This is a genomic window from Sphingobium naphthae (genome assembly GCF_043589935.1).
GTDB classification, from domain to species: domain Bacteria; phylum Pseudomonadota; class Alphaproteobacteria; order Sphingomonadales; family Sphingomonadaceae; genus Sphingobium; species Sphingobium naphthae_A.
This window is the reverse complement of the sequence record NZ_CP171454.1, coordinates 2,061,824-2,116,346: the sequence shown is the minus strand read 5'-3', so window position 1 is coordinate 2,116,346 and position 54,523 is coordinate 2,061,824. Positions and strand designations below refer to the sequence as shown.

At 65.1% G+C, this 54,523-nt stretch carries 59 protein-coding genes and 2 pseudogenes (2 of these 61 cut by a window edge); 26 read left to right on the top strand and 35 right to left on the bottom strand.

Features of this window, described 5'->3' with window-relative positions; genetic code table 11:
• The 3 genes in view from ACGGKE_RS10515 to ACGGKE_RS10505 are tightly spaced (at most 2 nt apart) and all read right to left on the bottom strand, a layout consistent with a single transcriptional unit that may run on beyond the window.
• Positions 1-618, bottom strand: the 5' portion of a protein-coding gene (locus ACGGKE_RS10515; RefSeq protein ID WP_394437644.1) for a site-specific integrase. 384 nt of this gene lie to the left of the window's left edge; only the first 618 of its 1,002 coding nucleotides appear in the window; its start codon is at positions 616-618; its stop codon lies off the left edge, out of view.
• Between the two features lie 2 nt (positions 619-620).
• Positions 621-1,004 (bottom strand): type II toxin-antitoxin system VapC family toxin, encoded by a 384-nt coding sequence (locus ACGGKE_RS10510; RefSeq protein WP_394437641.1) that lies wholly within the window; start codon positions 1,002-1,004, stop codon positions 621-623.
• Positions 997-1,245, bottom strand: coding sequence for an AbrB/MazE/SpoVT family DNA-binding domain-containing protein (locus tag ACGGKE_RS10505; RefSeq protein ID WP_394437639.1), 249 nt, complete (start codon positions 1,243-1,245; stop codon positions 997-999). The genes ACGGKE_RS10510 and ACGGKE_RS10505 overlap by 8 nt, the downstream gene beginning before the upstream one ends.
• Positions 1,246-1,475: 230 nt before the next feature.
• Between ACGGKE_RS10505 and ACGGKE_RS10500 the strand changes: the two genes are divergently transcribed.
• Complete coding sequence (locus tag ACGGKE_RS10500) at positions 1,476-1,721, top strand: AbrB/MazE/SpoVT family DNA-binding domain-containing protein (RefSeq protein ID WP_394441895.1); 246 nt, start codon at positions 1,476-1,478, stop codon at positions 1,719-1,721.
• Positions 1,718-2,107: a type II toxin-antitoxin system VapC family toxin gene (locus ACGGKE_RS10495; RefSeq protein ID WP_394437637.1), complete on the top strand. Its 390-nt coding sequence runs from the start codon at positions 1,718-1,720 to the stop codon at positions 2,105-2,107. Before ACGGKE_RS10500 ends, ACGGKE_RS10495 begins: the two co-directional genes overlap by 4 nt.
• Positions 2,108-2,125: 18 nt before the next feature.
• On the opposite strand, the gene ACGGKE_RS10490 is transcribed toward ACGGKE_RS10495, so the two are convergent.
• The 3 genes from ACGGKE_RS10490 to ACGGKE_RS10480 form a co-directional block, all read right to left on the bottom strand.
• The gene (locus tag ACGGKE_RS10490; protein ID WP_394437635.1) at positions 2,126-2,254 is read right to left on the bottom strand and encodes a hypothetical protein; all 129 of its coding nucleotides are present in this window, start codon (positions 2,252-2,254) and stop codon (positions 2,126-2,128) included.
• A complete protein-coding gene (locus tag ACGGKE_RS10485) occupies positions 2,239-3,687 on the bottom strand; it encodes a hypothetical protein (protein ID WP_394437633.1) in 1,449 nt (482 codons plus the stop codon). Before ACGGKE_RS10485 ends, ACGGKE_RS10490 begins: the two co-directional genes overlap by 16 nt.
• Positions 3,688-3,878: 191 nt before the next feature.
• Positions 3,879-4,094 (bottom strand): hypothetical protein, encoded by a 216-nt coding sequence (locus ACGGKE_RS10480; protein WP_394437631.1) that lies wholly within the window; start codon positions 4,092-4,094, stop codon positions 3,879-3,881.
• A gap of 218 nt (positions 4,095-4,312) precedes the next feature.
• Between ACGGKE_RS10480 and katG the strand changes: the two genes are divergently transcribed.
• From katG to ACGGKE_RS10455, 5 genes are all read left to right on the top strand, one after another.
• Positions 4,313-6,505: a catalase/peroxidase HPI gene (katG, locus tag ACGGKE_RS10475; protein ID WP_394437629.1), complete on the top strand. Its 2,193-nt coding sequence runs from the start codon at positions 4,313-4,315 to the stop codon at positions 6,503-6,505.
• 126 nt (positions 6,506-6,631) lie between these two features.
• Complete coding sequence (locus ACGGKE_RS10470) at positions 6,632-6,898, top strand: GlsB/YeaQ/YmgE family stress response membrane protein (protein ID WP_394437627.1); 267 nt, start codon at positions 6,632-6,634, stop codon at positions 6,896-6,898.
• 150 nt (positions 6,899-7,048) lie between these two features.
• Positions 7,049-8,461 carry an amidase gene (locus tag ACGGKE_RS10465; RefSeq protein ID WP_394437625.1) on the top strand — a complete coding sequence of 471 codons (1,413 nt, stop codon included), beginning with the start codon at positions 7,049-7,051 and terminating at the stop codon, positions 8,459-8,461.
• Positions 8,462-8,720: 259 nt separating this feature from the next.
• A complete protein-coding gene (locus ACGGKE_RS10460) occupies positions 8,721-10,370 on the top strand; it encodes an acetolactate synthase large subunit (RefSeq protein ID WP_394437623.1) in 1,650 nt (549 codons plus the stop codon).
• 47 nt (positions 10,371-10,417) lie between these two features.
• Entirely contained in the window at positions 10,418-11,863 is a 1,446-nt protein-coding gene (locus tag ACGGKE_RS10455) for an aldehyde dehydrogenase family protein (RefSeq protein ID WP_394437621.1), read from the top strand.
• Positions 11,864-12,010: 147 nt separating this feature from the next.
• Here the strand turns inward: ACGGKE_RS10455 and ACGGKE_RS10450 are convergent, their stop codons facing one another.
• The 8 genes and pseudogenes from ACGGKE_RS10450 to istA form a co-directional block, all read right to left on the bottom strand.
• The gene (locus ACGGKE_RS10450) at positions 12,011-12,286 is read right to left on the bottom strand and encodes an HU family DNA-binding protein (protein WP_394437619.1); all 276 of its coding nucleotides are present in this window, start codon (positions 12,284-12,286) and stop codon (positions 12,011-12,013) included.
• A gap of 261 nt (positions 12,287-12,547) precedes the next feature.
• Positions 12,548-12,751, bottom strand: a pseudogene (locus ACGGKE_RS10445) (LysR substrate-binding domain-containing protein); the annotation flags it as partial.
• Positions 12,752-12,867: 116 nt separating this feature from the next.
• Positions 12,868-13,557 carry a hypothetical protein gene (locus ACGGKE_RS10440; protein ID WP_394437617.1) on the bottom strand — a complete coding sequence of 230 codons (690 nt, stop codon included), beginning with the start codon at positions 13,555-13,557 and terminating at the stop codon, positions 12,868-12,870.
• Entirely contained in the window at positions 13,554-14,243 is a 690-nt protein-coding gene (locus ACGGKE_RS10435; RefSeq protein WP_394437615.1) for a hypothetical protein, read from the bottom strand. The genes ACGGKE_RS10440 and ACGGKE_RS10435 overlap by 4 nt, the downstream gene beginning before the upstream one ends.
• Positions 14,240-14,479 (bottom strand): MbcA/ParS/Xre antitoxin family protein, encoded by a 240-nt coding sequence (locus ACGGKE_RS10430; RefSeq protein ID WP_394437613.1) that lies wholly within the window; start codon positions 14,477-14,479, stop codon positions 14,240-14,242. The genes ACGGKE_RS10435 and ACGGKE_RS10430 overlap by 4 nt, the downstream gene beginning before the upstream one ends.
• A 113-nt stretch (positions 14,480-14,592) precedes the next feature.
• On the bottom strand, positions 14,593-14,862 hold the full coding sequence (locus ACGGKE_RS10425) for a hypothetical protein (RefSeq protein WP_394437611.1): 270 nt from the start codon (positions 14,860-14,862) through the stop codon (positions 14,593-14,595).
• A 240-nt stretch (positions 14,863-15,102) separates the two neighbouring features.
• Entirely contained in the window at positions 15,103-15,831 is a 729-nt protein-coding gene (gene istB / locus ACGGKE_RS10420; protein ID WP_037482228.1) for an IS21-like element helper ATPase IstB, read from the bottom strand.
• A complete protein-coding gene (gene istA / locus ACGGKE_RS10415; RefSeq protein ID WP_394436753.1) occupies positions 15,818-17,332 on the bottom strand; it encodes an IS21 family transposase in 1,515 nt (504 codons plus the stop codon). The genes istB and istA overlap by 14 nt, the downstream gene beginning before the upstream one ends.
• Positions 17,333-17,556: 224 nt before the next feature.
• Between istA and ACGGKE_RS10410 the strand changes: the two genes are divergently transcribed.
• The 7 genes from ACGGKE_RS10410 to ACGGKE_RS10380 all read left to right on the top strand — a co-directional run bounded on the left by ACGGKE_RS10410 (position 17,557) and on the right by ACGGKE_RS10380 (position 24,987).
• Complete coding sequence (locus ACGGKE_RS10410) at positions 17,557-18,351, top strand: ImuA family protein (RefSeq protein WP_394437609.1); 795 nt, start codon at positions 17,557-17,559, stop codon at positions 18,349-18,351.
• Positions 18,352-18,523: 172 nt separating this feature from the next.
• Positions 18,524-20,074, top strand: coding sequence for a Y-family DNA polymerase (locus ACGGKE_RS10405; RefSeq protein WP_394437607.1), 1,551 nt, complete (start codon positions 18,524-18,526; stop codon positions 20,072-20,074).
• The gene (locus ACGGKE_RS10400) at positions 20,071-23,355 is read left to right on the top strand and encodes an error-prone DNA polymerase (RefSeq protein WP_394437605.1); all 3,285 of its coding nucleotides are present in this window, start codon (positions 20,071-20,073) and stop codon (positions 23,353-23,355) included. The genes ACGGKE_RS10405 and ACGGKE_RS10400 overlap by 4 nt, the downstream gene beginning before the upstream one ends.
• 28 nt (positions 23,356-23,383) lie before the next feature.
• Positions 23,384-23,662: a hypothetical protein gene (locus ACGGKE_RS10395; protein ID WP_394437603.1), complete on the top strand. Its 279-nt coding sequence runs from the start codon at positions 23,384-23,386 to the stop codon at positions 23,660-23,662.
• A 4-nt stretch (positions 23,663-23,666) separates the two neighbouring features.
• On the top strand, positions 23,667-24,080 hold the full coding sequence (locus ACGGKE_RS10390; protein WP_394437601.1) for a thermonuclease family protein: 414 nt from the start codon (positions 23,667-23,669) through the stop codon (positions 24,078-24,080).
• Positions 24,081-24,085: 5 nt separating this feature from the next.
• Positions 24,086-24,655 carry an alpha-ketoglutarate-dependent dioxygenase AlkB gene (locus ACGGKE_RS10385; RefSeq protein ID WP_394437599.1) on the top strand — a complete coding sequence of 190 codons (570 nt, stop codon included), beginning with the start codon at positions 24,086-24,088 and terminating at the stop codon, positions 24,653-24,655.
• Positions 24,652-24,987 carry a hypothetical protein gene (locus ACGGKE_RS10380; protein WP_394437597.1) on the top strand — a complete coding sequence of 112 codons (336 nt, stop codon included), beginning with the start codon at positions 24,652-24,654 and terminating at the stop codon, positions 24,985-24,987. Before ACGGKE_RS10385 ends, ACGGKE_RS10380 begins: the two co-directional genes overlap by 4 nt.
• Here ACGGKE_RS10380 and xth read toward each other — a convergent pair.
• On the bottom strand, positions 24,984-25,781 hold the full coding sequence (xth, locus tag ACGGKE_RS10375; protein ID WP_394437595.1) for an exodeoxyribonuclease III: 798 nt from the start codon (positions 25,779-25,781) through the stop codon (positions 24,984-24,986). The two genes, ACGGKE_RS10380 and xth, sit on opposite strands and share 4 nt — an antisense overlap.
• 28 nt (positions 25,782-25,809) lie before the next feature.
• Positions 25,810-26,382, bottom strand: coding sequence for a transcriptional regulator (locus tag ACGGKE_RS10370; RefSeq protein ID WP_394437593.1), 573 nt, complete (start codon positions 26,380-26,382; stop codon positions 25,810-25,812).
• A 107-nt stretch (positions 26,383-26,489) separates the two neighbouring features.
• Between ACGGKE_RS10370 and ACGGKE_RS10365 the strand changes: the two genes are divergently transcribed.
• From ACGGKE_RS10365 to ACGGKE_RS10345, 5 genes are all read left to right on the top strand, one after another.
• Positions 26,490-27,104: a YbhB/YbcL family Raf kinase inhibitor-like protein gene (locus ACGGKE_RS10365; RefSeq protein WP_394437591.1), complete on the top strand. Its 615-nt coding sequence runs from the start codon at positions 26,490-26,492 to the stop codon at positions 27,102-27,104.
• The gene (locus ACGGKE_RS10360) at positions 27,101-27,577 is read left to right on the top strand and encodes a DUF3429 domain-containing protein (RefSeq protein WP_394437589.1); all 477 of its coding nucleotides are present in this window, start codon (positions 27,101-27,103) and stop codon (positions 27,575-27,577) included. Before ACGGKE_RS10365 ends, ACGGKE_RS10360 begins: the two co-directional genes overlap by 4 nt.
• 5 nt (positions 27,578-27,582) lie before the next feature.
• A complete protein-coding gene (locus ACGGKE_RS10355) occupies positions 27,583-28,071 on the top strand; it encodes a metallophosphoesterase (protein ID WP_394437587.1) in 489 nt (162 codons plus the stop codon).
• Between the two features lie 174 nt (positions 28,072-28,245).
• Positions 28,246-29,052 (top strand): S1/P1 nuclease, encoded by an 807-nt coding sequence (locus tag ACGGKE_RS10350; protein ID WP_394437585.1) that lies wholly within the window; start codon positions 28,246-28,248, stop codon positions 29,050-29,052.
• Position 29,053: 1 nt separating this feature from the next.
• Positions 29,054-29,254: a DUF5818 domain-containing protein gene (locus ACGGKE_RS10345; RefSeq protein WP_394437583.1), complete on the top strand. Its 201-nt coding sequence runs from the start codon at positions 29,054-29,056 to the stop codon at positions 29,252-29,254.
• A gap of 144 nt (positions 29,255-29,398) precedes the next feature.
• Here the strand turns inward: ACGGKE_RS10345 and ACGGKE_RS10340 are convergent, their stop codons facing one another.
• The gene (locus tag ACGGKE_RS10340; RefSeq protein ID WP_394437581.1) at positions 29,399-29,866 is read right to left on the bottom strand and encodes a hypothetical protein; all 468 of its coding nucleotides are present in this window, start codon (positions 29,864-29,866) and stop codon (positions 29,399-29,401) included.
• A gap of 295 nt (positions 29,867-30,161) precedes the next feature.
• Between ACGGKE_RS10340 and ACGGKE_RS10335 the strand changes: the two genes are divergently transcribed.
• Both ACGGKE_RS10335 and ACGGKE_RS10330 read left to right on the top strand, forming a co-directional pair.
• The gene (locus ACGGKE_RS10335; protein WP_394437579.1) at positions 30,162-31,763 is read left to right on the top strand and encodes an ATP-binding protein; all 1,602 of its coding nucleotides are present in this window, start codon (positions 30,162-30,164) and stop codon (positions 31,761-31,763) included.
• Complete coding sequence (locus tag ACGGKE_RS10330; protein ID WP_394441892.1) at positions 31,763-32,341, top strand: response regulator transcription factor; 579 nt, start codon at positions 31,763-31,765, stop codon at positions 32,339-32,341. The genes ACGGKE_RS10335 and ACGGKE_RS10330 overlap by 1 nt, the downstream gene beginning before the upstream one ends.
• 231 nt (positions 32,342-32,572) lie before the next feature.
• Here ACGGKE_RS10330 and ACGGKE_RS10325 read toward each other — a convergent pair whose 3' ends face one another.
• On the bottom strand, positions 32,573-33,595 hold the full coding sequence (locus ACGGKE_RS10325; RefSeq protein WP_394437577.1) for a helix-turn-helix transcriptional regulator: 1,023 nt from the start codon (positions 33,593-33,595) through the stop codon (positions 32,573-32,575).
• 32 nt (positions 33,596-33,627) lie between these two features.
• Between ACGGKE_RS10325 and ACGGKE_RS10320 the strand changes: the two genes are divergently transcribed.
• Positions 33,628-36,963 carry a TM0106 family RecB-like putative nuclease gene (locus tag ACGGKE_RS10320; RefSeq protein ID WP_394437575.1) on the top strand — a complete coding sequence of 1,112 codons (3,336 nt, stop codon included), beginning with the start codon at positions 33,628-33,630 and terminating at the stop codon, positions 36,961-36,963.
• A gap of 46 nt (positions 36,964-37,009) precedes the next feature.
• Positions 37,010-37,270 carry a hypothetical protein gene (locus ACGGKE_RS10315; protein ID WP_394437573.1) on the top strand — a complete coding sequence of 87 codons (261 nt, stop codon included), beginning with the start codon at positions 37,010-37,012 and terminating at the stop codon, positions 37,268-37,270.
• A 916-nt stretch (positions 37,271-38,186) separates the two neighbouring features.
• Here ACGGKE_RS10315 and ACGGKE_RS10310 read toward each other — a convergent pair.
• Genes ACGGKE_RS10310 through ACGGKE_RS10295 form a run of 4 tightly spaced genes read right to left on the bottom strand, consistent with a single transcriptional unit; the run spans position 38,187 to position 42,314 of the window.
• Complete coding sequence (locus ACGGKE_RS10310) at positions 38,187-38,471, bottom strand: hypothetical protein (RefSeq protein WP_394437571.1); 285 nt, start codon at positions 38,469-38,471, stop codon at positions 38,187-38,189.
• Between the two features lie 3 nt (positions 38,472-38,474).
• Entirely contained in the window at positions 38,475-41,006 is a 2,532-nt protein-coding gene (locus tag ACGGKE_RS10305) for a cbb3-type cytochrome c oxidase subunit I (protein ID WP_394437569.1), read from the bottom strand.
• Positions 41,003-41,938 carry a cytochrome c oxidase subunit II gene (gene coxB / locus ACGGKE_RS10300; protein ID WP_394437566.1) on the bottom strand — a complete coding sequence of 312 codons (936 nt, stop codon included), beginning with the start codon at positions 41,936-41,938 and terminating at the stop codon, positions 41,003-41,005. Before coxB ends, ACGGKE_RS10305 begins: the two co-directional genes overlap by 4 nt.
• Before the next feature lies 1 nt (position 41,939).
• On the bottom strand, positions 41,940-42,314 hold the full coding sequence (locus ACGGKE_RS10295; protein WP_228164986.1) for a c-type cytochrome: 375 nt from the start codon (positions 42,312-42,314) through the stop codon (positions 41,940-41,942).
• Here ACGGKE_RS10295 and ACGGKE_RS10290 point away from each other — a divergent pair.
• A pseudogene (locus tag ACGGKE_RS10290) lies at positions 42,232-42,972 on the top strand (c-type cytochrome); the annotation flags it as partial. The gene ACGGKE_RS10295 and the pseudogene ACGGKE_RS10290 sit on opposite strands and share 83 nt — an antisense overlap.
• 13 nt (positions 42,973-42,985) lie before the next feature.
• Here the strand turns inward: ACGGKE_RS10290 and ACGGKE_RS10285 are convergent.
• Both ACGGKE_RS10285 and ACGGKE_RS10280 read right to left on the bottom strand, forming a co-directional pair.
• Complete coding sequence (locus ACGGKE_RS10285) at positions 42,986-43,663, bottom strand: cytochrome b (protein ID WP_394437563.1); 678 nt, start codon at positions 43,661-43,663, stop codon at positions 42,986-42,988.
• Positions 43,660-44,394, bottom strand: a complete 735-nt coding sequence (locus ACGGKE_RS10280) for a cytochrome c oxidase assembly protein (protein ID WP_394437561.1) — start codon at positions 44,392-44,394, stop codon at positions 43,660-43,662. Before ACGGKE_RS10280 ends, ACGGKE_RS10285 begins: the two co-directional genes overlap by 4 nt.
• Before the next feature lie 140 nt (positions 44,395-44,534).
• On the opposite strand from ACGGKE_RS10280, the gene ACGGKE_RS10275 reads away from it, so the two are divergent.
• The gene (locus ACGGKE_RS10275) at positions 44,535-44,846 is read left to right on the top strand and encodes a LysR family transcriptional regulator (protein WP_394437559.1); all 312 of its coding nucleotides are present in this window, start codon (positions 44,535-44,537) and stop codon (positions 44,844-44,846) included.
• A 158-nt stretch (positions 44,847-45,004) separates the two neighbouring features.
• Here the strand turns inward: ACGGKE_RS10275 and ACGGKE_RS10270 are convergent, their stop codons facing one another.
• Entirely contained in the window at positions 45,005-45,727 is a 723-nt protein-coding gene (locus ACGGKE_RS10270) for a DUF6891 domain-containing protein (RefSeq protein WP_394437557.1), read from the bottom strand.
• Positions 45,728-45,837: 110 nt separating this feature from the next.
• Here ACGGKE_RS10270 and ACGGKE_RS10265 point away from each other — a divergent pair, with 110 nt between their 5' ends.
• On the top strand, positions 45,838-47,688 hold the full coding sequence (locus tag ACGGKE_RS10265) for an ABCB family ABC transporter ATP-binding protein/permease (protein WP_394437555.1): 1,851 nt from the start codon (positions 45,838-45,840) through the stop codon (positions 47,686-47,688).
• Here the strand turns inward: ACGGKE_RS10265 and ACGGKE_RS10260 are convergent.
• From ACGGKE_RS10260 to hisN, 10 genes are all read right to left on the bottom strand, one after another.
• Positions 47,685-48,083: a hypothetical protein gene (locus ACGGKE_RS10260; RefSeq protein ID WP_394437553.1), complete on the bottom strand. Its 399-nt coding sequence runs from the start codon at positions 48,081-48,083 to the stop codon at positions 47,685-47,687. The genes ACGGKE_RS10265 and ACGGKE_RS10260 overlap by 4 nt on opposite strands.
• A gap of 110 nt (positions 48,084-48,193) precedes the next feature.
• Positions 48,194-48,757 (bottom strand): hypothetical protein, encoded by a 564-nt coding sequence (locus ACGGKE_RS10255; RefSeq protein WP_394437551.1) that lies wholly within the window; start codon positions 48,755-48,757, stop codon positions 48,194-48,196.
• A 30-nt stretch (positions 48,758-48,787) separates the two neighbouring features.
• Positions 48,788-49,342 (bottom strand): demethoxyubiquinone hydroxylase family protein, encoded by a 555-nt coding sequence (locus ACGGKE_RS10250; RefSeq protein ID WP_394437549.1) that lies wholly within the window; start codon positions 49,340-49,342, stop codon positions 48,788-48,790.
• A complete protein-coding gene (locus tag ACGGKE_RS10245) occupies positions 49,339-49,821 on the bottom strand; it encodes a disulfide bond formation protein B (protein ID WP_394437547.1) in 483 nt (160 codons plus the stop codon). Before ACGGKE_RS10245 ends, ACGGKE_RS10250 begins: the two co-directional genes overlap by 4 nt.
• 67 nt (positions 49,822-49,888) lie before the next feature.
• Positions 49,889-51,235 (bottom strand): S41 family peptidase, encoded by a 1,347-nt coding sequence (locus ACGGKE_RS10240; RefSeq protein WP_228164976.1) that lies wholly within the window; start codon positions 51,233-51,235, stop codon positions 49,889-49,891.
• A 143-nt stretch (positions 51,236-51,378) separates the two neighbouring features.
• On the bottom strand, positions 51,379-52,614 hold the full coding sequence (locus tag ACGGKE_RS10235; RefSeq protein WP_394437544.1) for a murein hydrolase activator EnvC family protein: 1,236 nt from the start codon (positions 52,612-52,614) through the stop codon (positions 51,379-51,381).
• 58 nt (positions 52,615-52,672) lie between these two features.
• Positions 52,673-53,095: a 23S rRNA (pseudouridine(1915)-N(3))-methyltransferase RlmH gene (locus tag ACGGKE_RS10230; RefSeq protein WP_394437542.1), complete on the bottom strand. Its 423-nt coding sequence runs from the start codon at positions 53,093-53,095 to the stop codon at positions 52,673-52,675.
• 118 nt (positions 53,096-53,213) lie between these two features.
• Complete coding sequence (rsfS, locus tag ACGGKE_RS10225; RefSeq protein WP_228164972.1) at positions 53,214-53,603, bottom strand: ribosome silencing factor; 390 nt, start codon at positions 53,601-53,603, stop codon at positions 53,214-53,216.
• A 12-nt stretch (positions 53,604-53,615) separates the two neighbouring features.
• Complete coding sequence (locus ACGGKE_RS10220) at positions 53,616-54,245, bottom strand: nicotinate-nucleotide adenylyltransferase (protein ID WP_394437539.1); 630 nt, start codon at positions 54,243-54,245, stop codon at positions 53,616-53,618.
• A gap of 119 nt (positions 54,246-54,364) precedes the next feature.
• A protein-coding gene (gene hisN, locus ACGGKE_RS10215; protein WP_317517780.1) for a histidinol-phosphatase crosses the window boundary here: on the bottom strand, positions 54,365-54,523 show its final stretch. It continues 657 nt past the right edge of the window; only the last 159 of its 816 coding nucleotides appear in the window; the start codon falls outside the window, past its right edge — the gene reads right to left on this strand; its stop codon occupies positions 54,365-54,367.

The following is a 54,523-nucleotide window of genomic DNA, read 5'->3' as shown; positions in this document are numbered from 1 at the left end:
CGGGATTGCGATCACCTGGCCGACCTGCTCCTGATCGCGCTTGGACTGCGGGATGGTAATACGCAGGCCCGATTGCGCGAATGCTAGGTCCGGGAGTTGCATCGCTGCGAGCTCCGACCGCCGAAATGCCCCCGCCATGCCGACGGCGAGGATCGCCCGGTCGCGCAGCGCGCGGAGCCCCATCCCCTCGATCGTCGCGAGCATGGCTTTGAGCACATCCGCCTCGGCCGGCGCCTTCTGCTCCTTGCGCCGCGCATATTTGCGGCGGACGCCAGCAAGCATGGTGGCGATCACGCCGGCGGCGTCGCGCGCGGTCGGAGAGGGGAAGCCCGCCTCCTTGTGATGATGGTTGATGGCGGCAACCCGGCGGCCGATCGTCACCGGCGCGATCCCAGCCTCGGCCTCGACATGGGCGAACAGGGCAACGATGTCGGGATGTGCCGGGAGCGCCTCGACACTGCGCGCATCGCAGAATGCGCAGAAGCGCACCCAGTCGGACGCATAGGCCTTGTGAGTCGAGCCCGCCTTGGACGCTGCCAGCGTATCCCGTGCGCCCTCGATCTCCGCCAGCAGGTCCGCCGGAAGATCGGCCGAGAGAGGGAGGAGGTCGCGCGCCATCGCTATCGGATCAGCCTGATGTCTGCGTCGCTACCGAGTTTCAGCCAGTCGCGGTCGGCCGTGTAGATGGTAGCACCCCGCGCCATGCCTGTCGCGATGCAGGCGCAATCGCCAAAGCCGATATTGAGTGGTTGCGCCTTAGCAATGAGTGTGCCGGCGATGGCCGCCGCCTTGGCATCGAACGGGAGCACTTTGAGGCCAAAATCCCCGGCCGTCTCGATCGCAAGCTCTTCCGGTGTCCCCTTGAGCACGAGGGTCGCGATCACTTCGGACAGATTGACGCTGCTGATCGACGCGTCGGCCAATATGTCATCCTCGTCGACGCCATGCGGTTCCCCCAGGATGAACGCGATCAATGTCGAACTATCCAGAACCTTGTCAGCCATGCTGCGCATCCTCCACCCGCATCGCCTTCAGCGCGCCCTGCAGGTCGGCATCGGGTTCGAGATAGGGCGAGAGTTTGGCGCGGATGCGCTCCAGCGTCTTGGACGGGCGCCGCACCGAAAGCTGGCCATCCTGCAGTTCGAGATTGAGTGTGTCGCCGCGGGAAAGACCCATTTCGCGCCGGATCTGGGCCGGAATCTGTATCCGGCCATCGGACGTCATTTTGACACTATGGATGGACATGGCGGCTATCTCCCAAGGCGCACTGAACGGCAAGTTCGTAGCTATTATCAATTCGCCGACTATAACGCTATATGGAGAAAATTTCAGTCCCCCACTTATGTCCGAGAATCATATTTATCGGACATAAGGATTCTCGCTGCTGTGAAGCCATAGATCGATCCTAGTGACATCATTCCTACGATTGGGCATACTCGTCTCTGAGAGCCACATATATGCTGAAAGGACATAAATTGCCCAGTCAGGTCAATATCACCCCAAATGGCCGCATGAGCCTTCCAGCCGACCTCAGGAAGCGGATGGGCTTGGCCGACGGTGGCACGGTGTTCGTCGAAGAAACCGACGAGGGGATCATCTTGCGCACTGCGGCGCAGGCCGTGGCGCGTTCACAGGCTTTGGCCAAACGCTTTGCAGAAGGTGCTTCCGATCTCTCAGTCGATGCCTTCCTGGCGCGCCGCCCGACGGAGAGCGGCGAATGAGCGATATCGTCATCGACGCCTCGGCGCTTTTGGCAATGCTCAACGCCGAGCCCGGCGGCGCAAAGGTCGCGGCCAGGATCGCATCGGCCCGGATCAGCGCGATCAATTATGCCGAAGTGGTCAGCCATTTCGTCAAGGCGGGGATGCCCGAACGCGAAGTCGACGCCATGCTTGCACCCTTGCCGATGACCATCGTCGACGTCGACCCAGGCCTTGCCAGCCTCGCCGGCCGCCTCAGCGCCGTGCCGGCAGATCCGCTCCTATCGATCGGCGACCGCTTTTGCCTGGCGCTCGCCATTCGCGACGGTGCGCCGGCCTGGACCGCCGACAGAAACTGGCGCGCAATTACAAGCGAGGCGAAAGTCGAGGTCGTCGTGATCCGTTGAGATCGCAGGGCGTGGGTGTCACTCTTCGCCAGCGCCAGCCTTGAGCCCTTCCAGGTCGATCACCAAGATACCGCGGCGGTCCGGCGTATCGATGAAGTCGAGCGAATTGGCCCAGCTTAGAACCGCCAAGCCTAGAACCGAATGCATCCAGAGAGAGCGCGTCGACCCGCCTGCGAAGCGCCGGCCACCGTCACCTCGCCTTCGCTTGCCTGATTGATACGCAGATATGCTACGTCTTTCTGAGTCGTCAGCATGCGAAGAACAGGCGAGGCCGGCGCCAGATCGCTGACCCACATCTTTCGCGCCACATCCACCGAGCGCATGGGCAGGTTCACGATGCCCCCGTTGAATACAAGGCTCAGTGTCAGCGACTGCACGGCAGGGGCTCGATAAAGCATCATCCCGAAATAGCCCCGACCCCGGTCGCAGTAGAGGCTGATCGTATCGATATGCGTTGAGGCAGCCGGGGTTCCCAGGGCAAGCGATTGACCGCCCGCCAGCGGCCGATACTCCCACGGTGGGCCAGGCGCGGCCACTGCTTCTTCGGGTGGTTGCTCAGCGCGCATCCTGACGATGTCGGCCGGCAATGTGATCCGCCGGCCCAGCGTCCGATAGAGCGTGAGCTTGCCACCCTCCCATAATCCAACCTCGGCTGCGCGCTGCGCGGGATCCAGCAGCACATAGGCCATGTCGTAACCGCCGCGACGTTCCGCATTGCCGCTCATATAGTAGATATTGCCCGCTCGGCTGAGCGGTGTGGAAACCGAAAGATTGTTTTCGAGCGCAGCGACCTTTGCGCCCAGCAAGTTCTTGAGCACCGACGATATGCCGCCCCTGTCGAACATGTCGTAATGGCCGTTCGCGTCTGCGGCCTGCGCGAGATTGCTCCATTCCAGACTCTGTGTCGGCCGGGCGGCAATGGCCGGACCTCGTGGCGGAGGCGGTCGTTCTGCGGCAGCAACGGGCGCGCGGCCGCAACGGGCGTAGGGCGAGCCCCGGACCAGCGCAGCATAAGGTTCGGGCAGCGGCTTGCCGAGATTATTCTCTATGGCGATCCGTCCCGGCGTTTCAACGGCATTGAGGGTGAGAAGAAGCGGGCCAAGATCATCATCATTCCGCGGGAAAGGGAAGAACCATGTGCTTTTCCCCTCATACCGGTCCCCCATATAGGTCAGCGCCCATTCGAAGCGCGGCGGGTGGACCGTCTGGCCCGAAGGAAGAGTGAAGGTGAAACCGCTCGCATCGACCGTCAGGCGCGGCGTGCGAGTGCAATCGCCGCCGGGCGCATATTGGCCGAAGCTGCCATCCAGATTCTGACCCTTGAGCGTGGTGATCGTAAGCCCCCACGCGGAGGCACTGCCCATCGTAAAAAGCAGAGCCGCTCCGAGCAGCGAACCGACCATGCCGGTCCTGCCTCTCATGCGTTGCAGCCCCTGCCGCAGTTGGATGCCCACTTCTTTCCAACCATGCGCGAAAGGTAATCCGGACGGCCCGAAAGTCAAAGCGTTCCAGCTAACAACAAACCCTGGCAGTTTCGTCCCTTGGCCAGTGATCGAAAGCTGCAACAGGAAAGCAGGCATGTCCCGAATGCCACATAAAGAGACCCGGGGGGGCGCAGAGCCTCCCGGGTCCAGGCGGAGATCGAATCTCCGTTGGGTCGCAGCGGATAAATGCGCGCAACAGGTAAAGGAAATCAATACAGGAGTGAAATGACGGACGGACGAGCGGAAAGTGCAGGAGTTTCGGGAAAGCGCCGGAACTCGAGCCTCGCTCAATCCACTATGCGCGAGCCATCAGGGTTACGGCCGGTCATCATATACCATTGGGCGAGCGTGCCTGGCGCGCCGATAAGCCGTTCGATCGCGGCGCACACGTAATAGGCCGCCTCGCTTTCGCCCTGCCTATCCAAGGTCGCGAGCACCTCTTGCAGCCTCAGCTTGGCATCCACCAGCTCTTCGGTGAGTACGCGTTCGGGAAAATGCTGCATGACCCGCCTCCCGGGGTTCCTCATAGTGCAACCGGCACAGGCCCGTACGCCTCTTCCCCCCCTTCGGATCTGTTCGATCAAAAGTTTGATCCGGGGCAAAGCCGATCTGTGTGATCTCCATAATCCATTTCGATGTTCGCGATGAACTTTATACTCTGACGAAGCAGAATCAGACACGCGCGTAGATGCACACGGGTGGGCGAGCAAAGGAGAAGATCATGGATGCCAAGGTGGGAGAAACTGTGCCCGGCGGATGCCCTTTCGCACATGGGTCGAGCAAGGGCGGGCGCCACACCAATCGCGACTGGTGGCCCGAGCGGCTCGATGTTTCGAGCCTGAACCAGCAGAATCCGCGCTCCAACCCGCTGGGTCCGGACTTCGACTATGCCGATGCGTTTGAGACGCTCGATCTCGATGCCGTCGTCGCCGATCTCACCGCCCTCATGACCGACTCGAAGGACTGGTGGCCGGCGGACTTCGGCCATTATGGCGGTCTCATGATCCGTCTCGCCTGGCACAGTGCGGGCACCTACCGCATCACGGATGGGCGCGGCGGCGCAGGCGGCGGGCAGCAGCGCTTCGCCCCGCTCAACTCCTGGCCCGACAATGCCAATCTGGACAAGGCGCGCCGCCTGCTTTGGCCGGTCAAGCAGAAATATGGCAATGCCCTGAGCTGGGCGGACCTCTACATCCTCGCCGGCAACGTCGCTCTGGAATCGATGGGCTTCAAGACCTTCGGTTTTGCCGGCGGACGGGCGGACACCTGGGAGCCTGAGGAACTGTTCTGGGGCCCCGAAGGCTCCTGGCTCGGCGACGAGCGCTATTCCGGCGAGCGGCAGCTCCATCCTGGGCTGGGCGCGGTCCAGATGGGCCTCATCTACGTCAATCCCGAAGGTCCCAATGGCGACCCCGATCCTGTCGCCTCGGCGCGGGACATTCGCGAAACCTTTGCCCGCATGGCGATGGACGATGAGGAAACGGTGGCACTGATCGCCGGCGGCCATACCTTCGGCAAAACCCATGGCGCCGGCGACCCATCCTTCGTCGGCATCGACCCCGAAGGCGCAGTGATCGAGGACCAGGGGTTGGGCTGGCGCAGCAAGCACGGCACGGGGATCGGCGCCGACGCCATCACGGGCGGACCGGAAGTCATCTGGAGCCAGACACCGACGGCCTGGTCGAACCACTTCTTCGAGAATCTGTTCAACTTCGACTATGAGCTAACGACGAGCCCGGCCGGCGCCAAGCAATGGGTGGCGAAAGATGCCCCGGCCGACATTCCCGACCCGTTCGATCCCGCTAAGCAGCGCAAGCCGATGATGCTGACCTCGGATCTCGCGCTGCGCTTCGACCCGGCCTATGAGAAGATATCGCGCCGTTTCCTGGAGAACCCAGACCAGTTCGCCGATGCCTTCGCCAGAGCCTGGTTCAAGCTCACCCACCGCGACATGGGCCCCAAGGGGCGCTATCTCGGCAAGCTCGTCCCGGCCGAGGAGCTGATCTGGCAGGACCCCATCCCGCCACTGGATCACCCCGTCGTCGACGATGCCGACATTGCGTCCTTGAAGACGAAAATTTTGAGCACCGGGCTTACAGTGTCGCAGCTTGTCTCGGCGGCCTGGGCATCCGCTTCCACCTATCGCGGCTCGGACAAGCGCGGCGGGGCGAATGGCGGGCGCATCCGCTTTTCTCCCCAGAAGGACTGGGAGGCCAACAATCCCGACGATCTCGCGAAGGTGCTCGAGGCCCTTGGCTGCATCCAGTCCGATTTCAATGGTTCGGCGACAGGCGGCAAGAAGGTGTCTCTGGCCGATCTGATCGTGCTCGCAGGGAATGCCGCCATAGAGAAAGCCGCCAGGGACGGCGGGGTGGACATCGCAGTGCCCTTCGCCCCCGGTCGGATGGACGCGCGCGAAGACCAGACCGACGCCCATTCGTTCGAAGCGCTGCGGCCGGTCGCTGACGGGTTCCGCAACTATTATCACCCCGCCAATTTCATGTCGCCGGAAGAAGCACTCGTCGACAAGGCGCAGCTGCTCCGGCTGAGCGGACCCGAAATGACGGTGCTTCTCGGCGGCCTGCGCGTGCTTGGCGCCAACAGCGGCGGTGCGATGGAAGGCGTGCTCACCGACCGGGTCGGGACGCTCAGCACCGATTTCTTCGTCAATCTGCTCGACATGGAAACTCAATGGACGGCAACCGACAACAAGAACCGTTTCGAGGGGGTCGACCTCAAGAGCCGCGCACCCAAATGGAGCGCAACCCGTGTCGATCTCATCTTCGGATCCCATTCGGAACTGCGCGCCTGGGCCGAGGTCTATGCGCAGACCGACGCCCAAAAGAAGTTCGTCCAGGATTTCGTATCGGCCTGGACCAAGGTCATGAATGCCGATCGGCTTGATCTGGCCTGAAAGCGGGTTTGAGGAGGCAGCCCCAGCGCTGCCTCCTGATACTGGCCCACACTCCCCAGGTGTTGCAGTTCCGGAACAATCCAGCGTGCGGGGGATTGGACACAGGCAACGCAGGAGAGACGGACTATGGGCTGGATTATTGCACTGATCGTGGGCGGCATCGCCGGATGGCTCGCCAGCATGGTCATGAACCGTGACGCCTCGATGGGCGTCGTCTGGAATATCGTCGTCGGCTGCGTGGGATCGCTGATCGGCAACGCGCTTTCTGGTCCGCTCTTCGGTGTTCGCGGAAGCGTTCAGCAATTCTCGCTCACCGGCCTGATCATCGCCTTCGTCGGCGCGGTCGTCCTGCTCGGGATCGTCAATCTGGCTCAGCGCAAGACCATTCGCTAGGTCTGCATCTAACAATCAAGGTTCATTTTGGCGTCGAGAAGTGACGCGCTAGGCCCGCATCATCTCTCGGCCCTGTTCCAGCCAAAGCGTCGTTCCACGCAGCAGACCTGTCCAATGCCCCTCCGCTAGCGGAACGCTGGCGACCAGAATTTGCGGACCGGCCTGGTCTTTTTCGATATGGGGGGATCCGCCGGCGAGATCTCTGCCCAGGAAGTGCGTGTCGCGGCGCTCGAAGCCGCAGAGGAGGTCAATCCCCACATCAACGCGATGGTCGAGGTCTGGCCAGATGAAGCGCTGTCTGGTGACGGGGCTTTCCGGGGCGTTCCGTTCGTAGTCAAGGACATCGGCCTGATGGTGGCTGGCCGGAAAACGGAATTCGGCAGCCGATTGGCTCAGGGTTTTCGTTTTGACATGGACTCAGATCTCATGCGCCGTTTCCGCACGGGCGGCCTTACCCCGATCGGCCGTACAGCGATCCCTGAATTTGCTACGAGCGTAGCGACGGAACCCCTCGTCGGCGGTCCGACGTGCAATCCATGGAATCCGGCATATAGCGCCGGTGGATCGAGCGGCGGCGCTGCGGCCGCCGTGGCGGCAGGGATCGTGCCCGTCGCTCACGCCATCGACGGCGGCGGCTCTATCCGGGTTCCGGCGTCCGCTACGGGTCTGGTTGGCTTAAAGCCGAGCCGCGGTCGTGTGGCAATGGGACCTGCGGTGGACGAGATCTGGGGTGGACTGGCAACGCAGTTCGTTCTCACCCGATCGGTCTCGGATGCGGCAAGTGTGCTCGATCAGCTGCAGGGCCCCAACGCAGGCGAGCCGTTCGAAATATCGGCTCCAGCCGGCCCTTACTCGCCCCCTCGCCCGCCGGGTCGGCTGCGCATCGGGCTCTGCCAAAATCCTCTCAACGGTGCCCGCACGACCGAACCTGTCTTGAAGGTGCTGGCGGAAACGGCCGCTTGTCTCGAGGAACTAGGGCACGTTGTGGAGCCGGTGACACTTCAAGTCGGCGTCTCCTGGGAGGCATTCGCTCTGGCAACAAGCCGCTTCTGGGCAGTTCATACGGCCTCGGCGATCGAGTGGATCAAGGGCGAGACCGGACGACCCGTGAATGACAGTACACTCGAGCCTGTCAATCTGGCACTCCACTCTCTCGGCAGATCTCTAGGAGCGCTGGATCTCGTTGCAGCAGATCAGACCCGTAACCGCATCGCTCGCCATTACGCCCGCCACTTCCAGCAGCACGACCTGCTCCTTTCCCCAACACTGCCCGATCTGACGGGAAGGCTCGGAACTCTCCACGCCGATGTCGATCATCTGGACGGCCTCGCTTGGTTGGTCCGTGTTCTAAACGAGGCGCCATTCAGCGGGATAGCCAACATGACGGGCACACCTGCCATATCCCTCCCGCTCGGACATGACGAGAAATCAGGGCTACCCATCGGCATGCAGTTCGCCGGCCGCTTCGGAGCCGAGGACGTGCTGTTGTCGCTGGCGTCCCAGCTGGAGCAGGCAAGACCCTGGGCCGCGCGTCGCCCCATTATATACGCTGGATCGGCCTGAACGTCATGCGTCGATCCGCGGGAATGCGGCTGGGTGCTGCAACGCTCCCACCCGTGTCGAGCCTTGGGATTTCGAGGTCGATCCCGCGCCGCCGCCTTGCAGCTGAATATCTGACCGGGCCATCGCCCGCGTAGGACACAGCGCAGTTTCCCGGAGCTTCTCGTGAGAACGAGTGGTGCCGGGACGGCTTTCAATGTCGATGTGCCCGCGATACGCAGGCGTGCAGCGGCCGCGCTGAGGCGCGAAAGAGGAGATTAGCATGACGGCCAAGGCATCGGACCTGTTCATCGAGTGCCTCGAGCAGGAAGGCGTCGAGTATATCTTCGGGGTGCCAGGGGAGGAGAATCTCGACTTCCTCGATTCCCTCAGCCGGTCGACCAGGATCAAGCTGATCCTGACCCGGCACGAGCAGGGCGCAGGCTTCATGGCCGCCACCTATGGTCGCCATACCGGCAAGACGGGCGTATGCCTTGCGACGCTGGGACCGGGCGCGACCAATCTGGTCACGGCAGCGGCCTATGCGCAGCTCGGCGGCATGCCGATACTGATGATCACCGGTCAGAAGCCGATCCGCAAGTCGAAGCAGGGGCGCTTCCAGATTCTCGACGTAGTCGACATGATGCGTCCCATCACCAAATACACCCACCAGCTCGCAAGCGCCGACAACATCCCCAGCCGCGTGCGGGAGGCGATCCGCCTCGCCGAAGAGGAGAAGCCCGGTGCGACCCACCTCGAACTGCCTGAGGACATTGCCGATGAGCGGACCGACAGCCGGCCGCTGAAGATCAGCGTCGCCCGTCGTCCGTCGGCCGAGGAGAAGGCCGTGCGCACGGCCGTCATGCGCATGGAGGCGGCGAGGTCGCCAGTGATCGTGATCGGCGCAGGCGCCAATCGCAAGATGACCAGCAGAATGCTTCTACAACTGGTGGAGAAGACCGGCATCCCGTTCCTGACCACACAGCTGGGCAAGGGCGTCATCGACGAAGCGCATCCCAAATTTCTGGGCTGCGCGGCGCTCAGCGCTGGCGACTTCGTCCACCGCGCTATCCAGGCGGCGGACCTGATCATCAACATCGGCCATGACGTGATCGAGAAGCCGCCCTTCTTCATGCAGAACGGCGGCACCGAGGTCATCCACATCTCGACCCGGTCAGCGGAAGTCGATCCCGTCTACTTCCCGCAGTACGAGCTCATCGGCGACATCGCCAACGCGATCTGGCAGATCAAGGAGGACATCGTCCCCTCGCCAGCGTGGAACTTCGATCGGATGCTCGAATACCGCAAGGCCGAGGTGGCACACAGTGCTTCAATCTCGGACGATCAGCGTTTCCCGATCTTCCCACCCTACCTCGTCCGTCAGGTCCGCAAGGTCATGCCTGCCGACGGCATCATCTGCCTCGACAACGGCATCTACAAGATCTGGTTCGCCCGCAACTATCAGGCACGGTCGTCCAACACGGTGCTTCTCGACAACGCGCTGGCGTCGATGGGCGCGGGCCTGCCCTCTGCCATGGCCTCGGCCATGGTCTATCCCGACCGCAAGGTCATGGCCATCTGTGGCGACGGCGGATTCATGATGAACAGCCAGGAGCTGGAGACCGCGGTCCGGCTCGGCCTCAACATCACCGTGCTCATCCTCAACGACAACAGCTATGGCATGATCCGCTGGAAGCAGGCGAACATGGGCTTCAAGGACTGGGGGCTCACCTACGGCAATCCCGACTTCGTCAAATATGCAGAGGCCTATGGCGCCAATGGTCACCGGGTCGAGGATGCTGCGGGACTTCCGGCGCTCCTGAAGCACTGCCTCGACACACCAGGCGTGCACGTCATCGACTGCCCGGTCGACTACAGCGAAAACGACCAGATCCTGAACAAGGACATCAAGGAACTGTCGGCGAAGGCATGACTTGAACCCGCGAGCCGGCGCCGCCCGGTCCAAGGAGATTTGATCGCATGAAACTCAAGGATAGCTACCCGCTCTACCTCGCCAACGAGGCGCAACAGCCAAACACGGACCTTGCGGTGACTGACAAGTTCACCGGTGAGATAGCGACAAGGGTAGCCCTCGCCGACGCCAGGACGATCGATGCGGGTATTCAGGCGGCGCACGAGGCGCAGCACGCCATGGCCGCCATGCCGAGCTACAAGCGGCAGGCGGTGCTGCAGCACTGTGTCGAGCGCTTCAAGGAGCGGCAGGAGGAGCTCGCCTACGCGCTATGCATCGAGGCGGGCAAGCCGATCCGCGACAGTCGCGGAGAGGTCGGGCGCCTGATCGATACGTTCCGGATCGCGGTCGAAGAGAGCGTGCGGATGACGGGCGAGGTCCAGCCGCTCGACATCTCGCCGCGCGCCGAAGGCTATATGGGCATCTGGAAGCGGGTTCCGATCGGTCCCTGTTCCTTCATCTCGCCGTTCAACTTCCCCCTCAACCTCGCCGCGCACAAGGTAGCGCCCGCCATCGCCGTCGGCTGCCCGTTCGTCATGAAGCCGGCCAGCCGCACGCCGCTCGGCGCCATCATCATGGGTGAGGTGCTTGCCGAGACTGACCTGCCCAAGGGCGCCTTCTCGATCCTGCCCGCAAGTCGTGACGGCGCAGACCTGTTCACGACCGATGATCGCCTCAAGCTGCTCTCCTTCACCGGGTCGCCCGACGTCGGCTGGGAACTCAAGGCCAACGCGGGCAAGAAGAAGGTCGTCCTCGAGCTGGGCGGCAATGCCGCGGTCATCATCGACAAGGATGCCGATCTCGCAGACGCGGTGGAACGGGTGGCGTTCGGGGCCTTCTACCAGTCGGGACAGAGCTGCATCGGCGTCCAGCGGATCATCGTCCACGCGGACATCTACGACCGCTTCCGCGATATGCTGGTGGCAAAGACGCGAACGCTGATCGCGGGCAATCCCCATGAGGAGGACACGTTCGTCGGTCCTATGATCGACGTCAAGGAAGCCGAGCGTCTCGACCGGTGGATCGACGAGGCGAAAGGCCGGGGCGGGAAGCTGCTGGTCGGAGGGAAGCGCGACGGGGCGATGCTCGAAGCGACGCTGCTCGAGGATGTTCCTCTCGATACCAAGCTCAATCGCGAGGAGGCATTCGGTCCGGTCGCCTTCTTCGAGAAGTTCAGCCGCTGGGATGAAGCGCTCGCGCTCGTGAACGATTCCAAGTTCGGGCTGCAGGCCGGGATCTTCACGCGCGACATCTTCAAAGTGCTGGAAGCCTGGGACGGACTGGATGTCGGCGGCGTCGTCATCAACGACGTGCCGAGCTACCGCGTCGACAACATGCCCTACGGTGGCGTCAAGGATTCTGGCCTCGGTCGTGAGGGCGTGCGGTTCGCGATGGAGGACATGACCGAGATCCGCAATCTGGTGATCCGAAGGAAGGCCGCCGAAGCCTCCTGAGCCGGAGCTGCATCAAGTCGACGGCTCATCAGCATAGCGTCCGTCTGCGATGTCTCGGCGGCCGGAGAGGCAGCGGCCGACGAGGCGGCAGCCCCCGCAAGGATGGCCGGCCTAGCCAGGTCACTCGTCGGTCCGCCCGGGCATGACTCAGCCGTTGAGCCGATCCTTGACCGCCTTAGCAGGGGTGAAGGCGAGCTTTTTCGAGGCAGCGATCTGGATGGTCTCGCCGGTGGCGGGATTGCGACCCTCGCGCGCCGCGCTTTCCTTGACCTTGAACTTGCCGAAGCCGCTGAGCGACACCTCGTCACCCTTGGCTGCGGCATCGACGATCGCAGCGATCACCGCATCCACCACCTTGCGGGCGTCCGCCTTGGACAGGTCATGGGAAGAGGCGATGGATTCGGCCAGGTCGGTGTTGTTCATGATCTCATTGCTCCGATGATAGATGATCTGCCACCTACCGTCTCCGCTTCGCCTCGTCCATCGGCCATATCCTACCGCCTCCCGTTCGATCCAGCGCGACTACCCAAGGACGTGAAGGCGACAGCCGGAGGGTTGACGCTCGTGATCATGAGTGCGGCAGGGGCGAAGGGAGCGCCTCGTTTGCCCTTGGGTGTCCACAGCTCATCCGTCCGGACGGCGTCCCCAGACGGTCGTCGCCTTGGGGATCACCTTGATCACCCGTCATTGATGATCGGCCAAGCCAGAAAAGTAGCTCGTGATCGCGCCGACCGCCAGTCGAACCTTGGCCGGATGCGGTGACTTGCGGGAGGTCACGAGCGAGACCTTCTGCCTAGGTAGCCGCCAACCCGGAAGCACTCTCACCAGAGATTTGCGCGCGAGGGAAGCACGGACATCTGCTTCGAAGAGGCAGGCGACCCCTAACGATCCCGAAGTCGCGCCGCCAAGTCACGGCGCGATGGTTGGTGGGCCTCGGATCCTAGCGGCGCCCAGCGTCACAGGGCCACCATTATCACTCGATTCAACCTGACACACCGCTGGCATCATGTCGGATCACCCGGCATCGACGCCGAAACCATCCGCAGCCATCCAAGCTGCGAAAGGAGCTCCGCTACCTCGCGGTCGATCAGCCCGCCCGTCGCGCCGTCGCCAGGATGGGGGAAGCCGCAGCCACCCGTCATCGCGGTCACAAGGGCGTGCGCTCCGGAGACGTCAGTGGACCACTTGGCACCCGATGCCCGGTGCAGCCAGCGATGGCGAGCCAGGGCGTCGAATAGCAGCCCGGCTCCCACCGGTCCGTCGCAGAGGTTGGCCGCCTGGGCGGACGAGAGCAGAGCCGCGCCAAGATCGGGCCTGCCCGCCCAAGATGCCGTCTCCCGACGTTCCGCAGGCGCCATTCTCCGCTGACCGATCAGGAAGCGCTCTCCGACACCATCCCGGTCCGCGATCTTCCGCAGGTGCAGCGATGTACCCGGACAGAGTTCGCGCCCACTCATCTCAGAAAGGTCGGGTCCGAACTGATGGAGAAGCAGCTTGTGGACATGGCGAAGGCTTCCGCGGGCCGATGCCAGATAGAGAGGCGCCACCGCCAGGCCGAGTTGGTGCGCCTGCAGCTCCAGTCGATGCAGAAGAGGATGGATATCCTCCAGGGATGTGGCGAATGCCTGCGCGCGCCGGGCACGGCCGTGCATTGCAAGCATGTCGGCATCCGCCTTTTCAGCACGGCCGCTCATGAGCCGCGCCTCATCTCCTCGGCGAGCTGATCCGCCCAGGGCATGTGGTGCTTCATGAGACCCGTATGGAAGGTGACGACCACCCCCGGTCCCTCGCCGAGGAAGACCACGCGACGGACCCGGTAGGGCCGGCCGGCCAATGCGGGATGGCCGATCAGGTCACCAACCACCCTTCCCGAAAGCGCCGCCGCGATTGTGTCCGGCAAATCCACCAGGAGATGAGCGATCTCGCGCTCCGTGCAGAACCAGCTGTCTCCGATCCAACCGGCACATTCCAGGACTCCATCGATCGGAACGACCCCGAGCCGGTCTCTTGAGCCCTCCCGCGAAGGCAGTATCACGCCCTCCCTCGCTATTCGGCGCGACATCCTTAGATCCGATTGCCGGACACGGCCAGGATCCTTGGCAAGCCGACGTCCCTTCGTCTCGGCGACGAGGTACCGACGGAGGGCGGGCAGGTGCAGCATACCGGGAATCCGCTCGACCACAGGTCGAAGCTGATCCGCCAACGACGCGAGGTCGGACCCCTGATGCCGGATCAGATCAGCGGTCAGGGGTGATACTTCTGTGACCGTTGCCTGGAGATGAAGGCGGAAGAGGCGCAGGCGCTCGAGTTCCTGCGCAGCGAGGAAGCGCGCTTCTGCCGCCTCAACTGCGGCCAGCGCCTTGGGATCGACGGCGCTCATCGGCGCTCTCCACCGAGATTGTCGATCAGCCACTGCATCCACTCGGGCGTGCCCGCCATCACGTCCAGCGGCGTGCGATTGGCGAGATTGAGATTGGGCCGCCGCAACCACGCGCGAACATCCTCGTCGTCACCGACGATGCGGGCATAGATGGCGTCCACCTCCACCATAAGGCGGATACGCTGCTCGCCACATAGAAGATGGTAGTCCTCGATCGGTGCGTCCGGATGTCGCATCTGACCGCCCACAAGGGCGGCCCGCTCATGCGTATCCAGAGCCCACCGCTCCTTCAGCATCTCCCAGCGGCTTAGAACCGAGGCGAGCGGCTCGTTCTTCCCAGAGGCGCCACTCACGAGCGCAGCCCCTGCTCGACCAGGAGCCGGAAGCGGCGGAGGTCGGAGATGCTGCCCGACATCACCTCGAGCGGTGAATACCAGTTCCAGAATTCCGTGGGAGTGCGAAGCCACTCACAGAGACCGGCGTCAGCCGTCAGGCGATGACCGATCTCGATGAGGATCCGCATCCTGCGCTCGGTGTCGTGGGGAAGGTCGGCCCGCTCTTCGCCGCCGAGCGGAAGTAGCTCGCGCCGCTCGCTCCAGCTCAGCTCCCATTCGATCACGAGGTGCCGCCACGCGGCCCTCATCGCCATCACCTCGACGGCCGCCGCGTCAGTTCCGTTGATAGTCTGTCAATCGGCGTGCAAACGGGACCCCCGATCGGCGCGCAAAAGGGACCCCCTTTCAAGGATGCCACGACGGTCGAGGAACGCGCCTTGCGCTGCGCGCGGCGTAGGGAGGGCGGAGCCCGACCGGAGGCGCGCGCAGCGCAAAGCATCTTAATCCCGGCGTGCGGCGGGGGATCAGTTTCGGTTCTTGAAGCGCCAGCTGTCATTGCCGGTCTCGATGATGTCGCAATGGTGGGTGACGCGATCGAGGAGAGCGGTGGTCATCTTGGGGTCGCCGAACACCGTCGGCCATTCCCCGAACGCCAGGTTGGTCGTGATGATGACGCTGGTTTGCTCGTAAAGTTTGCTGACCAGATGGAACAGCAACTGCCCGCCTGAACGGGCGAAGGGAAGATAGCCAAGCTCATCGAGCACGACGAGGTCGAGGCGAGAGAGCTGGGCGGCAAGCGCGCCGCTTTTTCCGATCCGGGCTTCCTCTTCGAGGCGGGTCACCAGATCCACGGTGTTGAAGTAACGCCCCCGCGCTCCAGCGCGGACGACATTGGCGGTGATGGCGATGGCCAGATGGGTTTTGCCGGTGCCGGTGCCACCGACCAGGACGACATTGCGCCGTGCGGGCAGGAACGCCCCGCCGTGCAGCGAACGGACCAGCCCCTCGTTGATCGGCGTCCCCTCGAAGTGGAAGGCATCAATGTCCTTCACCACCGGTAGCTTGGCGGCCGCCATCCGGTATCGGATCGAGGCGGCGTGGCGGTGCGTTGCCTCCGCACGCAGCAGATCGGTCAGTATCTCCATCGTCGTGCGCTGGCGCTGAAGCCCTGTGGTGACGGCCTCATCGAACGCGCCGGCCATCCCCTTGAGTCCGAGCCCGCGCATCGCGTCGATCATGTCATGCCGCTGCATGGAAGTTCCTCAGTTGGTCGTAACGGGAACAGTCGGCGATCGGCGGATGCCGCAGGGCATTGTCCTCCGACGTGACGATCGTCAGCGGTCGCGGCGGTTCGCGGCGCCGTGCCAGGATATTGAGGATCAAGTCGTCGCTCGCCGTGCCGGTTGCCAGTGCCTCCCGCACGGCGGCTTCGACGAGTTCCAGGCCATCGGTCAGCACGGCCGCCAGCACGCGCACGAACCGCCGATCGGCATCATCGCCGTTGCCCAGCTTGCGTCGCAACCGGGCGAGCGCCGGCGGCAGTTCCCAGTCCTGGAAGGGTGCGCCGTTGCGTAAAGCGCCGGGCTTGCGGGCCAGCACCGGCAGATAGTGCCAGGGATCATAGATGGTGCGGTTCCGCCCGAAGAAGCGGGGATGCTCAGCGACGACCTCATCGCCGCATCGCACGACAATGCGGTCGGCATAGGCCCGAACCTGCACCGTGCGCCGCGCCACCGTCGAGAGGACCGAGTAACGGTTGCGATCGTAGCTGATCAGGCAGGTGCCCGACACGCCGTGCTCGCTCTCGTTGAAGCCGTCGAACGGCCCCAGCATCGACTGTAATGCAGGACGTTCCATCTCCAGCATCTGCGCCACGGTCTGGTCGCCCTGCTCAGGATGGGCCTGCCGTTCGGCCCAGCGTCGGCACTCAGCTTCCAGCCAGCCATTGAGCTCCTCGAGGCTGGCGAACCGCAGACGGGGCTGGAAGAAGCGTCCCCGGATCGTCTGCACCTGGTTCTCGACCTGACCCTTCTCCCATCCCGCCGCCGGCGAGCAGGCCGTGGGCTCGACCATATAATGGTCGGCCATGATCAGGAACCGCCGGTTGAACACCCGGTCCTTGCCGGTGAACACGCTCGTCACCGCCGTCTTCATATTATCGTAGATGCCGCGCCGGGGCACGCCGCCGAAGAAGGCAAAGCCGCGCGCATGCGCGTCGAACAGCATCTCCTGGGTCTCGCGTGGATAGGCCCGGACATACACAGCCCGCGATGCGCACAGCCTCATGTGCGCGACCTTTACCCGCATCGGCTTGCCGGCGATCTCGACATCCTCGTGGCTCCAATCGAACTGGTAGGCCTCGCCGGGCTGGAACAGCATCGGAATGAAGGCCGTCGTCCCGTCGCCGACATCCCTGCGCCGCTCGATCTTCCACCGCGCCGCATAGCGGCGCACGGCATCGTAAGAGCCCTCGAAACCCTCACGCACCAGAAGGTCGTGGATACGGGTCATCCGAAGCCGGTCACGTCGGCCCCGTACCTCGTTCTCTTCCAGCAGCACATCCAGCCGATCCTGAAACGGACCGATCCGCGGCAGCGGCTGAACCTTGCGTCGATAATCAAATGCGCCTTCCGGCGCCCGGATCGCCTTGCGGATTACCTTCCGCGACACATGCAGATCACGCGCGATCGCCTTGATCGCCTTCCCGCCGGCATACTCACGCCGGATACGAACCACTGTCTCCAAAACCAACATCCCGATCTCGCCGCATGAACTTCCACGCGGCTGTGTAAGCTATCGAAATGAGGGGTCCCTTTTAGACGCCGATCACCCCGCTAACGGGGTCCTTTTTGCACGCCGATCCACACTGTCGGCTTCCAACAACGCAACGGATTGAAGTGAAACACCGGCAAAATTGTCACCTTGACGAATCTCGGTCGCGCAAGGAACATAAAGGGAACATTTGAGTCGATGTTCCCATGTCCGTCCCTTCGTCCCTTCCCGCTTCATCGGCGGCCGATCCGATTGCAAAGCTGCGTGAAGCGGTCGTGCAGACGCGTGGCCCGTCTACTCCAAGCCTGCCCTTCGGCATTGGGCTTATGGACGAGAGGCTGGCCAGCGGTGGCGTCGACGGCGCTGGTCTCCATGAGTTCGCCGCCGCCTCATCCAGTCTCAATGACGATGCCGCCGTTACGCTCTTTCTCGCTGGCATAGCGGCGCGGTTCGCGGCAGATGCTCGCCAGACCGTCTGCTGGGCGATGACAGCCTTCGATCTCTATGCGCCCGGGCTGGAGCAGGTCGGTCTTGGACCGGACAAGCTGCTCTATGCGCAGGGCCGCAAGGATGTGGATGTCCTTGCCATTGCCGAGGATGCGCTGCGCGATGGTTCACTTGCCTGCGTGATCGCGGAAGTGAAGTCCGCTGACATGACGGCGACCCGGCGGTTGCAGCTTGCGGCCTCGGACGGACAGACGCCCATGCTGCTCTATCGCCGCCACCGCACGCGCGATCGCTGCCCCCTGTCCTCCCCCTCCTCCGCCATGACACGCTGGCGCATCGGCTGCGCACCATCGGAGCGTCTGCCCTGGCCGGGCGTTGGCCGGGCCCATTGGCAGGTCGAGCTTGTGCGACAGCGCAATGGCGATCCCTTTTCCCTCGAACTGGAGGCGTGCGATGCCAAGGGTCGCCTCGCTCTTCCTGCCACATCTGGCGATCGAGCGGCTGCGCCGCGTCGAGCGGATGCGCGGGACAGCGCCATCAGCCGCGCCGCCTGACACGGTGTCGCAACCGCGCTTCGCGGACCCCGTTGACGACAACCCGGGAGCCTGCTCCGTGCCACGCGGCGGTGGATGGCGGCCGGGTGCGCGTTGGGCGCGGGATGGAGCTACAAGCGGACGTCCGTCCCAGGCGGCGATCGACGCGCTGCCCGCGCATCAGCGGCCCACCATGCGCGAAATGGGGCGGCGCAGCGAGCATGCCGAACATCCCTTCAAGGCCATGCCGTCCGACGAGGTGGGTGGCACGGCGTCGGCGCCGTCAGTCAGCTGGGCAACCCTCTGGGGGAAGCCAACCGTGCTGGTTCTGCGTACAGGGCAGCGCGACGTGATAACGGCCGCCTGCCCGGTGGCGCTCGACCTTGGCCTGCGACCGGGAATGGTCGCAGCGCATGCCCGCGCGCTGGTCTCCGATCTTGAGGTGAGGGACGCAGAGCCGGAGGCGGATCGCGCCCTGCTCGACCGGCTGGCACTCCACGCCGTTCGGCACTGGACGCCGACGGCAAGCATCTCGGGCGAGGACGGTCTGTGGCTCGACCTTACCGGCACGACCCACCTGTTCGGTGGGGAGGAGCGTTTCTGCCGTCGGTTGCTCGCCTTTCTCAAGCGCCTTGGCTTTACCGCTCGCATCGCCATTGCAGGGACGCCCGGCGCCGCGCATGCGCTGGCGCGCTTTGGCCGCGAGGATAGAACGCTGCTTGATGCTGGGCAGGAGGCGCAGGCGCTCGCCGATCTGCCACTTGCAGTGCTCCGCCTCGAACCAGACGCACTGGCCGCAGCGGCCCGGTTCGGCCTCGAACGCATAGCCGATCTCTACCCCATGCCGCGTGGTCCGCTGGCCCGGCGCCTCGGCCTCAGGACTGTCGAGCGTCTGGATCAGGCGCGTGGTCTTGTGGCTGAGCCGATCATCCCGGTCGTGCCAACAGAGGCTCCGGTCGTGACACGACACCTTCTCGAGCCGATCGGCACACCTGAAAGCATCACGCAGGTCATTTCCGACCTTGTCGATGATCTGGTGGCCGAGCTTCTCCAGCGTGGAGTCGGCGCGCGCATGGTCCTGCTTACAGCGGTGCGGGTGGATGGCGAGCCGCAGCGACTTGGTATCGGCGCTTCGCGTGCTACGCGCGACGCCAGGCACCTCAAGCGCATGTTCGGCCTCAGGCTTGCGCAACTGGAACCAGGCCTCGGCATCGAGACGATGCATCTGGCCGTGCCACATCATGAGCCCCTCGGCGCTGAGGCGGTGGGTGCGCTGCTGGAATCGTCCCGCAAAGGCCGCGATCTCGCACCACTAGTCGACCAGCTGAGCGCGCGTGCCGGAGAAGCGGCGCTGTTCCGATTGTCCTCTCATGAGAGCGATGTCCCGGAGCGCGCGGTCCGCCGCATCCCGGCACTGGAAACACCCCAGGCCTCGCCATGCTGGAAGCGCCCGGTTCGGCTGCTACGCCGTCCCGAGCTCTTGTCCAACGTGGTGGCGCTGATGCCCGACCACCCGCCGCGACGCTTCACCTGGCGACGGCAGGATTATCGCGTGGTGGCCGGAGACGGCCCCGAGCGCATTCATGGCGAGTGGTGGCGCACAGACCGCGAGCAATGGGCGGTGCGCGACTATTACAGGGTCGAAGCGGAGGGTGGTCAGCGCTTCTGGCTGTTCCGGCGCGGCGACGGCGTCGATGCTGAAACCGGGGACTTGAGCTGGCACATGCACGGGCTGTTCGGATGAGCGCCGGCATCATCCCCGCGACCACCTATGTCGAGCTGCAGGTCACCAGCCATTTCTCCTTCCTTCGCGGTGCGTCCTCGCCTGAAGAGCTGTTCTCGGCGGCGGCACTCCTAGGGCACAGGGCCATGGGCTTGGCCGATCGCAGTTCGGTTGCTGGCGTCGTGCGCGGCTGGGCGGGTCAGAAGGCGACGGGCGTGCGGATGATCCCGGGCAGCCGGGTCGATCTTACCGATGGACGCGCGCTACTGCTCTATCCCAGAACCCGAGCCACCTGGTCGCGGCTAACGCGGCTGCTCTCGATCGGCAAGGCGGGCGGCGGTAAGGGCTGCTGCATCCTCGATTGGGCCGACGTTGCTGCTCATGCCGAAGACATGGTCGCGATCCTCATCCCCGACATGCCGGACACGGTGACCGCGGATCATTTGCGCGACCTGCGCGCCGTCTTTAGCGAGCGCGGCTTTTGCGCCATGTCGCTGCGTCGGCGCCCGGATGACGCCGATCGGCTGCATCGGCTTGATGCGCTGGCTCGCGCGCAGGGCGTTCGCTGCGTCGCCACGGGAGATGTCCTCTATCACAGCAGCGAGCGACGCCCGTTGCAGGATGTCATGAGCGCCATCCGCGAGCGATGCACCATCGATGAGCTGGGCTTCCGGCGCGAACGCTTCATGGATCGAAACCTCAAATCCCCTACCGAGATGGAGCGGCGCTTCGCCGCCTTCCCAGACGCCATCCAGGCGAGCGCCGACATCGCCGCGCAATGCACATTCGACCTTGGAGAAATCCAGTATCAATATCCCTATGAGCAGGTGATGCAGGGCCGCACCGCCCACGAGGCGCTGGCGGCATTGACGGAGCAGGCCGCAGCCGTTCACTTTCCCGATGGCGTGCCGCAGCGCTACCGTCAGCAGATCGATCATGATCTCAGGCTCATCGCCGAGCTTGATTATGCGCCCTATTTTCTCACGGTCCATTCGATCGTCGCGGAGAGCAAACGGCGCGGCATCCTGTGCCAGGGGCGTGGTTCGGCGGCCAATAGCTGCGTCTGCTTCCTCCTCGGGGTCACGTCGATCGATCCGATCCAGCATGAACTACTGTTCGAGCGGTTCGTCTCGGGCGAGCGGCGTGAGCCGCCCGATATCGACGTCGATTTCGAGCATGAGCGGCGCGAGGAGATCATCCAGTGGATCTATGACAGCTATGGCCGGGATCGCTCGGCGCTGACGGCGGTGGTGACCCGCTACCGCACCCGCGGTGCCGTCGCCGAGGTCGGGAAGGCACTCGGCCTGCCGCGTGATCTCACCAAGATGCTGACCGGCCTGGTCTGGGGCTGGTCGATGGACGGCATTCCGCAGGAGCAGATCGAGAGCCTCAACCTCAATGCCGAGGATCATCGGCTAAAACTCACCCTCGATCTTGCCCGCCAGCTCATCGGCACGCCCCGCCACCTCTCCCAGCATCCCGGCGGCTTTGTCCTGACGCAGGACCGGCTCGACGATCTCGTGCCGATCGAGCCCGCGCGCATGGAAGACCGGCAGATCATCGAGTGGGACAAGGACGACATCGACGCCCTGAAGTTCATGAAGGTCGATGTGCTGGGTCTTGGCATGCTCGGCTGCATGAACCGCGCCTTCACCCTGCTCGAACAGGAGAAGGGCGTCACAAAGACCATGGCTGACCTGCAGGACGATGATCCGCAAGTCTTCGGCATGATCCAGAAGGCCGATACGCTCGGCACATTCCAGATCGAAAGCCGGGCGCAGATGTCGATGCTGCCGCGCATGAAGCCGCGCGCCTTCTATGATCTCGTCATCCAGGTTGCGATTGTTCGCCCCGGCCCGATCCAGGGCGACATGGTCCATCCCTATCTCCGCCGCCGTGAGGGCAAGGAGAAGCCCGAATATCCCAAGCCGCAGCTTCGCGCGGTGCTTGAAAAGACGCTGGGCGTTCCGCTCTTCCAGGAGCAGGCGATGAAGGTCGCGATCGTGGGCGCGGGGTTCACTCCGGTCGAGGCCGATCAGCTGCGCCGCGCCATGGCGACGTTCAAGCTCACCGGAGGGGTCAGCCATTTCTACGACAAGCTGGTCGGCGGTATGATCGCCAATGGCTACACGAAGGAATTTGCCGAGCGAACCTTCAAGCAGATCGAGGGGTTCGGCAGCTACGGCTTTCCCGAGAGCCACGCCGCCTCCTTCGCCAAGATCGCCTATGCCTCCTGCTGGATGAAATATCATCATCCGGACGTCTTCTGCGCCGCCCTCCTGAATGCGCAGCCAATGGGCTTCTATGCGCCTGCGCAGATTGTGAGGGACGCCCGCAATCATGGGGTTGAGGTGCGACCGGTCTCGATCAACCACAGCCATTGGGACTGCACGCTGGAACAGACGAGCGGACGCTATCTGGCGGTGCGCCTCGGGTTCCGCAGCGTGCGTGGGTTAGCCAATGCCCATGGCGCGGCCATCGTCGCCGCGCGTGGTCCAGCGTCCTACGAAAGCGTCGAGGATGTCTGGCGGCGGGCCAGGGTGCCCCGCGCCGCGATCGAGCGCCTGGCTGAGGCCGATGCGTTTCATTGCCTCGCGCAGGATCGGCGGCAGGGTCTGTGGAAGGTGAAAGGCCTTGGCGAAGCGCCCTTGCCCCTGTTCGCAGCGGCCGATGCCCGCGCCGGCCTCTTCTCGCCCGAGGGGCAGGAACCCGATGTCGCCCTCGCCCCAATGACTGCTGGTCGCGAGGTGGTGGAGGATTATCGCTCGACCCAGCTTTCGCTACGCGGCCATCCGTTGCAGTTCCTGCGCGCTGAGCTCGACGCCATGCGGATCGTGCGCTGCGCCGATCTTCCTTCGATCCGTGACGGGCGCAACATCGAGGTGGCAGGCGTCATCCTCGTGCGCCAGCGGCCCGGTTCGGCCAAAGGCGTACTGTTCGTCACCATCGAGGACGAGACGGGCGTCGCGCAGGGCATCCTCTGGCCAGACCGGTTCGAGACCTATCGCCGGCAGGTGATGTCCGCCTCCATGATCGCGATGCGCGGGCGACTGCAGAAGGAAGGTGAGGTCATCCACATCATCTGCGATCGCATCGTCGATCATGACGCGATGCTGCGCTCGATCGGGCGGATGGACTTTACCGTTGCACCAGGCCGCGGCGATGGCGCATCGCACGGCGGCGGGCCCGATCCGCGAGACCCGGCGTTCCCGAGCGGCCGCACCTTGTCCTCGCCGCCGTTCACGACGCGTGCCCCGCAGGATGACGAGCTCCTGCCTATCCGCAGCCATGACTTCCACTGACATGACGGTGAGCCCGGCAGGAACGATCATGCGTGCGCTCGATGTGCTGCGCGAAGCAGCAGCCATGAAGAGCCAGGCGCGCACGCGCGGGGTCGCGCTCGCACTCTGGGTGCTGCGTGGTCATTGCCCGGACGAATGGCTGGTCGCCTTCTGGGATGCGGCTGGCTCGGATCATGAGATCGGCCGCAGCCAGGGCATGCACGCGGCCTATAACGGCATCGTTCGCCAGGTGCGAACGAGCGGCGCTCTTGCAGATGCACAGGCACCAAGGGTGAACTTGACCGCCACCCCCCCCATATCGAAGTGAACCTATGAAGCTCAGCATCCTCCTTTATACTGCCGCAGTCATCGCGGCGATCACGCCAGTCGGGCCCGCCATGGCCGACCCTTGTAATGGGCCGCTACCCACGAAGGGCGTCCGCTTTTCAGCTGTGGTGCGCTATGTCGGCGATGGCGACAGCCTCTGCGTCGGACCTGCAGGTCGACCTGACCGCTGGGTGGAGGTTCGCCTCGCCGACTTCTACGCACCCGAACTGCATGAAGAGGGCGGCAGGGACGCGAAGCGCCGGCTCGAGCGCCTCGTGCTAGGACGAACTCTCGTCTGCCACGCCGGCCTCCGCAGCTACGATCGCGTCGTCGCCGCCTGTTACCGCCATGGCCATTCCGTCGGCGCGCTTCTCAGGGCCGCTGGAGACCCGGAAGGCGGGCGCGGCAAGCGGAACTGACCTCGATGTTCGATCTGTTCGACCTACCCGCCGTGCCTGGCCTCTCGTTTTACGATGATGTGATAACGGATGCGCAGGAGGCTGCATTCATCGCGCACATCGATGCCTGCGATCTCACGCCCTTTCGCTTTCAGCAATGGACGGGAAAGCGCCTTACCTACTCCTACGGCTGGAGTTATGACTTCGAGCATGTCCGCTTCGCGCCCGCCGAGCCGATGCCGGACTGGCTCCTTGACGTGCGAGGCCGCGCGGCTGCCTTCGCCGGGCTTTCAGCGGACGAACTCGTCCAGGCGCTGCTGATCCGCTACGATCCGGGTGCTGGCATCGGCTGGCACAAGGACAGGTCGGTGTTCGAGCATGTGGTCGGTATCTCGCTGGGCAGCGAGGCCGTCCTTCGCCTGCGCCGTCGGACCCAGACCGGATTCGATCGCGCCGAAGTCACGTTGCCACCGCGCTCCATCTACCATCTGTCCGGCGAAGTGCGTCATGCCTGGGAACATAGCATCGCGCCAATGGACGTGCCGCGCTGGTCGATCACCTTCCGCAGCCTGTCGGACAAGAGCCGCAGGGCATGAGCGGTCGCTCTTACCACACCACGCCCGACGGGCGCTATTTCGTGGTGCGCGGGCGACTCTGGCGCGCGAGCGACCCCGCTATCGAGCCGGAAAAGCGGGAACGTCTGGTCAAGGATTTGATGGATGCGCGCCGGGCCGTCGGCGCAGCCAAGCGCAAAGCCGATCAGGCTGCCGAAACAGCCGCGCATGAAGCGGTCGATCGCGCCAAGGTGGCGTTGGGCGAACGCGGCCCGGTCTGGTGGGACGATGGCGCGCCCGATCTCAACCGTCATCTCGCCCGCACCGGACCCTATGCGGAATGGTATGCCAGCCTGCCCGAAGAAGAGCGCTAGGCCTTCCGTTTACGCGACGGCTTGTCGGCTATTTCAACGACGACCGGCGCATGGTCGCTGGTCTTCTCCCAGCCGCGCGGACGGCGATCGACCTCTGCCGAGACGAGCCGCGCCTTCGCCTTGTGGTTGAGAAGAATGTGATCGATCCGCAGCCCCGCATCGCGCTCGAACGAATTGCGCCAATATTTCCAGAAGGTGTAGACGCGCTCGCCGGGGTGAAGATGCCGCAGTGCATCCGTCCAACCCTGAGCGAGCAGTTGGGCATAGGCCTCTCGGACTTCCGGCGCGAACAGCGCGTCGTCGCGCCAGCGTTCGGGCACATAGACATCGAGATCGGTCGGCATGACATTGAAGTCGCCAGCGATGAATACGGGCGCATCAAGGGAGACGAGTGTCGAGAGATGGTCGCGCAGGCGATCGAACCATCGCAGCTTGTAATCGAACTTCGGGCCGGGGCGGGGGTTGCCGTTGGGCAGATAAAGGCCACCGATTAGCACACCATTGACCGCCGCTTCGATATAGCGGCTCTGCACATCCTCCTGCTCTCCGGGAAGACCGCGACGTGTTTCGTGGATCTCGCCGACACGGCTCAATATGGCGACGCCATTCCAGCTCTTCTGCCCGAGCCAGATCGCATCATAGCCAAGCTCGCGGATGGAGCTTTCAGGAAAGCGCTCGTCGGGTGCCTTCAATTCCTGCAAACAGACAACGTCCGGCTCAGCAAGCTCCAGCCAGCGCAGCAGCACCGCCAGCCGTCCGTTGATCCCGTTCACATTGTAGGTCGCGATCTTCATGGGCTGACCACCTGGTGCGGCAAGCCGTTCATGACTCTCGCCTCGTCCGACCCATGTCCCTTACCCTGCGCGTTGCCGCGTCGTGGACCGCAAGCCATTGGGCTCGCTCGGCCCGTGCGTCTTCGAGCGCCCGATGCGCTGGCTGACTGCCCCTCACCCGCGCCTCGACTTCCGCCAAGATGTCGCCGATGGTAGCGGCCAGTCGGTCGGGCGGCAGCACGGGCTGCAAGATGCTCGTCGCGGTATTCCACATTTCGTCGTCGCTGTCGCGCAGGCGCAGCCGATGACGCGGCAATCCTGCAGCGCGCAGCAGGGCGCTCAACCACTTGCCATCCCATGAAGGTGCGCTCGCCAGCAGGTTATGCCCGTCGAGCGCCTCGACCATGTGGGCCGCGACGACATCGTGCGGCGTGCCTTCTTCGAGCAATCGCTCTCGCGCAATGTGATGGATCGCCTCGGCCTCCTCGTCCCAATCTGTCCAGTCTGGTGCGGGCCGGATCAGATAGGCCTCGGCCTGACCATCCTCGAAGACCCAGCCAACCTCAATCGGATAGCTGCGCTTGCTCAAGGAGGAGGCTTCGAAGTCGAGAAACACGAGCATGATGGCATAACGCGTCAGCCCGACTTTTCTCCGCGCTTGTCTCCCCCCGCACAGGGAACGGTTTCGGCCTCGTAGCGCTTCTCCTTCGTCAACGGAGGAAATCGTTCATGCTCGAACATGTGCCTGCTTGGATGGGAAAGCTCTTCTCCAATGTCCGAGCGGGGCATGAGAAGCTGGCGTTCATGAAGGCGGGGGTCAACCCGGATACACCCATGATCGACCTTTCCAGCACGGCGTTCGCAGCTGGAGCCCGCCTGCCCGACCGCTTCACCGCCGATGGCGACGGCGTGTCTCCGCCACTTCTCTGGGCCACCCTGCCGGAAGGCACCACAAGCCTTGCGCTGATCGTAGAAGATCCCGATGCCCCCGCCCCTAACCCGCTCGTTCACGCACTGGTCCTGAACATACCAGCGGATCAGGGCCGCATCGGGGAAGGCAAAATAGCTGAGGACAGCCCGCTTGCCGCCCTTGTTGGCCGCAACAGCTATGGAGCGCGCGCATGGTTGCCGCCCGATCCACCCACAGATCATGGCAATCATGATTATGTATTTCAACTTTTCGCGCTGAACGCGCCTGTCGAAACAGGAGACGATCCGGGACGCTCTGACCTCATCGAGGCGATCACCGGCAAAGTGCTTGGCGCGGGTGTGCTGATCGGCACCTATTCGCGCGGTGAGGCTGCACCATCCGCGCCTGTTGCGACCGCGCTGGCACCCGGATGAGAGAATTGTCGTTGTCACGACCGAAGGACAAGGTGCCGCTCGACAGCGTGATATTCGGCTATGGACCGATGTTGCCCTTCCTCGCCGCCGCCGTCGGCGTCTGGTTGATGCCACCGCCATGGCCAGGTCTTGCGCGGGATATGGTCATCTTTTGGGGCGCCCTGATACTCGCGTTTGTCGCGGGGGTGCGGCGCGGCTTCGGGTTCGGGGCTCCAGCAGCATCAACTCCTGCGGCGATCGCGGCGATGCTGCTCTACTTCGTGCCAGCAGGCGTCGCGCTGCTGCTGCATTGGGCGGACCATTTCAGCCTCGCGCTGGCCGTTCTGATTGCGGGCTATGCCCTGGTTGCAATGTTCGACGCTCACGCCGCGAAGGCTGGCAATGCGCCCGGCCATTTTGCACGCATAAGGCCGCCGCAGATGATGATCGCCATGGTCGGGCTGGCCGCTGTTCTCGCACATTCACGGACGTAGCCCTCATGGCGATCTTCTTTACCGCTGATACTCACTTTGGTGATCACCGCACGATCAACATCCACAAGCGCCCGTTTGCGTCTGTTGCCGAAATGGATGCGCATATCTCGATGCGCTGGAACGAGGTGGTCCGTCCTGACGATACCGTCTGGCACCTTGGCGATGTCGCACGAGGAGCGGCACAGATCTCGCGCGTTCAGAGCCTGAACGGTATCAAACATCTGGTGCGCGGCAATAACGATGACGACGTCGTCGCTCATGCCGACATATGGGCCAGCGTGAACCATTATGCCGAAATTGAAACCGCCGATCACAGGCTCGTTCTATGTCACTACCCCTTTCGATCGTGGAGCGGTCAACATCGCGGGTCCATCAATTTGCACGGCCACAGCCATGGCAAGCTGAAGCCCATGCCCCGCCAGTTCGATATCGGTGTAGATGCGCAGGACTATGCCCCTGTTCGGCTGGAAGACCTGCTGCGATCCAAGATCTGATGATCCGCACCAGACCGCGTCCTGGTCGGGCAAGACGGCACGGCGGCCGCGACGAGTATGTTGGTCTGAACGCGGCGCCATACAGATTGGCCGGTAGGCTTGGGTTCCCGTCCCCCCGGCCCTGCAGCCACATGGAAGCATTGCTTTTTCACGTCCGGAAGGCATGAGGCTGTCATGCATAAACCTCTCCTCATTCTTGCTGCTTTTACCCTTTCTGCACCCGCACTGGCCTGGGGACCAACTGGCCACAGGATCACAGGTGCAATTGCAGAGGAAAATTTGAGCGGTGTGGCCCGCGCCAACGTTCATATCCTCCTGGGCAATGAGGATCTGGCGGAAGCTGCCACATGGCCGGACGATCAGAAGTCCAATCCGGCACCCTTCTGGCAGGAGCAGGCGAGCCCATGGCATTATGTCACGGTCCGGCAGGGAGATAAGTATCAGGCGTCCGACGCTCCCACCGAAGGCGACGCGATAACTGCGCTGACCCGCTTTACCGCATCGCTGCGCGATCCAAAGGCTTCGATAAATGACAAACGCCTTGCGTTGCGTTTCATCGTCCACATCATCGGCGACCTCCATCAGCCGCTTCATGCGGGCGGCGGCGATGATCGCGGCGGCAATGACTTCAAGGTGACATGGTTCGGCAAGGCATCGAACCTACATTCGGTCTGGGATTCCGGTATGATCGAGCAGCGCGCGCTGTCCTATTCGGAATATGCTGGATGGCTCTCGCGCTCAATCACGCCGGAGCAGATGATCGCGTGGACAGACCCGACGCCATCCGTCTGGATCCATGAGAGTATCGCTCTTCGCAAGACGATCTATCCGGAGAACGCCGATCTGTCTTGGAACTATGCCTATCAGCACCGCTCCGAGATCGACGATCGCCTTAAGCGAGGCGGGATTCGGATAGCCGCCTTTCTCAACCAATTGTTCGAGCCGTCTTCCGCCCCCCTCCTCAAGCCTGGGAGGCGATGACATGCCGCGTGGCGCACTCCACGAGGAAGAGGGCATCCTGCTGGATCAAGGCATCTATCCCGTCCTGAAGATCGACGAAGGCGGTCGCTGGCGTCTGGACACATCATGCCGCTACCGTCATCTCGTCGGGCAACGGGTCCGCGTCGTGGGGGTGCGCGTCGACTTCGATATGCTCGACGTCAGGCGGGTTGATCCTGCTTGAATCGATCGACCTCGACTGCGGTGCATCTTGAAACCGTCGATCTCCAGCTATTGTGTGAACGCCACAAGAGTGGGCGTGCACCCATGAGCAAAGGTCGGCTTGCTGCAAGGAAGCATGGCAATGAAACGACGCCCTTCACACCTGCTAACCCGTCACGCAGGGACTAATCGTCAGCCCACCGCTTGAAGAGAATGATTTTATGACGCCCCTGATCCTGACGTGTCGACGCGTCGCGTCTTTCATGAATGCGTCACCATCTCCCGGCGACAGCTGACAGTCGATCTTTGTCTGCATGCCAAGAGAGTAGTCATTGAGAAGAGACAGGTCGCCGCCCTTCTCCCAGCTCGAGTTGTCGTAGCTGTATACGCCGAAGTCCTTGAACTCGACGATCTTACCTTCCGCCATGCCCAACGTCTTGGCCAGCGAGGGATCAACCGCCATTTTGGCGATGTATTCGCTCTCACCCGCAAACGTGATTTCCGGCGCGGTGTTGCGGACGTCCACATCAGCCGCTGCCGTTTCGGCACCGTTGGCAGCTTGATCGCCGCTGCCGCATGCGGCCAGCGAGGTGCAAAGAAGCACCGGAAGAATGAATTTGGAACCGTATGGCATGAAACCCCCAGAACTGAGTAGAATGCGAACCCCGTCACTTGAACTTCAGGCGATCACAGGGTCATGAGATGATAGAAAGTCAGTATTTCAACCATCCGGGAAATATCCTGTGGTTGAATTCCTACGGAAGAGGCGTGCCTGGGTGAGTTATGCTGGGGGATTGCCTGTCGTTACCAACCAGCGCATCAACTTTGCGCATTCCCGACTTACAGATCCGGTCCATCGGTGACATCGTCAAAAAAGATCCGGGTATTTTCCGGCTTTGTGAGAGGGTGCCGCACTGTAAGGGGAAGGCATGGTGTTTTCCTCCACCCTCCTCCGCAATGTCAGGGCATGGCTACCAGATGCTGAACAGTGTCTGCTTCTGGTGCTCTATGCCGCAGGGTTCTGGGTGGCGCACTGGGTCGCCGGCTTCTGGGGAGGCGCAGGCTTCTATTCGCTCTGGTATCCAGCGGCGGGTCTCCGCCTCGCTCTTCTTTGGCACTGTGGCGCCAGGCTAACGCCTGCGATCGCCATAACCGAGCTACTGGTCGATTTGACCAAGGGCGTCTTCACCTTCATGTCGCCCGATTGGCCGACGATCCTTCTAGGCATCGTGCGTCCCGTCGTAGCCTACGGGGTGACGGTCGGCATCATCCGCTGGCTAGCGAGTGGATCCCGGGCGAACCTGCTGACGCCGCCGATGCCGTTCGGCCTCGCGGCCGTCGCGGCCCCGAACGTGGCCGCGCTCACCGCAATTCCGCAGGCGCTGAGCCGGCCCGACCTCACCGATGTCCAGACAGTCCATGACGTTATCACGTCGCTTGCAGCATTCACCGTCGGCGATCTCCTTGGCGTCCTGATCGTCGCACCGCCGCTGCTCTGGATCGCTGACGTCACTGCTACCCGCCGCTCCGTGCCGCACTTGACCGCCGCCACCTTTCCATGGCAAGCCATTGTCGAGGGAGGCGCCCTGCTCATCCTGGCCCTGCTCTCAACCGAACTGCTCCGACGCGTAGGACTTGGCATCCAGCCGATGCCGGCCGTCCTGGCGGTAGCCTGGACGGGCCTGCGTTTCGGTCGCGCGGCGGCATGGCTGTCTCTCCTTGCAATAGCGTTGCTGGTCCTTCCCCATAGTGCGGCGGACATGGAGACCGGCACTCGGCTCCAGCTTCACCTCGGGCTCGCGACCGTGGTGGTGGTGGGCTATCTTGCCGGTAGCTTCGCCGACGCGCAGAAGCAGGCGCGCATCGATGTCGAGCGGCGCGATAGGCTGCTCTTCCAAGCGGAGCGCCTCAAGACCCTCCGCGCCATGTCAGTCGCCGTGATCCACGAGATCAGCCAGCCGCTCTCCACGCTAGCGATCGAGGCCCGGCATCTGCATGGGATCACCGCAGATGCCGATACCGAGATCGCAGAGAGCGCCGCACTCATAGACCGCAAGGCCGCCACACTGTCCGACCTAGTGAGGCGGCTGCGCCGTTATGGTGGCCGCTCTGTGGACGAGCCCACGCCCCTGCCGGTGACGGCGCTGATCGACGCCGTTGCGGGAATGATCGAGCCGGAGGCAAAGGTGAGTGGGGTGACGCTGATCATCGACACCATATACCCGGACCTCGTCGTGATGGCGCAGGAGGTCGAGCTGTCCCAAGCGCTCATGAATCTTCTGCGCAACGCAATCCAGGCGACAGGCGACGGATTGGTGCGGGTCGCAACCACCGTGCGAGAGGATCGGGTCGAGATCCTGGTCCTCAATCGTTACAGCGCAGACATACTGCCAAAGGCTGGAATGGGTGTCGGGACATTGGTGTCGCGCGCGATCGTCGAAGCGCACGGCGGCGCGCTCACCCGCGAGATCTCCGAAACCGGAGAAGTGCGGGCCGCCATCATACTCCCATTGAAGAAGGACCTGAAATGATGGACGAAGTGCAGCGGGTCTACGTGGTCGATGACGATCGCGACCTCGGCGCGAGCGTTGCGCGGCTGCTTCGGCGCAGCGGCTACCAGGCCGAACCCTTCCTTGACCCTGTCATGCTGCTTGACGTCTACGCCGCCGCCCCCGCCGACTGCATCGTGACAGACGTGATGATGGGTGACCTCGACGGCTTCGCCTTCGCCGATCGGATCAGGGCGCTGGATGCGGCAAGCGCCTTGGTGTTCATGACGGCGTGGCCGACTACCGCGAATGCCGTAGACTCCGTCCGGCGTTACGGCGGACTGGATTATCTCGAGAAGCCGCTGGATGAGGATCGCCTTCTGGCTGCGGTGAGGGAGGGGGTCCAGTGGTCCCACCAGCGGAGGCGCCAGATCGCGCGAACCGCAACGCTGACGCCAAGGGAACGACAGGTATTCGAACTGCTCGTCCAGGGACACAGCAACAAGGTGGTCGCAGGCCTGCTCAATCTCAGCCCAAAGACTGTGGAGGACCACCGGGCGTCGATCATCTCCAAGACGGGCGTGAACGGCTTGGCGCAACTCATCGCTCTCAACGCATGAGGGCCAACCGGGAAATTCCCGGATAGCTTTGGGACGCCCTGACGGACAATGATCGAGCAGTCGGTCCTGCGGGAGCGGCGCCGGGCGGCGTTTGCGACCCACGTCGCCCGGATTACGTCAGCCAAGAGGAGACTTGTGATTTTCGTCACTTGAGGTGCGACCGCTTCCCACTTGTCGACCGTCCGTCGGGTGTCCAGCTCCTCTCGGGCCTTCATCCACAGCGACGATGCGTCAGGGCAGAGCCGCGAACGAACGCCGGTGATCATGCACCATCTCGCGCAGTTCGTCCGGCGCCAGCACCTCGACCGCGTCGCCCCACGAGTAGAGGTGCCAAGTCATCTCGAGGAAACCGGAGGCATTGAAGCGCACGATGAGCGAGCCGTCCTCGAGATCCTCCGTCATCTGCGTCGGATGGAATACATATCGCCGCGCGTGCGCCGCAGCGTCGGGTCGAAAGCGCCAAACAACCTCGCAGAATTCCCGCTCGCTCTCGTAGGAGCCGAAACCCCTTTCCGCGTGACGCTTGAGATCGAAGTCCGGATCGATCTCGAAGTAGTCGGCCAGCACCTCGGCCTCGTAGATCTCCTCCACCCTGTAGTGCTGCAGTCTTCCATGCGGCCCCTTAGCCGTATCAAGAGCCACGAGGTAGCGGCGGACGCCGAGCAGAAGGCCATGAGGGGCCACGATCCTCTCGCGCGGTTCGTCCTCGTCGCGGCGGCGGTACATGATGCGCAGCAGGCTGAGGCCCTTGATCGCCTCGTAGATGGCATCGAGCACCTCCTCCCGGGCGGCTGGCCGCGGACCGGGTCGAGCAGCATGCCCGAGCGCCTCGAGCAGCGCCTCCTTGTCGACCTCCAGCCGCGTACCGCGCTCAGGCGGGATCAGCGCCCTAACCTTTCGCTCCAGGCTGCGAGCATGGGCCGCCTCCTTTGGCAGGCCGGCATGCTCAAGCTGAGAGATGGCCTCGGCAAGAGCGACCAGTTCCTCCGACGAGGGCGTGAGCAGTGGCGCGATGGCGCGTGCAGGAATCGTCCACCGCGCACGACGGTCCTCGCCGATCGACGGATCGGTCTGGGGAAAGGCCGCCATCAGGGCCCCGGTCATGCGCTGCGCAGTTCGCTCCGAGCAGCCGAACTCCTCGACGATATCGTCCAGCGTTACGCCGCGACGGGCCGTCGCCATCATCGCGAGTCTGAGCAGTTCCTGCGCCTTGGAGAAAGCCATGTCTTCACCCCGACAGATTTTGTCACCCATATGTGTCATAGGTAGCGTGGAAGGGGAACGCCATGCGGAATGTTGATGGAAGTCTTCGACTCTCGGCCTCGGACCTGATGCGGTTCAAGGGCTGTCGGCACGCGACGACGCTGGATCTGCGCTACATGGAGACGGGAGACATCGTGCCGGCGGCGGATGGGGAGGAAGCCTTGCTGCTGCAGAAGCAGGGCGACGCGCACGAACTGGCCTTCCTTGACAGCCTGCGGCAGTCAGGCCGGTCCGTAGCCGAGATCCCCAAGGCTGGCATCCCGCTCGAACGCTCTGTCGACCTCACCATCGAGGCCATGAAGGAAGGACCCGACGTCATCTTCCAGGGTGCCCTGCTTGGCGGCGCGTGGGGCGGCTACACCGACTTCCTCGAGCGGGTCGAGACGCCGTCATCCCTCGGCGCCTGGTCCTATGAGGTGGTGGACACTAAGCTGAAGCGCCGGCCCGATCCCAAGCACGTCCTACAGCTCTCCCTCTACTCCGACCTTCTGACCGACGTCCAGCAGGTCAGACCCGAGCAGGCCCATCTCCAGCTGGGCGATGGCAGCCGTTTCTCCATCCGCCTTGCGGACGTTGCATCCTATGCGCGCCATTCCCGATCCGTGTTCGAGACATTCCTCCTCGAACGTCCGGCGACCCGCCCGGACCCAGTGTCCGGATGCACCCTGTGCAGATGGAAGGACCATTGCCGCGAGGAGTGGGAACGGGACGACAGCCTCTCCCTTGTGGCCGGCATCACGCGGTCGCAGCGCGGCAAGATGGAGGCGCATGGCATCACGACGCTCTCCGCCCTCGCCGACGTCGAGACGCGGATACCGAGGCTCGCTCCGGACGTGCAGGCGCGCCTGGCGACGCAGGCCAAATTGCAGAGGAGCCGCCGCGCTGGTGGACCGCCGGGCTTCGAACTCCGCGACTTCGAGCCGGGCAAGGGCTTCGGCCTGCTACCTGAGCCTGACGACGGCGACCTCTTCTACGACATCGAGGGCGACCCCTACTATGAGGGCGGGCTCGAGTATCTCCATGGTGTCTGGTTCCGCGACCACGGCGAATGGGCCTTCCGCGCATTCTGGGCGCACGATCGGGTTGCCGAGGGCAAGGCGGTTGCCGACCTGCTGGATTTCTTCGTTGAGCGGCTCCGTGCATATCCGAGGGCGCGCATCTACCACTACGCCAACTACGAGATCGCGGCGCTTCGCCGCCTCACCGCCGCCCACCGCGTCGGCGAGGCCGCTATGGATCAGCTTCAGCGGGAGCGTCGCTTCGTAGACCTCTACAAGGTGGTCTCCGGCGCGCTCGTCGCGTCCGAGAAGGGATACTCGATCAAGGATCTTGAGGCCTTCTACATGGAGAAGCGCGACGCCGACGTTGCGACCGCCGGAGCCAGTGTAGTGTTCTACGAGAACTGGCGTGAGACCGGGGACAGCGAGCTCCTGGACAAGATCCACGACTACAATCGCACCGACTGCATATCGACCCAGTTGCTGCGCGACTGGCTTGTTCGAGACGTGCGCCCCGCTGGGATGCCCTGGCCAGGGCTAGGGGAGGTGCCCGCCGCCGGCACGCTGTCCAACGTCGCGGCGGAGGACGAGGAGGTGGAGATTCTCCGCCGCCGCCTGGAACCCGTGCGTGCGAGACTCGGCGACAAGGTGGCGGACCTCCTCCTCGATCTCGCCTTCTTCCACAAGCGCGAGGACAAGCCGGCCTGGTGGGCGATCTTCGACCGGCTCGCGCAGGACAGCGACGAGCTGATCGACGACCTCGAGTGCATCCAGGGGCTGGTCGCGATGGGGCCGCCCGTCAAGGTCACGGCCAAGTCGTTCGAGCGCACCTACCGCTTCCCTCCCCAGGAGACGAAGCTGCGAGCAGGCAAGAAGCCTTGCGTCAAGCCGGCAGCCATGCCGGAGGATGTCGATCTCCGCGAGGTGGACACAGAGGCCGGCGTCCTCGTCCTGCGCCGTTCGACCGCCAAGGGCGCCCTCCCCGACACGCTTGACCTCATTCCTGGAAAGCCCATCCAGAACGGCACCCTGCGCAATGCGGTCGCCGCGGTCATTGACGAGATTGTCCAAAACACTGGCAAGGCGCGGGCAGTCGAGCAGCTGCTTACCCGCAGCCCCCCGCAGTTTCGCGGGGGTCTCCGCCCGGGCGGCATCGTCAATGGGGACGGGGACCTCCCGGCGCAGACCAGCGCCGCGATCGCCGACATGGCTGACACGACCCTCGCCATCCAGGGCCCGCCGGGCACGGGCAAGACCTATGTGAGCGCACTCGCGATCCTCGATCTCGTGCGCGCAGGCAAACGCGTCGCGGTTTCCTCCAACAGCCACAAGGCAATCGGAAACCTCCTCAAGGCCGTCGCCGCACGAGCGGCCGCCGAGGGCGTGCGATGCCGCATCGCGCAGAAGGCGAACGACGATGGGGACGACGACGACGTCTCCGGGATTTCCCTCGTTCGCGACAATGACGCGCCCGAGATCCAGAGCGCGCAGGTCGTCGGCGCCACGGCCTGGCACTTCGCGCGCTACGACGCGCCCGCCTTCGACCATCTCTTCGTGGATGAGGCAGGGCAGGTCTCCCTCGCCAATATCCTTGCCATGTCGCGCGCCGCACGGAACCTCGTCCTCGTGGGCGATCCGATGCAGCTACCCCAGCCGCTGCAGGGCACGCATCCCGGCAGCAGCGGAAAGTCGTGCCTTGAGCATCTCATCGGCGAGCACCGCGTGGTGCCTGGTGACCGCGGCATATTCATGCCCGTCAGCCGACGCATGCATCCCATGGTGTGCGGTTTCATCTCGTCGGCTGTCTACGAGGGCAGGCTCCATTCGGACTACGACGCGGGCCTTCAGGTTCTGCGCTCACGTTCTGGCGCCTCGCTGGTTGGTGCTGGCGTCAGGGTAGTGCCCCATACCGGACGATCGCAGGTCAGCCCCGAGGAGATCGACGCCATCCTCGCCCACATCGGCGAGATCGTTGGATCGACCTACAGGGCGCGCGACGGATCTGAGCGCATCGTGGGACACGCCGACATCCTTGTGGTTGCGCCCTACAACGCGCAGGTGAACGCGCTGCGGACCGCCCTTCCTCCCGCTGTACGCGTCGGCACGGTGGACAGGTTCCAGGGACAGGAGGCCCCGGTCTGCCTGGTTTCGATGACGACGTCGAGCGGCGAGGAGCTTCCTCGCGATATCGACTTCCTCTTCTCCCTCAACAGGATCAATGTGGCGGTATCCCGTGCACAGGTGTCCGCGACGGTGTTCGCGAGCCCCCTGCTTCTCGAGACACCCTGCAGAACCGTCCAGGAGATGACGCTTGTGAATGCAATTTGTCTTCTACGCGAGCACGGGGGTGACAGCTTCTGACACCTGCGCGTGCGAAAGTGTCTTCATCGGAAGAAGGAGACGGCAAATGGGTTTCTCGGACATCGGACTTCGCCACATCGTTGACATCGACGGGCAGCTTCTCGGCATCGACGCCGAGATGATCGACACAACGTCCCTCCTGGCGCGGGCGAACTGTCCGGAGGGAAGCCTGATCTGGATGGTGCACGCCGGCGAACGTGTCGCCATCGAGCCTCGACAGATCATCCGTCTCTCGGAGCAGAGCGTCACCTTCTTCGAGACATCCTCGGCTGCATGCTGGTCGCCCTTCGAACTGATGGCGGCGTGACCGCCAAGCATGGATAGGGGCCGTGAGGCGATGCATAGCCATTTCAGGATGGCAATCGGTTACTGAGAGGATGTGCGTCTCAGTTAAGTGCATCAGTCGGCCCCAACTACAATCTGCGAGAATTTGATCAGAAGGCGCGCGGGGCGAAAACTATTGATGTGGCACTCAATGGTCTTCACGGAGCCGGGATGGTCAAGCGATCAGACGGCAAGGCCCCTCCGCAAAGATCGCCGTTCGCGCCCGCCGCCGGCCCCGTTCAGACGACCACCAGCCGCTTCACGCGCATGGACGCGGGGACCGCTGCCGGGTCAGCCGGTGGCGGATAGCCAAGGCTACGCAACGCGTCTTTACTTGCGCGGCACGCCGCTGGCAGCATGTCGCGCCGGGCCTGACCGGCGCAGCGCCTGCTCGCATTGCGCTTCTGCCTTAGGTGCCGCCACGCTATCGCGCTCGTCGAGCGTAGGTTGGCTTCCATCATCGCTTTCAACGGTCGCGCGTGATGTCGGCGGGCAGCAGTAGTTATTTAGTGATGGACCGATGGGGGTGGTGCCCGATATGACGGAGAGATATCAGCGAGACTGTGTCCCGTCGATGTTTATTCAGTCGGCCAACTTGCAAAAAAATACCTTGCAGATATAGGGGCACGCAGCGGGGCACGATGGCAACTTATTCCACAGTTTAGTTAGTTGAATCAGGTATATAGAGATTTTGGTTCGAATCCCTCCGTCTCCGCCATTTTCTGTCCGCATGTCATGTTGAAAGAAACAGGATCGCCCTAGGGGCGCTTCCGGCTGTTCTGCTGTCGGTTTCCCGCAGGAGAATAGTCGAATGGATCCTCGCAGTTCGCGAGCAATCCTTTCAGGCATTTTGCTCGCGACCGGAATTTGCCATGCGGCTCATGGCGCGAAATACCGCTTCAGACCAGCAGCGCCACCAGCCCCTGCCACAAAATAGCGATCGCGCTCAGCGCGACGCCCCACAGGCTCACCACGCGGATCCAGCGCGCCTGCGCGTCGTCCCGCTCCGCGCGCCAGGCGATCAGGCCGACGCCGGCCGCGGCCGCCAGGCAGGCGATCGTCATCAGCAGCGTCAGCGCCCGGCCCAGCGTCGTCGTCAGGAAGATGCTGCCGATCGCGTAGAGCGCGAAGAAATGAATGGTCCATACGACCAGCCCACCCAGCAGCAGGAACCAGGCGCGCATCGGTCAGCCTCCGAACGCGCGCGTGACGATGGCGGTCAGCCCGCCTTGCGCCGCGGCGTAGAGCAGGAAGAGCACGCACAGGTCCATGCTGTTGTTGCGCGGCCGCACGATCATCGCCCGGCTGTTGCGCGCCGACAGATAGGCCGCCATCAGCAGCGCGATCCCCGCCAGCATCGCCTCCAGCGCCAGGAGGACATAGACGGTCGCGCCCTGGCCGCTATCCTGCGGCATCAGCCCGGAAGCCTGCCAGAACAGGATGTCGCCGCCTACCGATGCGGTGAGCGCCACCGCCGCGCAGAGATACAGGACGCCCGGCGTCCAGAGCTGCGTCGCTTCGCGCGCCAGCATGACGCGCGCGAGCCAGGCCAGCCCCGCCGCCAGCGCGTAGAGCGGCACGACCACCGCCGCGCCTTCCCAGCCGGCCGGCGCGGTCCAGAAATCGGGCTGCACGCCATAGAGATAGAAGAAGCCGAACAGCCCCATGACGAAGATCATGCCGATGACGATCAGCAGGATGACCATCGCCCACCAGCCATGGCTGCGCGGCCCGGTGACATAGGTGGGCAGCAGGATGCCGCCGCCCACATCCACTTCTTCCTCCTTCACCACCCGGTCGGTGTCCCACAGCCAGCGCAGCACGCACATTATGGCGATGACGCCGCTCACGAACCCGATCCCATAGGCCTGCACCGTCAGCAGCAGGAAGAAGCCGGCGGTGAAGACCGCCGCCAGCAGCGGCCAGGCCGACGGGCCGGGCATGATCTGCAGATATTCGGGTTCGGCGCGCAGCGGGCTGGTGATGATCGTCTCGCGCTGGCCGGTGGGCGCATTGGGCAGCAGATACCGGCCCTTTTCCACATCCTCGCAGATGGCGGGGTCGTCCCACAGCGGTTCGCGGCTGCGCACGACGGGGATGCTGCGCGTCGAATAAAGGCCGGTCGGCAGCCATTCCAGCGTCCCGCCCTTGTAGACGTTGCCGGCATCGTCATCGACGGTGAAGCGGAAGTTGCGCGCCAGGTCGAACAGGAACACCAGCACGCCCGCCGCCAGCACGAAGGCGCCGATGGTGGAGATCATGTTGATCAGCGTCCATCCCCGGTCGGGCAGATAGGTGTAGACGCGGCGCGGCATGCCCATGAAGCCGGTCAGGTGCATCGGCAGGAATGTCAGGTGCATGCCCGCGAACATCAGCCAGAAACTCCACTGGCCCAGCCGCTCGCTCAGCGCCCGGCTGCTCGTCATCGGCGTCCAGTAATAGAAGGCGGCGAACAGCGGAAACACCATCCCGCCGATCAGCACATAATGGAGGTGTGCGACGATGAAATAGCTGTCATGCGCCTGCCAGTCGAACGGCACCATCGCCACCATCACGCCGGTAAGCCCGCCCATGACGAAGATGATCAGCCCGCCGACCATGAACAGGGTGGGGGCATTGTAGCGCGGCTTGCCGACCGCCAGCGTGCCGATCCAGGCGAAGACCTGGATGCCCGCGGGCACGCTTACCGCCATGCTCGCGGCGGAAAAGAAGCCGACCGACAAATTGGGCATGCCGGTGGTGAACATATGGTGCGCCCACACGCCGAAACTGATGAAGCCGGTGGCGAGGAAGGCCAGCACCACGAAGCTGTGGCCGACCAGCCGCGTGCGCGCCATGGCCGCGACCATCATCGACACCAGGCCGGATGCCGGCAGGAAGATGATATAGACTTCCGGATGGCCGAAGAACCAGAAGAGATGCTGCCACAACAGCGCGTCGCCGCCGCGCGTGGGGTCGAAGAAGGGCCAGTCGAACGCGCGCTCGATCTCCAGCAGCAGGGTGCAGAGGATAACCGAGGGGAAGGCGATGATGATCATCACCCCGAACACCAGCATCGCCCAGGCATAGACCGGCATCCGCGCCAGCGTCATGCCCGGCGCGCGCGTGCGCAGCACGCCGACGATGATCTCGATCGCGCCGGCGATCGCCGAAATCTCGATGAAGCCGATGCCCAGCAGCCAGAAATCGGCGTTGATCCCCGGCGAATAGGCCATGCTGGTATAGGGGGGATACATGAACCAGCCGCCGTCCGGCGCCAGTCCCACGAACAGCGAGGCAAAAAAGCACAGGCCGCCGACGAAATAGGCCCAGAAGGCATAGGCCGACAGGCGCGGGAAGGGCAGGTCGCGCGCCGCCAGCATCTGCGGCAGCAGCATGACGCCGATCGCCTCCACCATCGGCACCGCGAACAGGAACATCATCACCGTGCCGTGCATGGTGAAGAACTGGTTGTAGGTGTCCTGCGGCAAAATGCCCTGCAGCGGCAACGCCAGCTGCACCCGCATGCCGAGCGCCAGCAGGCCGGCCAGCAGGAAGAAGAGGAAGGCGGTGGCGACGTAGAAGAAGCCGATATAATTATTGTTGACCGCGGTCAGCAGCGCCAGCCCCTTGGGCGCTGCCCAGATGCGCTCCAGCTCCTCCACCTCGCCCTCGGGACGGGGCGCGCGGATCGGGAACTGGTCGAGCAGCGCGGGGTCGAAGCCCGTCTCCGACGTCATTTCTGCGCGTCCAGATAGGTGGCGAGCCGGTCGAGCTGCTGCGCCGACAGCATCTTGTAGGATGGCATGCGATTGCCCGGCTTGATCGACTGGCTGTCGCCGATCCACCCGATCATCGTGCCCTTGTTGTTGGGCAATATGCCCGCGCCCAGCGACCGGCGGGACCCGACATGGGTGAGGTCCGGCCCCGCCGCGCCATTGGCGGCCGTCCCCGCGATTCGGTGGCAGGCGGCGCAGCCGCTCTGCCGGAACAGCGCAGCGCCCGCGCCATCGCGCGCCGCCGCGCTGCGGGGCGCGGCCCTCGCCGCCATGAACGCGGCGAAGTCGGCGGGCGCATGAGCGACGACGACAAAGCCCATCAGCGCATGGGGCCCGCCGCAATATTCCGCGCACTGCCCGGCATAGACGCCCGGCCGGTCGGCCTGGATCGGCAGGCGGTTGCGGCGTCCGGGCACCATGTCGAGCTTGCCCGACAGGCGCGGCACCCAGAAACTGTGGATGACATCATTGGATTCCAGCTCCAGCAGCACCGGCTGGCCGGTCGGGATATGCAGTTCGTTGGCATCGGTCATCGTCGCGCGCCCCTGCCGGTCGAGATAGGCGACGCGCCACCACCACATCTCGCCGGTGATGCGCACCCGCATCGCGCCTTCGGGCACCGGCGCGGTCAGGTTGCGCGTCAGGCTGAGGCCATAGACCAGCAACAAGGTAAGCACGACCACCGGAAAGACGATCCCGCCCCCCCAAACCAGCACCGGCCCGCCCAGCCGCGCCTTCAGCCGGGCGCTGCCGAACAGGGCGATCCACAGGGCGGCGAGCACGATCGCAAACACGCCCGCCGCCATGGCGATCAGCACCCAGGACAGGGTCGTGATCGACCCGGCATAAGGGCCGGCGGGATCGAAGACGGGGATGATGGACTGGACGTTCATATCATTGCCCGCCCGTCGCGTAGAGATAGGCGGCGACATCGCGCGCCTCGGCGGGGCTCAGCGGCATGGCCGGCATGGTGGAGCCCGGCAGCGTTTCGGGCGCATTGCGGACGAAGGCGGCCAGCATGTCCGGCCGGTTGGGCAAGCGCCCGGCGATCAGCCCCTGGCTGGCGAACCCCGCCAGCGACGGCCCGGCCTTCCCCTGCGGCCAGCCTATGCCCGGTATCGCGTGGCAAGCGCCACAGCCCGCCCGCGCGATCAGCGCCTTGCCGCGCGCGGCGCTGGCTTGCGGCATGGCATGGTCTTCGTGCGGCGGGGGCTTGCACGCGCCCAGCATCAACAGCAATGCAGGCAGCAACAGGTGGACGTCCGGCAATGATCCCCCCTTCCGGATAAAGCGCTCGGCCTTGGGAACCGTTGCCGCGCCCCATCGGTTCCGCGACGGCATGTCTGCGCGCGCGATTTCCCTCCCACTGTCTCTCATGGCCGGGCTGATGCTGGCGGGCTGCGGTTCGGTGGAGCGCGGCTCGGCGGACCATTTCATCGCCAGTGGCGAAATGATCGCGCTCAGCGGCGGCGACGCGGGCGCGCCCTATGCCTGCATCGCCTGCCACGGGATCGACGGACGCGGCAATGGCGCGGGCGCGCCGCGCCTTGCCGGGCTCGATCGCGGTTATATGGCCGCCCAGCTCGAAGCCTATGCCAGCGGCCGCCGCCGTCATCCCGAAATGGAACTGATCGCGCGCAAGCTCGACTCGGCGCAATGGGATGCGGTGTCGGCCTATTATGCCGCCCTGCCGTTCCGGCCCACGACCGCCGCCGCGCCGGCCCCCCTTCCGGTCGATGCCGCTGCCGCCGCGCTCTACCAGCAAGGTGATCCCGCGCGGGGGCTGGCCGCCTGCGCCATCTGCCATGGCGACCGGGGTGAAGGTGTCGGCCCCGCCAATCCGCCGCTCGCCGGCCAGCCCGCCGCCTATCTGGCGCACCAGATGGCGCAGTGGCGCGCCAGCGCGCGGCGCAACGATCCCGAAGGGGTGATGCGGCGCATCAGCCGGGCGCTGTCTCCCGCTGAGGGCGCGGCTCTGGCGGCCTATGCGGCGGCTCTTCCCGGGGGTCCTCCATATCCGGAATCTCCGGCAGCATCCCGCGCAGCACATCGTGCCGATCCCAGAAATGATGCTTCAGCGCCGCCCCCACATGCAGCGGGATCACCGCCAGCAAGGTGACGACCAGCAGCAGATGGACATCCTCGGCCGCGTCCAGGATCCACCAGCGCAGCGTCAGCGGCATCTGGTCGAAGGGCATTTGCGGCCAGGGAATGAATCCGGCCAGATAGAGCGGGCCGGGCGCGGCGATGGAGGACCACATCGCCCATCCGCTCAGCGGCAGCCCGAAAAAGGCGGCGTAGAAGACATAATGCATCGCATAGGCGATCTGCGTCTGCCACCCCTGCCGGTCCGCATCGTTGATCGGGCCGGGGATCAGGATTCGCCAGCCCAGCCGCCCCAGCGCCAGCACCAGCACGGGCAGCCCCGCGGCGCTATGCACCTGATAGGCCCACAGCTTGTCGCCGCCCGCCGGCACCCAGCTGGCATAGAAGCCCCAGCCAAGCTGGAACAGGATCAGGAAGGCCATGATCCAGTGAAAGGCGATGCCGACCGGCGAATAGCGGCTCTGCTCGGTATGGCCGCGGGCCCAGCGCTGCACCGCGCCGACCACGCTCATGCGGCGAGTGCCTTCTGCTCCTGCGAAAACCAGCGGGCCATCAGCATCAGCGCCGCGACCAAATAGAAGCCCGCGCCCGGCACCCACATAATGAGGCCCGCCAGATTCTGGTCCTCGATCGGGCTGAGGCCCCAGGCGATCGGGCCGATATAATGGGGGGCGTAGAGCGCCGTTCCCGAAAAGCTCAGCAGCGCGCCCAGCAGCCCCATCTGCACCATCGTCGCCAGCAGCGCGAAGACGCCGCCGGTGACCGGCGCCGCCCGCACCGCGCGCCACAGCGCCAACGCGGTCAGCGTCAAACTGGCCTGCATCAACCAGTAAATGGCATCGTTCGACAGCGCCGCTTCATAAACGGGCGGCGCATGCCACAGCCAGAAGGTCGCGGCATGGATGCCGGTCCATGCCGCCCATCCGCCCGGCACCCGCCGCACCGGCAGCGCCAGCGCCAGCAGCGGCGCGACGATCGCGGTCAGCACCAGATGATGCACCGCCCGCGCCGAAAACAGCGCGGACGTCAGCGCGCAGAAAGGGGAGACGAACAGGATCAGCAGCAGCGCCATCGCCGCCAGCAGCGCGCGCTGCTGATGCGGCGTCCGGGTCAGCCGCCACAGAGCGATCGCCACGCCGGCCAGGGCCAGCAGCAGCCAGGGATCGAGGTTCCAGCGCGCCCACAGCTCCGCCGGCGCCGGCGCGGCCCCGCAATAGGGTATCCATCCTGTCGGCTGGTTCATGCCCCGCGCCTTCCTGCAATCCGCCCGATGCATCGGGAACCGACGATTTGCGCGATCGGTTCCCTGCTCGCCTGCGGGCCCGTCGGCGCGGCCGAAGAAAAACCTTTCCTATTCGGCCCGGCTCTGGTTCATCCTGGTCCATGGACCAGACGCAGACTCACCGCTCTCCCCCCGCGCCCTCGCCCGCGCGGGGGCGCCGCGCGCACTGGACGCCCGCGCGCCAGTGCCGCTTCCTCGCCGCCCTGATGGAAACCGGCAGCGTCGGCCGCGCCGCGCGCGCCGTCGGCATGTCGCGCTCCAGCGCGCACCGGCTGCGCCAGCGGCTGGCCGGCACGCCGTTCGATCGCAATTGGGAAGAGGCGCTGGCGCTCCACGCCCGGCTCGCCGCCGATCCGCTCGCCTGGCAAGAGGCGCGCGTCGCGGTCGGCGCAGCGCCCGCCGCGCGCCGATGAACGCCTGCGCTTCCGGCAGGCGTGAGAGGGCTTGCGGGCTGTCGCTTCGGTGCCGCGTCCGTGTCGCTTCGCGGGCGCGTTCCGGGCGCGAAGCGGTCGCTTCGGGCCGAAAAAGCGATTATCGTGTGAACTTCGCCCGGCGGCTCATTGGCGCCGGATCACTCTTCCAGCAGGACGACGCTGCGGCGCTTCTGCCAGTTCATCGGCACCCCGATCCGCTGGCTCCAGCTGCCGTCCCACTGGGTCGTCAACCCGTGCGCCTCCAACTGGGCGACGATGCGATAGCCGATGGCGATCGCCGCCGCCTCGCCCGCGTCGCAGGCGCCATAGCTCATGTAGAGCCCATGGCCCTCGACCGCCGCTTCGGTGTCCTGCATGTGGAAAAAGGCATAGCCCTGCACCGCCACGCCATCGGCCTGCGCCGCCTCGATCTCTTCCCAGATCTCGGTGCCGCCGCATGTGCTGCAACAGGTGAAATTCTGCCGCGCGACGATCCCTTCGTCCTCCAGCGCGGCGAAGGCGAGTTCCAGCCGGTCGCAATCGGTCATCGCCGTCCAGCCCTGCTCGGCCGCGCGATGTTCGGCCAGCGCCGCGCGCAGCGCCGCCGACGCCTCGCGCCGCAGCGTCGGCCGGGGCAGCTCTTCCTCGAACAGGTCGTGCGCGTTGGTCAGGATGGCGTCCTCGTCGAAATAGCCGCCCAGCACGTCCCGGCGCAACTGGTCGCGCAGCGCCACCACCGGGTCATAGGCTGTTTCCTCCGTCGGTGCGGAGCGTTGCGGCTCCGCTTTCGCTGCTCTGGTCCCGAAAATCCGTTTCCACAAAGCCTCGAACATGCGCCGTCCTGCCTCCTGCGTCGCGTTGCACAGGGTCAACATGCCCATCCGGGCGGCAAAGTTAAAGGGGGGAATATCGCACCTCGTCGCAGAGCCCGCTTTGCGCGGCGGCCGTCGGGGCACTGGAATGCCGCGCCGAACTGCCTAAATAGCGTGCAATGCCTCCCGAAACCCCGATAGCCGCGCCGCTGCCTCCGGTGTGGGCGACCTTCCGGCGCTTCCTGCCCTATCTGTGGCCGGCGGACGCGCCCGCGCTGCGTCGCCGCGTCGTCATCGCCATGGTGCTGGTGGCGCTTGCCAAGGCGGTGACGCTCATCATGCCCTTCGCCTATAAGGGCGCGATCGACCGGATGGCGCCGGGGCTGGAGCCCGCCGCCGGCCTCGCCATCGCGCTGGTCGTCGCTTATGCCGGCGCGCGTTTTGCCGGCGTGCTGTTCGACAATCTGCGCAACGCCGTGTTCGAAAATGTGGGGCAGGAGGCCGGGCGGCGGCTCTCTGACGATGTGTTCGTCCATCTCCACCGCCTCTCGCTGCGCTTCCATCTCGACCGCCGCACCGGCGCCGTCACCAAGATCGTCGAACGGGGCACGAAAAGCATCGACACGATGCTCTACTTCCTGCTGTTCAACATCGCGCCCACCGTGATCGAACTGGTCGCCGTCTGCGTCATCTTCCTCGTCAAGTTCGGGCCCGGCCTCGTCGCCGCGACGCTGGCGATGGTGGCCGCCTATATCTGGTTCACCCGCACCGTCACCGAATGGCGCAACCAGTTGCGCCGCGACATGGTCGACATGGACACCAGCGCGGTCGCCCATGCGGTCGACAGCCTGCTCAATTTCGAAACGGTCAAATATTTCGGCGCGGAGGAGCGGGAGGCACAGCGCTATGGCGCGGCCATGCGCCGCTATGCGCGCGCCGCGGTCAAGAGCGAGAACAGCCTCGCCTGGCTCAATATCGGCCAGTCGCTGATCACCAACCTGATGATGGCGGGCGCGATGGCCTATACCGTCTGGGGCTGGAGCAGCGGGCGGTTCACCACTGGCGACGTGGTGCTGGTCAATACCCTGCTGTCGCAGCTGTTCCGTCCGCTCGACCTGCTCGGCATGGTCTATCGCACCATCCGCCAGGGCCTTATCGACATGGAGGCGATGTACACGCTCATCGACACGCCGACCGAAGTCGCCGACGCGCCCGGCGCGCGCGCGCTGGCCGTCGCTGGCGGCGCGGTGCGCTTCGACCAGGTGCGCTTCGGCTATGATCCCGAACGGGAAATTCTGCACGGCGTCAGCTTCGCCGTGCCCGCGGGCGGGACGCTGGCGATCGTTGGCCCCTCGGGCGCAGGCAAATCCACCATCGCGCGCATCCTCTTCCGCTTTTACGACATCGCGTCGGGCGCGGTGACGATCGACGGGCAGGACATTGCCGGCGTGACGCAGCAGTCGCTCCGCGCGGCGATCGGCATCGTGCCGCAGGACATGGTGCTGTTCAACGATACGATTGGCTATAATATCGCCTATGGCCGCGAAGGCGCGACCCAGGCGCAGATCGAGGCGGCGGCGCGCGCGGCGCAGATCCACGACTTCATCCTCGGCCTGCCGCAGGGCTATGACACGCGCGTGGGCGAACGCGGGCTCAAGCTTTCGGGCGGCGAAAAGCAGCGCGTCGCCATTGCCCGCACCTTGCTCAAGGACCCGCCGGTGCTGGTGCTGGACGAAGCGACCAGCGCGCTCGACAGCCGCACCGAAACCGAAATCCAGACCGTGCTGCGCGACATCAGCCGCAAGCGCACGACGCTGGTCGTCGCGCACCGCCTCTCGACCATCGTCGATGCCGATGAGATCATCGTGCTCGACCAGGGGCGCATCGTCGAACGCGGTCGCCATGCCGATCTCGTCCGCGCCGACGGCCTTTACGCCACCATGTGGGCGCGCCAGGCCGCCGAGCGCGACGCGCCGCCGACCGACGTCAGGGTAGAGGACATGTTCGAAGTGGCGCAGCCCGCGCCTTAAGGTTCGCCGTTGCTCTGGTCCATCCGCCGTTCGGCGAACCATTGTTGCAGCATCTTGGCGGTGCAGCCGGTAAAGCCGTTGCTGCCATTGACCGAGCAGCTGTTGGGCAGGGTCGATCGCTGCACCTGCTCCATGTTCGCCACCTGGCTCGCCCAGCCGGGGCCGCCGGCCGGCGCGGGCTTCTCCCGCAGCTTCTTGGGGATGCGATAGCGCTCCGCCTCCGGCCGCCGCGCGCACACGACGATCTCGTCTCCCTCGCTCTTCGGGCAGGGATCATCGCCATAGACGAGCAGGTTGATGATCCGCTCGGGCGGCGGCTCGGCCTGAGCGGCCGCGGCCGTGGGGAACAGGGGGGTCAGCATCAGGCCGATCAGGGGAATGGCGCCGTGGCGCATAGCTCTTGTCCTTCTATCCCCTGTGAATGTCCGCCCCTGCAGCGTGCTGGTCTGTGCCGGCAAGGATCAGGACGGCGCCCCGCCGTCCGATCCGTCATGGCCGCCGGCCATCAGGGCTGCGGCGGCGACGTGCCGTCCTGCGGCGCGGCCTGCTGCTGCGCCTTGGCTTCGGCTTCCTCTTCCGCCCGCACCCGCGCCTCGATGGCTTCGCTGTCGGCGTCGATAGTCGACAGCCGCTTCTCCCGCTCGGCCGCGACCAGGTCCTTCCAGCTGGCATTGTCTGCCTGCTGCCGCTCCGCCTTGGCCAGGCGGGCAAGCTGCGCGAAGCAGCCGGTCGCGCCGCCGGCGCCCGACGGCGAGCAGCTTTCGGTGCCCGACCGCCCGACATATTCCAGCGCCCGCACCCGCTCGCCCCAGGCCTGGTTGCTGGGCTTGTTGGGATCGCCGCGCAGCGGCTCGGGAATGCGGAAGCGTTCCTCCTCGCCCTTGCGCGCGCACACGACGATGTCGTCGCCCTGGCTCTGCGGACAGGCATCATCGCCATAGACGATGACGATGTTGACCTTTTCCGAACCGGCCGTGCCGGTCTCCGCCGGCGCGGCGCCCTGCTGCGCCATCGCAGGGGCGGCGGCGCTGGCCAGGGCGAAGGCGGCGATCATCATCTTCTTCATCATCCGTCGATCCTCTTGCAGACGCCCGCGGCGTCAGATTCGCTTGGAAAGCGCAATGGCGGCGCGACAGCCCAAGCGGATGGCGCCCGACAACAGGGGGTAGGCCGGCGCCTGCTCGGCGCCATGGGCGATCGCGGCGTCGCGATGCTCCACCTCCTCCGCCTGAAAATCCGCGATGGCGATCGAGAGTTCCGGATCGGCTTCGCCCAGATCGTCCAGCTGCTCGGCATAATGGCGGTCGATCTCGGTTTCGACCGCGGCGGTGCAGGCCATCGCCGCCCGTGGTCCCAGCGCGGCGGTGACCGCGCCCAGCGCGAACCCCGCGACATTCCAGATCGGCGCCAGCGCCGTCGGCCGCACGCCGCGCCGCGCGATCATCGCATCGAAGGCCTGGCGATGCCGCTCTTCCTGGCTCGCCATGCCGGCGATGATCCGGCCATAGGGATGGCGATCGCCCATCACCGCCAGCTGGCCGGCATAGATGCGCGTCGCGCCGAACTCGCCAGCCTGATCGACGCGCAGCATCGACGCGCGGCCCCGATCCGACAGGCGCCTGGTCGGGCGCGGATAGTCTGGGCCTGCGCTCATGCCTTCCTCGCTTTCAGCAGCAATGCCAAGATGGCGAGCGCCGTCGCGCTCGACAAGAGGCCGTTATAGCCGGCCATGGAAATGCCCATCAGGCTCCAAGGCGCGACATCGCAGCGCGTGACGGGGCTGGCCATGATCTGATCCAACAGATCGGCGGCACTGTCGCCGGCGGGCATGGTCGAGCAGGTGGTCAGCCCTTCCCACCAGCCATATTCGACCCCGGCGTGAAACAGGCCGATCAATCCGCTGACCCCCACCGCCAGTCCGGCCAGGCCGACGAAGAGCGCGCTGATGCAAGCGCGGCCGCGCAGCCCATAGGCGATCAGCGCGAGCGGGACGGCGGCGAAATGGGGATAGCGCTGCCACCAGCACATCTCGCACGGAGGCAGGCCGCCCAGATATTGGAAGCCATAAGCGCCGGCGAGCATCAGAAGCGGGACGATCAGCGCCAAGGCGCGGGCAAGGGAAAGGCTCTTCATCGCGTCGGCTTAGAGCCTTCCCATGGGTTCGTCATGCTGAACTTGTTCCGCCGGACAGGCCTTGCGCCTATTTCGCGCCGGGCTTGCGCGCTGCGGCCTGGGCGACGACCGCGCCCGGCGTGCTCGCCAGCCGGCCGATCGTCTTGAGCGCATAGTCCATCTGGAAATCCTCGACGCCCTGCTTCTTCAGCTCTTCGGCGCTCATGGCGAAGCGCGGATCGTCCTTGCTGTCCTCTTCCAGCGCCGCGTCGTCGGTCTTGATCTCGTTGATCAGATGCCGGCGCAGGTCACTCTCGCGGAATTTTGGCCGGTTCTTGTAATCGGGATCGCTCAGCTGCGGCACGCGGATGTCCGGCTGGATGCCGCCTTCCTGCACGCTGCGGCCCGAAGGCGTGAAGTAGCGGGCGGTGGTCAGCTTGAGCGCGGTCGTGTTGCTCAAGGGCAGCATCGTCTGCACCGATCCCTTGCCGAAGCTGCGCTCGCCCATCACCAGCGCGCGATGCTGGTCCTGCAACGCGCCCGCGACGATTTCGGACGCCGATGCCGAACCCGCGTCGACCAGCACGATCACCGGCAGGCCCTTCGCGTCGTCACCCGGTTTGGCATAATAGCGTTCGACATCGCCCTTCTGCCGGCCGCGCTGCGACACGATCTCGCCGCGCTCCAGGAAGGTGTCGCTGACCGTCACCGCCTCGTCCAGCAAGCCGCCGGGATTGGAGCGCAGGTCCAGCACATAGCCGGTCGGCTTGTGGCCCAGGCTCTTGTCGATGCTGCGGATCGCCTGGCGCACGTCGGCCCCTGTATTGGCCGAGAAGCTGACGATGGTGATGACGCCGATGTCCTTCTTCACCTCCCACTTGACGGGCTTGAGCTGGATGATCTCGCGCGTCAGCGTCAGGTCGATCGGCTTGTCGCGGCCCGGGCGCACCAGCGTCAGTTTCAGACTGGTGCCGGGCGCGCCGCGCATCTTGTCGACCGCCTCGTCCAGCGTGCCGCCATAGATAAGCTGGCCATCGATGTGGGTGATATAGTCGCCGGCCTTGATCCCCGCGCGCCAGGCGGGGGTGTCCTGCGTCGGCGCTATCACCTTGACCGCGCCATCCTCCTGCGTGACCGACAGGCCCAGGCCGCCATAGCTGCCTTCGGTCTGGGTGCGCAGATTCTGGAAGTCGCGCGCGTCGAGGAAGCTGGAATGGGGGTCGAGGCTGGCGAGCATGCCGTCGATCGCGCCCTTGATCAGCTTTTCGTCGTCGACCTTCTCGACATAGTCGGTGCGGACCTTCTGGAACACGTCCATGAATTCATCGAGCGCCTTGTAGCTCGACGCCTCCCCATCGGCGAGCGCGGCCGTGGTGGCGGGGATGAGCGCAAGCGCCCCGAGCGCGATCGCGCCCTGGAGGAAGGTGGATTTCATGGCTGTCCTAGGAGTTCGCATCAAGTGCCCAATATACGCCGATTCGCCGGCCAACGCAAAAGCGCGCTTCGACCAATGTCATGCAGCGGCGATGAGCGTGGGGTGAACGGCGGCGCGCCGAAGGGCCAACATGTTCGGACCAGTCACAGCAGCCCGACGAGGGGGATTATGTCCACAGGCCGCCCGTTGCGGCGCAGTTCGACGGTGATGTTGCTGCGTCGCGCGCTTGTCACGCCGACGGGATCGCCCTGGCGCACGGCATCGCCCACGCCCGTCGCCAGCCGGTGGAGCCCGGTGATCAACGTGGTCCATCCGCCGCCATGGTCGATGATGAGGATCTGGCCATAGTCGCGATAGGGGCCGGCAAAGGCGATGCGGCCTGCGGTCGGCGCGATCGCCTGCGCGCCCGGTTGAGTCACCAGCGTCAGGCCGCGGGCGCGCACGCCGCTGTCATTGACTTCCCCCATGCCGGTGACGAGCTGACCGACGACCGGCAGGCGATAGGGGGGCGGGCCGCTCGGCCGCGCGTCGGCTTCGGCGGGCACGGCGCCGGCCTGGTCCGGCCGCGCCGGACGCGGCAGCGGACCCGACAGCCGCGCCAGCCGTTCGCGCAGGTCGCCCGCCTGCTCCAGCCGGTCCATCAGGTCGACGATGTCGCGCGCCCGCTCGCCCAGCGCCAGCGCGCGCTCGCTTTCCAGGCCCGCATTGGCCCGATAGTCGCGGGCGGCGAGCCGCTTCTGCGTCTCCAGCGCGGCGAGTTCGACCTGCTGCGCCTTGCGATCCTGCTGCGCCTGGTCGAGCGCGTCGGCGGCCTGCCGCGCCGTCGCGCGCAGGGCGCGGCTGCGCGCCAGCTCCGCGCGCAGGCCGGCGGTGCGCTGCTCGATCACCGGCAGCACTTGGCCCAGCACGGCGCGCAGATGCACTGCGTCGCTGACGCTGCCGGGCTGCACCAGCGCCAGCGCCAGCGGCCGCCGCGCGATCATCTGCAGCGCGGCGGTCAGGCGCACGACCGGTTCCTGCTTTGCGGCCAGCCGCGCCGCCTGGGCGCGCTGCAGCCGCGCGATGATGGCGATCCGCGCCTGCGCCGCCTGGATGTCGGCTTCCGCCTGCTGGATGCGCGCCGCGACAGCGGCGGCGCGGCGGCGCGCCTGTTCGGCGGCATCGCGCGCGGCCGTCGCCTGCTGCGCCAGCCGGGCGGCGCGCTCGCGGGCGTCGTCGGACTGGCGGCGCGCGGCCTTGAGCGCCTGCTGCTCCTGCGCCAGGGTCGTGCCGGCCGTGCCCTGCAGGATCAGCGCATCCTCGTCCGCCGCCGGCAGGCGCGTCGCGGCAAACGCCATCAGGCCCGCCATGCCGCTTGCGATGAGGAGGTTGCGCTTCACCCGATATCCCGCTCTTGCCCGCCCGTGACTAGGCACAAGCGCCGCGCGTGTCGAGCGCTCAGCCTTCGCGATGATAGGGATGACCCGCCAGGATGGAGCAACTCCGCCAGAGCTGCTCGGCCAGCATCGCGCGCGCCATCATGTGCGGCCAGGTCATGGCGCCGAACGCGATCAGCAGGTCGGCCGTGGCGCGATCGGCATCGTCGAAGCCATCCGCCGCGCCGATCAGGAAACGGCATTCGCGCGTCCCGCCATCGCGCCAGCCTTCGATCCGGCGGGCGAAATCCATCGAGCCGAGTTGCTTGCCCTTTTCATCGAGCAGGACAGTGACGGTGCCCGGGCCCGCAGGCGGCAGCTTGCCGCCGCGATCGGGCAGTTCCGTGACGCGATGCGGCATGGTCAGCCGCTTCAGATAGCGATCGACCAGATCGGCTTCGGGCGATCGTCCGATCTTGCCGCGCGCGATGATATGGAGAAGCACACCCTACTCCGTTCATGCCGAGTAGGGGCGCAGCCCCTTATCGAAGCGCCCGCGCCATCCTTCGACATGCCGCTTCGTCGTCGCTCGGCGGCCTATCGGGACATTCGGGCGGAAAGCGTCAGGCGTTGCCGGCGATCGGCGCGTCGACGAAGCCCCACATCCGTTCCAGATTGTAGAAGCTGCGCACTTCCGGCCGGAACAGGTGAACGATCACGTCGCCCGCGTCGATCAGCACCCAGTCGGCGACCGGCAGCCCCTCGACCCGCGCGGAGCGGCCCGTTTCCTTCTTGATCTTCTCGGCCAGATGCTGGGCCATCGCCGCGACCTGGCGCGACGAACGGCCGCTCGCAATCACCATGTGATCGGCGATGCTGCTCTTGCCTTCCAGCGGGATGGAGATGGTTTCCTGCGCCTGGTCGTCGTCGAGCGACTGCATGACAAGGGCGTGCAGGGCGGCCACGGATTCGGCGCTGGGCGCCATATCGTTGGCAGGGGCGGGTCTGGTCAAAAAAACTCCAATCTAGACGATATACCGGCGCGTGAGCGGATCGCGCACACGCGTTGCTTCATATTCGCGATGCCAGAGGGGGTCCGCCTGCCGCAGCAGGGTCGCCGATCTTGGATCAGGGCGGAAGCGCAATAGCACGAGCGCCGGCACTCTCCAATTCGTCCAGTCTGCACTCTGGCGCGCGGGCCGGACGAAGCGCCGCAGCCAGCTCATGGCCGCAGAGCCACGGGCGGCGTCATCATAACCCGGACGAGCGATCACGGCAATGGGCATTAGACGCGCGATGCCGCGCCAATTCTTCCACTGGCCGAACTGGGCCAGATTGTCCGCGCCCATCAGCCAGATGAAGTCGTTGCGGGGATAGCGGCGGACCAGCGCCCGCAAGGTATCGACGGTATAGCGGGTGCGCAAATGGCTTTCGATCGCGGTGGCGCGGATCGGCGCGCGGCGCGCCACCTGGCGAGCGCGGGCCAGTCGCGTCGGCAAGGGCGCCATGCCCCTGGCGGGCTTCAACGGGTTGCCCGGCGACACCAGCCACCAGACCTCTTCCAGCGCCAGCGCTTCCTGCGCGAACAAAGAAATCGCCCGATGCCCGTCATGCGCGGGATTGAAGGAGCCGCCCAGCAGTCCGATGCGTGTCATGACACCGCCATGCCAGCGCGCGCGACGGGCGGCAATGGGCCGGTGACAGGCGCTGGCGTGCGGTCACGCGCGCCGCCAAGCGCAGCGCCTTCATTGCCAACGTCTCTAAGGGCCAGCCTTTAGTGGTCGTGATGATGCGCCGGGTCCGCGCCGTGAATGGCTTCCAGCACATCCTCCAGCCGCGCCGGATCGCCCAGCGCCAGCACATGGCCCTCGCTGTCCGCGGTCAGCGGCTCCCCATTCCAGTCGCACATCATGCCGCCCGCACCCTCGACCAC

Coding starts and splice junctions, on each gene's coding strand:
- ACGGKE_RS10510 (WP_394437641.1), bottom strand. CDS start 1,004: ATGGCTGACAAGGTTCTGGATAGTTCGACATTGATCGCGTTCATCCTG.
- ACGGKE_RS10505 (WP_394437639.1), bottom strand. CDS start 1,245: ATGTCCATCCATAGTGTCAAAATGACGTCCGATGGCCGGATACAGATT.
- ACGGKE_RS10495 (WP_394437637.1), top strand. CDS start 1,718: ATGAGCGATATCGTCATCGACGCCTCGGCGCTTTTGGCAATGCTCAAC.
- ACGGKE_RS10490 (WP_394437635.1), bottom strand. CDS start 2,254: ATGCATTCGGTTCTAGGCTTGGCGGTTCTAAGCTGGGCCAATTCGCTC.
- ACGGKE_RS10485 (WP_394437633.1), bottom strand. CDS start 3,687: ATGCCTGCTTTCCTGTTGCAGCTTTCGATCACTGGCCAAGGGACGAAA.
- ACGGKE_RS10480 (WP_394437631.1), bottom strand. CDS start 4,094: ATGCAGCATTTTCCCGAACGCGTACTCACCGAAGAGCTGGTGGATGCC.
- katG (WP_394437629.1), top strand. CDS start 4,313: ATGGATGCCAAGGTGGGAGAAACTGTGCCCGGCGGATGCCCTTTCGCA.
- ACGGKE_RS10470 (WP_394437627.1), top strand. CDS start 6,632: ATGGGCTGGATTATTGCACTGATCGTGGGCGGCATCGCCGGATGGCTC.
- ACGGKE_RS10460 (WP_394437623.1), top strand. CDS start 8,721: ATGACGGCCAAGGCATCGGACCTGTTCATCGAGTGCCTCGAGCAGGAA.
- ACGGKE_RS10455 (WP_394437621.1), top strand. CDS start 10,418: ATGAAACTCAAGGATAGCTACCCGCTCTACCTCGCCAACGAGGCGCAA.
- ACGGKE_RS10450 (WP_394437619.1), bottom strand. CDS start 12,286: ATGAACAACACCGACCTGGCCGAATCCATCGCCTCTTCCCATGACCTG.
- ACGGKE_RS10440 (WP_394437617.1), bottom strand. CDS start 13,557: ATGAGCGGCCGTGCTGAAAAGGCGGATGCCGACATGCTTGCAATGCAC.
- ACGGKE_RS10435 (WP_394437615.1), bottom strand. CDS start 14,243: ATGAGCGCCGTCGATCCCAAGGCGCTGGCCGCAGTTGAGGCGGCAGAA.
- ACGGKE_RS10430 (WP_394437613.1), bottom strand. CDS start 14,479: ATGCGACATCCGGACGCACCGATCGAGGACTACCATCTTCTATGTGGC.
- istB (WP_037482228.1), bottom strand. CDS start 15,831: ATGCAGCGGCATGACATGATCGACGCGATGCGCGGGCTCGGACTCAAG.
- istA (WP_394436753.1), bottom strand. CDS start 17,332: ATGTTGGTTTTGGAGACAGTGGTTCGTATCCGGCGTGAGTATGCCGGC.
- ACGGKE_RS10410 (WP_394437609.1), top strand. CDS start 17,557: ATGTCCGTCCCTTCGTCCCTTCCCGCTTCATCGGCGGCCGATCCGATT.
- ACGGKE_RS10405 (WP_394437607.1), top strand. CDS start 18,524: ATGCGCGAAATGGGGCGGCGCAGCGAGCATGCCGAACATCCCTTCAAG.
- ACGGKE_RS10400 (WP_394437605.1), top strand. CDS start 20,071: ATGAGCGCCGGCATCATCCCCGCGACCACCTATGTCGAGCTGCAGGTC.
- ACGGKE_RS10395 (WP_394437603.1), top strand. CDS start 23,384: ATGCGTGCGCTCGATGTGCTGCGCGAAGCAGCAGCCATGAAGAGCCAG.
- ACGGKE_RS10390 (WP_394437601.1), top strand. CDS start 23,667: ATGAAGCTCAGCATCCTCCTTTATACTGCCGCAGTCATCGCGGCGATC.
- ACGGKE_RS10385 (WP_394437599.1), top strand. CDS start 24,086: ATGTTCGATCTGTTCGACCTACCCGCCGTGCCTGGCCTCTCGTTTTAC.
- ACGGKE_RS10380 (WP_394437597.1), top strand. CDS start 24,652: ATGAGCGGTCGCTCTTACCACACCACGCCCGACGGGCGCTATTTCGTG.
- xth (WP_394437595.1), bottom strand. CDS start 25,781: ATGAAGATCGCGACCTACAATGTGAACGGGATCAACGGACGGCTGGCG.
- ACGGKE_RS10370 (WP_394437593.1), bottom strand. CDS start 26,382: ATGCTCGTGTTTCTCGACTTCGAAGCCTCCTCCTTGAGCAAGCGCAGC.
- ACGGKE_RS10365 (WP_394437591.1), top strand. CDS start 26,490: ATGCTCGAACATGTGCCTGCTTGGATGGGAAAGCTCTTCTCCAATGTC.
- ACGGKE_RS10360 (WP_394437589.1), top strand. CDS start 27,101: ATGAGAGAATTGTCGTTGTCACGACCGAAGGACAAGGTGCCGCTCGAC.
- ACGGKE_RS10355 (WP_394437587.1), top strand. CDS start 27,583: ATGGCGATCTTCTTTACCGCTGATACTCACTTTGGTGATCACCGCACG.
- ACGGKE_RS10350 (WP_394437585.1), top strand. CDS start 28,246: ATGCATAAACCTCTCCTCATTCTTGCTGCTTTTACCCTTTCTGCACCC.
- ACGGKE_RS10345 (WP_394437583.1), top strand. CDS start 29,054: ATGCCGCGTGGCGCACTCCACGAGGAAGAGGGCATCCTGCTGGATCAA.
- ACGGKE_RS10340 (WP_394437581.1), bottom strand. CDS start 29,866: ATGCCATACGGTTCCAAATTCATTCTTCCGGTGCTTCTTTGCACCTCG.
- ACGGKE_RS10335 (WP_394437579.1), top strand. CDS start 30,162: ATGGTGTTTTCCTCCACCCTCCTCCGCAATGTCAGGGCATGGCTACCA.
- ACGGKE_RS10330 (WP_394441892.1), top strand. CDS start 31,763: ATGGACGAAGTGCAGCGGGTCTACGTGGTCGATGACGATCGCGACCTC.
- ACGGKE_RS10325 (WP_394437577.1), bottom strand. CDS start 33,595: ATGGGTGACAAAATCTGTCGGGGTGAAGACATGGCTTTCTCCAAGGCG.
- ACGGKE_RS10320 (WP_394437575.1), top strand. CDS start 33,628: ATGCGGAATGTTGATGGAAGTCTTCGACTCTCGGCCTCGGACCTGATG.
- ACGGKE_RS10315 (WP_394437573.1), top strand. CDS start 37,010: ATGGGTTTCTCGGACATCGGACTTCGCCACATCGTTGACATCGACGGG.
- ACGGKE_RS10310 (WP_394437571.1), bottom strand. CDS start 38,471: ATGCGCGCCTGGTTCCTGCTGCTGGGTGGGCTGGTCGTATGGACCATT.
- ACGGKE_RS10305 (WP_394437569.1), bottom strand. CDS start 41,006: ATGACGTCGGAGACGGGCTTCGACCCCGCGCTGCTCGACCAGTTCCCG.
- coxB (WP_394437566.1), bottom strand. CDS start 41,938: ATGAACGTCCAGTCCATCATCCCCGTCTTCGATCCCGCCGGCCCTTAT.
- ACGGKE_RS10285 (WP_394437563.1), bottom strand. CDS start 43,663: ATGAGCGTGGTCGGCGCGGTGCAGCGCTGGGCCCGCGGCCATACCGAG.
- ACGGKE_RS10280 (WP_394437561.1), bottom strand. CDS start 44,394: ATGAACCAGCCGACAGGATGGATACCCTATTGCGGGGCCGCGCCGGCG.
- ACGGKE_RS10275 (WP_394437559.1), top strand. CDS start 44,535: ATGGACCAGACGCAGACTCACCGCTCTCCCCCCGCGCCCTCGCCCGCG.
- ACGGKE_RS10270 (WP_394437557.1), bottom strand. CDS start 45,727: ATGGGCATGTTGACCCTGTGCAACGCGACGCAGGAGGCAGGACGGCGC.
- ACGGKE_RS10265 (WP_394437555.1), top strand. CDS start 45,838: ATGCCTCCCGAAACCCCGATAGCCGCGCCGCTGCCTCCGGTGTGGGCG.
- ACGGKE_RS10260 (WP_394437553.1), bottom strand. CDS start 48,083: ATGCGCCACGGCGCCATTCCCCTGATCGGCCTGATGCTGACCCCCCTG.
- ACGGKE_RS10255 (WP_394437551.1), bottom strand. CDS start 48,757: ATGATGAAGAAGATGATGATCGCCGCCTTCGCCCTGGCCAGCGCCGCC.
- ACGGKE_RS10250 (WP_394437549.1), bottom strand. CDS start 49,342: ATGAGCGCAGGCCCAGACTATCCGCGCCCGACCAGGCGCCTGTCGGAT.
- ACGGKE_RS10245 (WP_394437547.1), bottom strand. CDS start 49,821: ATGAAGAGCCTTTCCCTTGCCCGCGCCTTGGCGCTGATCGTCCCGCTT.
- ACGGKE_RS10240 (WP_228164976.1), bottom strand. CDS start 51,235: ATGAAATCCACCTTCCTCCAGGGCGCGATCGCGCTCGGGGCGCTTGCG.
- ACGGKE_RS10220 (WP_394437539.1), bottom strand. CDS start 54,245: ATGACACGCATCGGACTGCTGGGCGGCTCCTTCAATCCCGCGCATGAC.